The sequence below is a fragment of the Streptomyces sp. NPDC042100 genome (genome assembly GCF_055582325.1).
The window spans coordinates 199,330-252,920 of sequence record NZ_JBVJDK010000013.1; the positions used below are offsets into that span (position 1 = coordinate 199,330).

Here is a 53,591-nt window from a genome sequence, read left to right on the forward strand (position 1 = left end):
ACGGGAAGTATTACGGACCGGCTGCTCCGCAGGTTCCCGAAGGCCACCAGCACCGGTGTCGACCTCGACCCCGCCCTGCTCGCGATCGCCGAGGGGTACTTCGAGGGGGACGGGCGGGTCGAGTTCGTCACCGCCGACCTCAAGGACCCCGACTGGGCCGCCGCGCTGCCCCACGACACGTACGACTGCGTCCTCACCGCCACCGCCCTCCACTGGCTGCGCAGCGAGCCGCTGGCCGGGCTGTACGGGCGGCTGGCCGGGCTGGTCCGGGACGGCGGGGTCTTCATGAACGCCGACCACATGATCGACCGGGACACCCCCCGCATCAACGCCGCCGAGCGCGCCCACCGGCACGCCCGGATGGACGCCGCCAAGGCCGCCGGGGCCCTCGACTGGGCCGACTGGTGGGCGCTCGCCGCCGCGGACCCCGTCCTCGCCGCGCCCACCGCCCGCCGCTTCGAGATCTACGGCGAGCACGCCGACGGCGACATGCCCGCGCCCCGCTGGCACGCCGACACCCTCCGCGCGGCCGGCTTCGGCGAGGCCCGGACGGTGTGGGCCTCGCCCTCGGACACGCTGCTGCTCGCCGTCAAGTAGCGCGGAGGGCGACGGGGAACGGGGGAGGGGCGGTACGGGCTGTGCCCGTACCGCCCCTCCCCCGTTCGTCCGGGTGCGCGCCCCGTTACAGCACCTTCGACAGGAACGCCTTCGTCCGGTCGTGCTGCGGGTTGGTCAGGACCTCGCGCGGGTTGCCCGACTCCACGACCACGCCGCCGTCCATGAAGACCAGCGAGTCGCCCACCTCGCGGGCGAAGCCCATCTCGTGGGTGACGACGATCATCGTCATGCCGGATTCCGCCAGGTCGCGCATGACGTCCAGGACGTCGCCCACCAGTTCCGGGTCGAGCGCCGAGGTCGGCTCGTCGAAGAGCATCAGCTTCGGCTCCATCGCCAGCGCGCGGGCGATCGCCACGCGCTGCTGCTGGCCGCCGGAGAGCTGCGAGGGGTAGTTCCCCGTCTTGTCGCCGAGGCCGACCCGGTCGAGCAGGCGCTCGGCGCGCTCCCGCGCCACCGCCTTGGTCTCGCCCTTGACCTGGATCGGCGCCTCCATGACGTTGGCCAGGGCCGTCATGTGCGGGAACAGGTTGAAGCGCTGGAAGACCATGCCGATGTCCCGGCGCTGGGCCGCGACCTCGCTGTCCTTCAGCTCGTACAGCTTGTCGCCCTTCTGGCGGTAGCCCACCAGCCGGCCGTCGACCGAGAGACGGCCGCCGTCGATGCGCTCCAGGTGGTTGATGCAGCGCAGGAAGGTCGACTTTCCGGAGCCGGACGGGCCGACCAGGCAGAAGACCTCGCCGTTCTGGACCTCCAGGTCGATGCCCCGGAGGATGTGTGCCGCGCCGTAGGACTTGTGGACGCCTTCGGCCTTGACCATGGGCTGACCGGTCATCGGGTCGCCTCCGGGGAGCGCTTGAACGTTGCGAGGTTCGTCTTGACCTTCTGCCACGGGGTGGGCGGCAGGCTGCGGATCGAGCCGCGGGCGAAGCGACGCTCCAGGTAGTACTGGCCGACGCTGAACACGCTGGTCAGGGCCAGGTACCAGATGGAGGCCACGAACAGCATCTCCATCACGGCGCCGGCCGTGTTGCCGATGTTCGAGGACGCGCGCAGCAACTCGGTGTACTGCACGGCCGACACCAGCGACGAGGTCTTCAACATGTTGATGAACTCGTTGCCCGTCGGGGGCACGATCACGCGCATCGCCTGCGGCAGCACGACCCGCCACATGGTCTTCGTCTGCGACATACCGAGCGCGTGGGCCGCCTCGGTCTGGCCCTCGTCGACCGACTGGATGCCGGCGCGGACGATCTCCGCCATGTACGCGCCCTCGTTGAGGCCGAGGCCGAGCAGCGCGACCATGAACGGCGTCATGACGTCGACGGTCTCGTTCTTGTAGATCGGCCCGAGGTTGATGTACTCGAAGATCAGCGACAGGTTGAACCAGACCAGCAGCTGGACGTAGACCGGGGTGCCGCGGAAGAACCAGATGTACAGCCAGGCGACCGCGCCGGTGACCGGGTTCTTCGACAGGCGCATCACCGCGAAGAGGACGCCGAGCACCAGGCCCAGCGCCATCGAGGCGATGCTGATGATGACCGTGTTCTTCAGACCGTGCAGGATCGAGGCGTCGAAGAGCTTGTCCCAGACCGTGTCCCAGAGGATGTTGCCCTGGGAGAAGGCGTAGACGAGCCAGCCGAGCAGCGCGACCACCACGACGGCGCTGATCCAGCGACCGTAGTGCCGTACGGGGATGGCCTTGATGGCCTCGTACGGCGTGCCCGAGGGGCCAGGACCGGCCGGAGCGGCGGCCGGGTCCTTGGAGATCTTGTCAGTCATGACGACTGCCCTTCAGTGGAGCGAGGAGGTCACTTGCCGGCGTTGATCGTCGCCGACTGCACGGCGCTGCCCTCGACGTTCCACTTCTTCAGGGCGGCGGCGTAGGAGCCGTCCTTGATGCTCGCGTCGAGCGCTTCCTTGACGGCGTCGCGCAGCTGGGTCTTGTCCTTGGAGACGCCGATGCCGAAGAGGCCGACGTCGCTCTGGCTGCCGACGACCTCGAAGTCGTTGCCGCCGCCCGAGGTCTTCGCGATGTACGCGGCCACCGGGTAGTCGTTCAGGTCCGCGACCGCGCCGCCGGCCTTGACGCGGGTCTGCGCCTCGGCGTCGGAGTCGAAGGCCTGGATGGTGAGCTTCTTGTCACCGCACTTGGTGGCCTGCGCCTTGAAGGTGTCCTCGTAGATCGTGCCGCGCTGGACGGCGACGGTCTTGCCGCAGAGGTCGTCGAGGGAGTTGATGCCCTGCGGGTTGCCCTTCTTGACCAGGAGGGAGACGCCGGAGCTGAAGTAGTCGACGAAGTCGATGCCCTTGCCGATCTTCTTCCCGCTGTCGTCCAGGCCCTCCTGCCGCTTCTTGTTGTCGGTCATCGAGGACATGATCAGGTCCTGGCGGCCGGTGTAGATCGAGGTGATCAGGCCGTCGAAGGTGCCCGAGGTGAACTCGAACTTCACGCCGAGCTGCTTGCTGAGGGCCTCGGCGATGTCGGGGTCGACACCGACGATCTTGCCGCCCTCGGTGAACTCCATGGGGGCGTACGAGGCGTCCGTACCGACCTTGATGACGCCGGCCTTCTGGATGTCCGCGGGGAGCTTCGAGAAGAGCGGGGCCTTGCCCGCGCCGGCGGACGAGGAGGAGGACCCGCCCTCCTTGGTCGACCCGGCGTTGGTCTGGTCGCCACAGGCGGTCAGCAGCATGGAGCCGGCGACCGCGATGGCGGCGACCGCGGCAAGACGGGAGGTGCGGGTCTTGGCGGTCGTACAGCGCGTGGAGCGTGCGGTCATGGTCGGGTTCCTCCGGCGTGTGAGGGAGTTGCCTATGGGTCGCGCACGCACCTTCGAGTGCCGCGACCTCGTGTGATTACGGCATCTTGCCATTCGGACCGCCTCAAACCGACGGCCAGTGATGTCAAAATCGGGTAACGGGTCATTGCCGAATGCCGGTGGCCAGTCCTCCCTAGGCAGAACCTTCTTCGGGCAGGGAATGCCCGCACCGGAAATTATCCCGCCGATCTCGCCATTCGGACGATACGAAGGCCGCTATTCGGGTTGGTAATACATCTATCCGGACATCGAGTGACGTGTCGTTCTCCGTCCGTACCCGGTAGCGCTCGGTATGAGTCACGTCACCGAGGCGGTACGGACTCGTCTCCGGACCCGTCCGTCCGGTAAGAAGGATCCTTACACCCCTCATCCGGGGCTCAGGGCGCGTTGTGCGGCGCGCCCGCGCGGCTGCCAGACACGGCGGCTGCGGGACCCACCCACCCCTCCTCATCCAGGAGTGGCCACCCTCAAATGAAGAAGAGTTAAGGGGTCAACCCAATGGCAGCGGAGATCGTCAATCCTCGCAGCGACAGCGGTACGGAAGGGGCTCCCGGAGAGCCCTTCGATCCGGCCTTCGCGCTGCACCGCGGCGGCAAGATGGCCATCACGGCCACCGTGCCCCTGCGTGACAAGGACGACCTGTCCCTCGCGTACACGCCCGGCGTCGCCAAGGTGTGCACCGCGATCGCAGAGAACCCCGAGCTGGTCAACGACTACACCTGGAAGTCCCAGGTCGTCGCGGTCGTGACCGACGGCACGGCGGTGCTCGGACTCGGCGACATCGGCCCGGAGGCCTCGCTTCCGGTCATGGAGGGGAAGGCAATCCTCTTCAAGCAGTTCGGAGGCGTGGACGCGGTGCCGATCGCGCTCGCCACCACCGACACCGACGAGATCGTCGAGACCGTCGTCCGGCTCGCCCCCTCCTTCGGCGGCGTGAACCTGGAGGACATCTCGGCGCCCCGGTGCTTCGAGATCGAGCGCAGGCTCCAGGAGCGCCTCGACATCCCGGTCTTCCACGACGACCAGCACGGTACGGCCATCGTCACCCTCGCCGCCCTCCGCAACGCGGCGAAGCTGACCGGCCGGACCCTCGGCGAGCTGCGCGCGGTCATCTCGGGCGCGGGCGCGGCCGGTGTGGCCATCGCGAAGTTCCTGCTGGAGGCGGGCCTCGGCGACGTCTGCGTGACGGACCGCAAGGGCATCGTCAGCAGCGACCGCGAGGACCTGACGGACGTCAAGCGCGAGATCGCCGGGCTCACCAACAAGGCCGGTCTCACCGGCTCCCTGGAGGACGCGCTGGCCGGCGCGGACGTCTTCATCGGCGTCTCCGGCGGTACGGTCCCCGAGGCCGCGGTCGCCTCCATGGCGCCGGACGCCTTCGTGTTCGCCATGGCCAACCCGAACCCCGAGGTGCACCCGGACGTCGCGCACAAGTACGCGGCGGTCGTGGCCACCGGTCGTTCGGACTACCCGAACCAGATCAACAACGTCCTCGCGTTCCCCGGCATCTTCGCCGGCGCGCTCCAGGTCCGGGCCTCCCGGATCACCGAGGGCATGAAGATCGCCGCCGCGAACGCGATCGCGGACGTCGTCGGTGACGCGCTCGCCGCCGACTGCGTGATCCCGTCGCCGTTCGACGAGCGGGTCGCCCCCGCCGTCGCCGCCGCGGTGGCCGCCGCCGCCCGCGCGGAGGGCGTCGCCCGCCGCTGACGCGTCAGGCGGGCCGCCCGGCACGCCGTCAGGCGCCCGAGAGGGCCCCGTACTTCGGTACGGGGCCCTCTCGGCGTACCGGGCGCGCGCGAGGTGCGGCGCGCCCCCCCGTGCGCGCCTCGGCGAGGGACACGCGTCACACCCGGGTGTGCTTACGCCCGCTCCCCGTCGGCCCCTAGTGTCAGGCGCATGTTCGCCGCCTACGCCGCCCGAATCGACCGCGACCAGCCGCTGAACGGCCTCGAACTCGGGGAACGCCCCGAGCCCGAGGCGCGGCCCGGCTGGACCACCGTCACCGTCAAGGCCGCCTCGCTCAACCACCACGACCTGTGGTCGCTGCGCGGGGTCGGACTGCCCGAGGAGAAGCTGCCGATGATCCTCGGCTGCGACGCCGCCGGCATCGACGAGCACGGCAACGAGGTCGTGCTGCACTCCGTCATCGGCCAGACCGGCCACGGCGTCGGTCCGGACGAGCCCCGCTCGATCCTGACCGAGCGCTACCAGGGCACCTTCGCCGAGCGGGTCACCGTGCCCAGCTGGAACGTGCTGCCCAAGCCCAGGGAGCTGTCCTTCGAGGAGGCCGCCTGCCTCCCGACCGCCTGGCTCACCGCGTACCGGATGCTCTTCACCAACGCGGGCGTACGGCCCGGGGACTCGGTCCTCGTGCAGGGCGCGGGCGGCGGGGTCGCCACCGCCGCCATCGCCCTCGGCAAGGCCGCCGGCCTGCGGGTCTACGCGACCAGCCGTGACGAGGCCAAGCGCAAGCGGGCCGTCGAGCTCGGCGCCGTCGAGGCGTACGAGCCGGGGGCGCGGCTGCCGCGCCGGGTGGACGCGGTCATCGAGACCGTCGGCGCCGCCACCTGGTCGCACTCGGTCAAGTCGCTGCGCCCCGGCGGCACCCTCGTCATCTCCGGCGCCACCAGCGGCGACCGGCCCTCGCACGCCGAGCTGACCCGGATCTTCTTCCTGGAGCTGAAGGTGGTCGGGTCGACCATGGGCTCCAAGGACGAGCTGGAGGACCTGCTCTCCTTCTGCGCGGCCACCGGGGTGCGTCCGGTGATCGACGAGGTGCTGCCGCTGGACCGGGCCCGCGAGGGCTTCGCGAGGATGGCCTCGGGCGAACTCTTCGGAAAGATCGTCCTGACAACCTCTTGATACCGGCGGGTAGTGCTGATGGGATCTCCGGCACGCGAAACGTGAACAATGCTCACTTCATCGTGCCGGAGGTCCTCCTTGTTGCGCACCACCCTCATGGCGACCGCCGTCGTCGCCGCGCTCCTCGCCCCGACGGCCGCCCAGGCCCGCCCGGCCGGCCCCGCCAGCCCCGCCGGCCACAGCGGCCCCGAGGCCGGGCGGGACGGGATACCCGCCCTCACCGACTCCCGCGGCCGCGCCCTGACGCTCCGCGGCTGGAACCTCGCGGACAAGTCCCACCGCGGTGACCAGGCCCTCAGCGGCATCACCGAGCGCCACATCCGCGACATGCGCGCCAAGGGCTTCAACTTCGCCCGCCTGCTGGTCTTCTGGGACGACCTGGAGCCCCGGCCCGGCCAGTACAGCCAGTCCTATCTGCGGAAGATCGACCGGATCCTCGGCTGGGCCGAGAAGCACGACGTGAAGGTCGTCCTCGACGCCCACCAGGACGTCTTCGGGCCCGCGTTCGGCTCCCGGGGCATTCCCGCCTGGGCGACCAGGACCGACGGGCTGCCCTTCACCCCGCACCCCGACGACTGGTTCTCCGAGTACTTCGAGCCCGCCGTCCAGCGCGCCTTCACCCACCTCTACGAGGACGCCGACCTGCGCCGCGCCCAGGCCCGGATGTGGAAGGTGCTGGCCGAACGCTTCCGCGACCACCCGGCCGTCCTCGGCTACGACCCGATCAACGAGCCCATGGGCGAGCTCCGGGAGGGCGAGGACCTGGCGACGGGCGCCCGCCGGATCGAGAGCGAGCAGCTGACCCCCATGTACAACCGGATCGCCGACGCGATCCGCGCGGTCGACAGGGACGGCTGGATCTTCGTCGAGCCGACCCCGATCGTCGGCGAGGGCGTGCCGACCGGACTCGGCCGCATCGACGACCCGAAGATCGTGTACGCGCCGCACTTCTACAACGGCGCCATGGAGGCGGGCGGCGACTACGACCCCTCCGCCCGCTGGATCGAGAACTACGAAGCGGCCGTCACCCTCTACCCCAAGCGGTACAAGGTCCCGGTGCTGGTCGGGGAGTGGGGCCCGCTCAACAACTCCCAGCCGAACATGAACCGCTTCTACCGCGAGGCCATGGCCTCCCTCGGCCGCTACAGCTCCGGCTGGGCGGGCTGGGAGTGGTGCTACGGCGGCGGCTACTGCGCGGTGGACTCCGCCGGAGCCTTCCGCGCCAACAAGGAGCTCACCGCCGAGCCGTACGCCGAGGCCGTCGCCGGCACCGTGCGCTCCTCCTCGTACGACCCGGCCGGCGGCGTCTACCGGCTCTCCTACGACGCCGCCGGCCACCGCGGGTCCCGGGTCACCGAGCTGTCCCTGCCCCCGGGCGCGTGGCAGGTCGCGGCCCGGGGGCAGGCGTTCGTCCTCCGCAAGGCGCAGGGCCGCGCCTGGGTCCTCGCCGCGCCCGGCGCCCGGGTGACCGTCACCGTCACCCGGGGCTGAGCGGGCCCGGCCCGGCGGCGGCTCAGCCGTCGACGCGGGGGCGGAGCAGGGCGGTGATCTCCACGGCCGCGCCCGCCAGCCGGCGGCGCGCCTCGGTGAGCTGCTCGTGCCCCACCCCGTGGTCCCGGGCCGCGTCCCGGACCTCGTCGCGGAAGCGGTCGAGCAGCCGGTCCAGCTCCCGGACCGGGTCGCCCCCGGCCGCTATGTCGGCGGCCCAGCCGTCCGCGTCCCGCGCGTGCCCCGGAGCCGGGGCGAACCCCGGGACCGGGGCGCCGGCCGTGCCGCCGTCCTCCCGGACGATCCGCGAGGCGGCGGCGGGCGGCGTGGTGTCCGGGGCGGCGGACTCGGGGGCCTTCGTCATGGTCACCGCGGAGGCCGCCGGCTCCGGGGTCCCGGGGGCCACGGGGGCCACGGGGGTCTCTGGGGTCTCTGGGGTCCCGGAGGTCTCCTCCCGGCCCGGGGAGCGGCGGGCGGGGCGGTCGTGGGACGCGCCCGTCACCAGGTCTCCCAGCTGGGCCGTGATGTCGGAGATGCCCTTCCAGACGTCCTTCGGCCAGTCGCCGCGCGTCACCTGCTCCTGGACCTGCTCCTGCACCTGCTCCTGGACCCGGCGGGCGATCCGCTGGAACTCCTTGGCCTGGCGCTTGGCCGACTGTGCCTCCGCGCGGGCCTGGCGGGCCTGCTCCCGCCACTCCTGGCGGGCCCTCCTCAGCTCCTCCTTGGCGTCGCCGAAGGAGGAGGTCTCCTTGGTGCGGGTGGCGCTCGCCGCCGCCCGCACGTCGCTGCGCAGCTTCCCGGCGGCACCGCGCACGTCGTCGCGGATCTCGGCGGCCAGCTCGGAGACGGACTCGCGGATCTCCACCTCCAGGTCGGCCAGCTCGCCGCCCCGGCCGGCCAGCTCGGCGCGGCCCGCGTCGGTGATCGAGTAGACCTTGCGGCCGCCCTCGGTCGCGTGCGTGACCAGCCCCTCGGCCTCCAGCTTGGCGAGCCGGGGGTAGACCGTGCCCGCCGAGGGCGCGTACAGCCCCTGGAAGCGCTCCTCCAGGAGGCGGATCACCTCGTACCCGTGCCGGGGGGCCTCGTCGAGCAGCTTGAGGAGGTAGAGCCGGAGGCGGCCGTGGGCGAAGACGGGTGGCATGTCAGAGGGCCTTTCCGGACGCGGAGGGGGCGGCGGTCCAGCCGTCGCCTTCGGGCTCGGGCTCGGGGCGGCGCAGCAGGGCGATGGAGCCGGAGACCGTGGTGGCCCGGACCGTGCCCCGGCCGGCGCCGAGGGTGCCGGTGATGGACTTGGTGCCCCACTGGCCGCCCACCCGCAGGTCCTCGAAGGCGTTGGACACGCCGCCGCTGGTGGTGCTGGCCTCGACCGTGGCGTCCGCCGGGTGCGGCAGCCGGATGGCGACCTCGCCGGAGACGCTGGTGAGGCGGATGTCGGCGGGCGGCCCGTCCAGGCCCGCGGCCGGGTCGAGGTCCACCACCATGTCGCCGCTGACCGTCTCCGCCTTCACCGCGGAGCCGGAGCCCTCGAAGACGGTCACGTCGCCGGTCACCGAGTGGACGCGGAGGGCGCCGGTGACGGACTGGGCCTCCAGGCCGCCGGAGACGGTCTCGGCGCGGACCGGGCCGGAGAGCTTGACCAGGGTGGTGTCGCCGGTGACGCCGCGGACCTCCGTGCGCCCCCGGATGCCGGAGATCACGGCCTCGGCGCCGATCACGCCGACCTCGACGTCAGCCCCGGCGGGCACGGCGACGGAGACCACGGCCCGGCGCCGGTGCCCCTTGGGGTCGAGCCACTTGAGGAGGCCCTTCCAGTGCAGGTCCTCGTAGCTCACGGTGAGGGTGGAGCCGTCCTGGCTCACGATCAGCGGCGGGCCCTCGATCTCGGAGATCTCCAGGCGGGCGGAACTCTCCTCGGTGCCCACGACGTTGACCGTGCCGTCGACCACGCGGATCCGGAGTCTGGTCACGGGATCGGTCAGCGGGAGCTTCCGCGGCTCGGTGACGGACCACTCGGTCATGGTGCTGGCCTCCCGTGTCTGGACTGGCGACTCCGGACGAGCCGCGACGCAACATATCGCGTCTCTCGCCATACACGATATATCGCGGCCGGGTCGCGTCAACCCCGATTCATCCCTGACAGGGATGCGAGGATAGGGCCATGTACCGCCGTACACGGACAAACTGGCCTAGCGGAGGGCCCATGAACGCCACCCAGGGATCCCGCCGTGCGGGAGCGCTGCTGCTCTGCCGCGCCGAGCCGCCCGCGGTCCGCCCGCCGGCCCAACTCCTCCGGGAGCCGCTGCTCCTCGCCCCGGCGGGACCCGACTGGAGCGTGCTCGTACCGGAGGGGAAGCCCTGGCTCGACGACGGCGAGCCCGTCGAACGGGTCGTTAGCGGCTGGACCACCGCCCTCGCCGTCTCCGCCGCCACCTGGCCCGTCCTGGCCCTGTGGTGGGACGCGGACCGGGCCGGGATCACGCTCGCGGCCGGCTTCCGCAGGACCGTCGGCTACACCTGGCTCGCCGACGGCACCCCCGTAGGCGAGGACGAGGCCATGCGCACCTTCGCCGCCCGCCTCAACCTCGACCCGGTCCTCGACATCCAGGCGCTGGAGCCGCTCACCGAGCCCGACCCGGACGCCGACGCCCACACGCGGCTCATCGGCATCACCGCCGTCCTCGCCCGCGTCGGGCTCGCCCTGCCCGCCGGCCTCGCCCCCGGGGAGAGCGCCGACCGGCTGCGGTCCGTGGCCCGCGCACAGGGCGCGGAACCCCTCGAATGGCCCGGCTGGCGCGACGCCGTGCGCGCCGAGCTCGACGTCGTCGAGGGCGGCCGGCTCGGCCCGTACCTGCGGGGCCCCAAGGCCCGGCTGCTGTGCGCCGCGCAGCTCGCGGCGGGCGTGCCGCTGCTCGCCTGGGGGATCGGCCGCCGCAGCGGCGGTTGGGCGACCGCCGGAGGGCTCCTGGTCGCCCACGGGGCGCTCGGGCTCGCCTACGACCGGCTGCGCGGCGACGAGCCCGCCTGAGACCGGCGGAGGGGGCGGTTCCCGGCACATGGCCGGGAACCGCCCCCTCCGCGCGTGCGGTTCCGGTCAGTCGTTGTCGTTGCCCTCGTCCTCGTCGTCGTCGAGGCGGGCCAGCCAGGTCGCGAGGCGCTCGACGGGCACCTCGAAGTCGGGGTTCAGGTCGACGAAGGTCCGCAGCTGCTCGGCGAGCCACTCGAAGGTGACCTCCTCCTCGCCGCGCCGCTTCTCCAGTTCCTCGATGCCACGGTCGGTGAAGTACATGCGATCAGAATAGGCCGTGCCCGGACGGCTCCACGGCGTCCCCTGTTCCTCCCCCGCACCACGCACTAGCCTTCTTCATCATCGTTTCGGGGAGCGGGGGCCGCTGTGACGGATGGAATCGCTCGCATTCGACTGGACGACGGGACGCCCGTCTGGGCCCGCGTGAGAGGCGCGGAGGAGCTGGCGCCGGACACCGGCTTCCAGGACACCGGTTTCGGCAGCGCCATCGGCGACCGGGTCGTGTCCATGGCCGGCGGCCTCACCGACGTGGTGCGCGGGGTGGTCGGCTCGCTGCGCGCGGGCATCCAGGCGCGGACGCCCGTCGAGGTGTCCGTCAGCTTCGGCATCGAGCTCTCCGCGCAGGCGGGCAAGGTCATCGGCGTCCTCGCCGACGGCGGCGGCACGGCGTCCGTGAACGTCTCCCTCACCTGGACCGAGCCGGGCCCCGCGGCCCCGCCGCCGGCCGGCGACGCCGGTACGCGGTCGGCGACGGCGCCCGCGGCGGGCTCCGTGCCCCCGCCCGCCGCCTCCCCGGAACAGGCCCCCGGCACCGTACCCGTACCCGTACCCGTACCCGTGGCCGGTGCCGTACCCGCCTCCGGCCACGATCCCCGCCCCGGTCCCGGCCCCGCGCGGCCCCCGGCGGCCGACGGCTCCGCATGAGCTCCTTCGACGCCCTCGTGCGCCCCGCGCTCGTGCGCATCGAGGCTCCCGACGGCGGGTATGACCCGCACGGCGACCCGTACTGGGGCACGGGCTTCTTCATCGCCCCCGGCTGGGTGCTGACCTGCGCCCACGTCGTGGCGAAAGGGGGGAGCGGGGTGTGGAGGGGAGAGCCTGTCGTCGGCATCGTCTGGGAGGGCGGCACGACCACCGGCAGCGTCGTGCTGGCCAAGCCCCGGCCCGCCGTCCCCGAGGAGCCCCCGGCCCGCTGGGACTTCCCCGACCTCGCCCTCGTCCACGTCCCCGAAGCCGAGGGCGCCGCCTGCGTCCGGCTCAGCGAGCGCCCGCCCACCACCCCGACCCCGGTCAGCATCCACGGCTGGTCCATGCGGACCGGCGAGGTCCGGATCCGGGACGCCGAGGCCGAGGCGCACGCCGTCGACGGCGGCGCCCTGCTGCTGCGCTGGAGCCTGCCCGTGGAGGGCCTCTCCGGCGGCCCCGTCGTCGACCTGCGCCGCGGCGCCGTCATCGGTGTCAACAAGGGCCGCGGCCGGGACGAGGGCGCCGCCGTCCCGCTCACCTCGCTGCGCGAGCTCCACGACGTCCCGGGCGGCGAGGTCCTGCACGAGGTGCTGCGGGCCCACGACCGCCACCACCTCGCCCGGCTCCGCTCGCCGGGCCGAGGGCGCACCTGGACGGCCGCGCAGACCGACCTGTGGCCGTCCGCCGCGCGGGGCGTCAGCCCGGTCCGCCGCACCCGGCTCTACGGCCTCTTCGCCGAACTCCCGCCGCCCACCGGCCCCGGCGAGGTCATGGCCCTCGTCGACGCGGTCAAGCGCCGGGTCCTGCACCCGGACTACCAGGCCGTCCTGGAGACCGACGCCCGCACCTGGCGCGACGGCGTGGGCCTGCTGCACGAGCTCCACTCCACCCGGTACGAGGAGCGGCCCGGCGCCACCGACCTCGGCCTCGACGCCGTCCTCCTCTACGCCGCGCTCGTCGTCCGCCACCTCACCGGGCGCTACGGCTCCGGGCCGGGCGGCGAGGGCGGTCTGGAGCGCCTCGCCGACTGGATCGCCGACGAGTCCGGGGCCGCCCACGGCGCCGTCCAGGAGGAGATCGACGCCCTCCTCGACCCCGAGGCGCCCCGCGCGGCCGAGCCCGAGCCCGCCGCCGAGCCCGCCGCCGAGACCGAGACGCCCGCCCCGCGCCCCGCGCGGGAGGCCGGGGCCCGCGCCGACGTGCGCGTCGAGGTGGACACCGTCCCCTGGGCCGCCCCCCAGCGCTACACCTGGCGCCTGATGCTGCTCTTCGACGGGCGCACGGTCAGCCCGCTCAGCGGCGACGAGACCGGGGTGACCCGCGAGCGCCTCCAGGAGAGCCTGCGGGCCCCGCTCGTGGACGCCCTGCGGCGCGGCGACAGCGGCGACCACCTCGCCGCCGTCGAGGTCGCCCTGCCGCGCGAGCTGTTCGACCTGCCGCTCGACACCTGGCGGCTCACGCCCGAGGAGGAGCACTTCGGCGAGCGCTCCCTGCCGCTCGGCCAGCGCCGGATCGTCGTCCTGCGCGACCGCAACCGCAGCCGCCACCCGCCCTCGCCCGAGTGGCGGCGGCGCTGGCGCGGCAGCGAGGGCGGCCCGCTGCGGGCCGTGCCGCTGCGCGCCGAGGTGCTCGCCGCCGGCGGCACCGAGCCGCACGCCCCGCACGTCCGCCGGGAGAGCCGGATGGGCGCGTACGAGCGGCTCGGCGGGGTCGGCGACGGCAGCGTCCCGGTGTACTGCGGCCCGGTCGGCGGCGGCGACGGGCACCGCGCGATGGACGTGGCGATCGCCGCCGGGCACCCGATCGCGCTGTGGCGGCACGGCGGCCGCGACCACGCCGACTGCGCCGAGTTCCACCACAAGGTCGGCAAGCTCCTCGCCGGCGCCGGCTCCGCCGAGGGCCTGCACCAGCCGGTCCGCACCCTGCGGATGCGGGTCGCCGACGCGGAGGCCGACCCGAGCGAGCGGTCCGAGCACGCCTGGGCCGAGGGCCTGGCCGTGCTGTACGACCCGCCGGACCGGCCGCCCTTCGACGATCCCCTCGAAGGGCCGCCGCTGCTGGGCGAGGCCGACCGGTGAGCGCCCCCGCGCGCCCGCCCGGCCGCCGCCCCCGCCCCGCGCACGAGAGCGCGCGCCCGGCGCGCGCCACCGCCCAGCGCCCCGCGCGGGGCATCCCCCGGCCGCCTCCGGGGTAAGTCCCAACTCGCCCGCGAGCGGACCGGTTTGAACGTCGGCAGACCGGCCGGGCGAGCGGTACCGTCGAGGGGCCGGCGACATCACCACTGCCAGAGGAGTCAGGCGTGAACGATTGGCGGATCTACCGCGGGGCCGGCCTTCCGCACGACGAGATACGGCGGCTGCCCGCCCCGCCGCCCTGGCGCGACTTCTCCTCCGGCGGCGCCGACGACACCCTGGCCGGCTCCGACCGGCGCCTCGGGGTGCGCCGCAGGCTGGTCCAGAACCACCACCCCCGCCCCGCCGAGACCGACGCCGTCAACGCCGCCCTCTACCTGCGCCGCCCGCTCCTGGTCACCGGCAACCCCGGCACCGGCAAGTCCACCCTCGCCCACGCCGTCGCCCACGAACTGGGCCTCGGCCGGGTGCTGCGCTGGCCCGTCGTCAGCCGCACCACCCTCCAGGACGGGCTCTACCGCTACGACGCCATCGGCCGCCTCCAGGACGTGCAGCTGGAGCGCGCCCGCGCGCAGGCGGGCGACGAGCTCGCCGCCGCCAGCCCCGCCGGCATCGGCTCGTACCTCCGGCTCGGCCCGCTCGGCACCGCGCTGCTCCCCTCCGAGCTGCCGCGCGTGCTGCTCATCGACGAGCTGGACAAGAGCGACATCGACCTGCCCAACGACCTCCTCAACGCCCTGGAGGAGGGCGAGTTCGGCATCCCCGAGCTGGAGCGGCTCGCCGACCGCGAACCCGTGGTGCGGGTGCTCACCGACGACGGGCGCAAGGTGCCCGTGCACGGCGGGCGGGTCCGCTGCTCGACCTTCCCGTTCATCGTCCTCACCTCCAACGGGGAGCGGGACTTCCCCGCCGCCCTGCTCCGCCGCTGCATCCGGCTGGAGCTCGAACCCCCCGGCGAGGAGCAGCTCGGCGCGATGATCGAGGCCCACCTCGGCCCCGACGCCGCCGCGGCCGAACCCGGCCTCGTCGACCGCTTCCTGGACCGCGAGCCCGGCGAGGTCATCGCCACCGACCAGCTCCTCAACGCGCTCTACCTGACCCAGCACGCCCCCCGCGCCGAGCGGGTGACCCGGGAACGCATCGCGGACATGCTCATGCAGCCGCTCGATCAGCCGAGGTGATGGCCGGATGCACCGGACGAGCCGGATGCACCTGGAAGAGCTCACCCGCAGAATGCGGGCCGGCGGCCAGGACCCGACCGCCGAGGAGGTCGCGGACGCCGTCTGGCTCGCCCAGTGGCTGCCGCGCGGCGCGCCGGAGGAGCGCCCGGAGGCCGGGGAGCCGGAGCGGGGACCGGACGGGCGGCCCGGGGACCGTACGGATCCGGCCATCGGCGACGACACCACAGCCGTCACAGAGGGCACACCGGACCCGTCTGACCCATCTGACCCGGCGGACCCGCCGGGCCGCCCCGCCGAGACCGTCGACCTGAGGATGCGCCACGAGGACGCCGGCTCCGGCGGTGCCGCCGTGCGCTCCGGCGCCGCCCTCCCCGTGCGCGCCCCCGGCGCCAACGCCCTGCCCGGACTCCTCGGCCTCCAGAAGGCGCTCCGCCCGCTGCGCCACTACGCCGCCCGCTTCCCCGCCCGGCCCGGCGAGGGCCGCCTCGACGAGGACGCCACCGCCGAGCAGAGCGCCGCCTCCGGCATCCTCACCCCCGTGCTCTGCCCCGCCGCCGGCCGCCGCCCCGACATCCAGCTGCTCATGGACGCGGGCCCGGCCATGGTCGTCTGGACCCGGATGGTCGAGGAGCTGCGCCAGGCCTGCCAGCAGTCCGGCGCCTTCCGCGACGTCCAGGTCCACCGGCTGTACGACACGGGCGAGGGCCCGCCGCTCGTCACCACCACCTCCGGCTCCGACGGGCACCCCCGGCTGCGCCCCGGCGACCAGCTCCACGACCCCACCGGGCGCCGCCTCACCCTCATCGTCAGCGACTGCGTCGGCCCGCTCTGGCAGCGCGGGGCCGCCCAGCGGCTCATCCACCAGTGGCCCCGCCAGTCCCCGCTCGCCCTCGTCCAGCCGCTGCCCCCGCGGCTCTGGTCCCGCACCGCCCTGCCCGTCGAGCCGGGGACCCTGCTGCGCCCCGGCGCGCCCGGCGGGCAGCCGCGCTTCGAGCCCGACGAGGCCCCCTGGGAGCCGGTCGCCCCCGACCTGCGGGCCGTGCCCGTGCTCACCCCCACCCCCGAGGCCTTCGCCTCCTGGGCCCGGCTGCTCACCGGCCACGGCGGCGGACCGGTCCGAGGCTGGGCCGCCCGGATCGGCCCCGAACCGGCGCGCCCGGCGGGCACCGGCGCACCCCGGGGCGCCCGGCGCGGCGACGAGGAACTGCTGCGCGCCTTCCGCGCCGGAGCCTCCCCGGGCGCGGTACGGCTCGCGGTCCATCTGGCCGCCGCCCCGCTCGCGCTGCCCGTGATGCAGCTCGTGCAGCGCGCCATGCTCCCCGACACCGGCCCCATGGAGCTCGCCGAAGTCCTGCTCAGCGGGCTGCTGCGGCGGCTGCCCGGCCCCGCCCCGTACCCCTGCTTCAGCTATCCGCCCGGCGTCCAGGAGCATCTGCTCGGCTCGCTCGACCGGGGCGCCGCCGCGCTCGTCCTCAAGCACGTCTCCGAGTTCGTCGAGCGCAACTTCGGCCAGGGCACCCGCAACTTCCCGGCGCTCGCCGCCGCCCGGCTCGCCGGACACGGCGCCGAGGACGAGCCCGCTGCCGCCCTCGCCCCCGGAGAGGAGCCGGCCGAGCCCGCCGACGCCGAGACCGAGCTCTTCGCCCGCATCCCCGCGCGGGTGCTGCGCTTCTACCAGCCCGACCTCGTCACCCCCGACCCGCTCGCCCGCGCGCGCCGGCTCCTCGACCAGTGGCACGCCCAGTCCGACCCGGCGCTGCTCGCCGCCGCCCGGGAGCTGGCCGAGGCGGCCCTCGGCGGCGACGAGGGGGACGGGTCCGCCGAGGACACCGCGGGCACCCTCCTCGTCCTCGGCCGGGCGCTGTACGCGCAGGCCGGCACCCGCGCCGTACGGGACACCGGACAGCGCCAGGACCTCCTCCTGCGGGCCGCCGCCGAGCTCGTACGGGCCGGGGAGCTGGCCCCGCCGGGCGGCGAGGTCTGGGCCGAGGCCCGCCTCGAACAGGCCCTGGCCCAGCACGCCCTGTGGCGGCACACCGGCGTCGCGGCCCACCTGGACGCCGCCCTCGCCGCGCTCGCCACCGGCACGGACGCGGCCGTCGCGGACGTCGAGGGCTGGCCCGAGGGCCGTCGCCCGGCCCTCCTGGTCCGGCGCGGCCGGCTGCTCCTCGCGCGCGGCGCGGGCGAACCCGCCGCGACCGCCTTCACCGCCGCGCTGGCCCTCGGCGAGAGCGCCCCCGTCCTGCTCGACCTCGCCGACGCCCTGCACCTCGCGGGCGCCGCCCCCGCGCGGGTCGCGGACGCGCTCGACCGGGCCGAACCGCTGCTCGGCGAGGCCGGCGCGCTCCGGCTGCGCTGGACCACCGCCCGGGCGCGCCTCTACGAGACCACCGGCGACGGTCCGGCCGCCGACCAGGCCTACGAGGAGGCCACCCTGCTCACCCCCGCCGAGGGCGAGCAGCGCGGCCGGCTCCTGATGACCTGGGGCGAATCGCTGCTGCGCCGGGCCGCCGCCGCCACGGGCACCGCGCCCGTCGACCGCGCCGAGTCCGTGCTGCGCGAGGCCCTCACCTGCCTGCCCGCCGACGCCGCCGCCCGCTCCCGGGCCCGGATCCTCATCGGCAGCGTGCTCGCCCTGCGCTTCGACCGGGCCGGCTTCCTGCCCGACCTGTACGAGAGCCGTCACCTCCTCGAACAGGCCGTCCGGGCGGCCCGCGAACCCGGCCCGCGCGCCGAGGTCTGGCTGCAGCTGGGCTGGGTCCGGCTCCAGTTGAGCGAGAGCACCCGGGACGGGCAGCTCGCCGACGCGCTCACCGCCTACCAGCGGGCCGCCGAGGACGCCCGCGCCGCCCGGGGCGAGGTCCCCGGCACCGTCACCGCCGCCCGCGCGCTGCACGCCCAGGGCGCGGTGCTCTACCTGATGGGGCGCGTGGGGCGGGCCGCCGGAGTGCTGCGCTCGGCCGTCGGGCAGTGGAACCGGCTGGACGCGGCCCAACTCCCCCTCGACTGGGCCGACGTCGAGCGCACCAGGGCCCTGCTGGCCCAGGTGGAGGCCCTGCCTCGGCCGCGCCCGGACCGGCTCACCCGGGAGGAGCGGCGGCTGATCGGGCCCCCGTGGTGGCCCTGGGGAGGCATCGAGCCCTGAGACGGGTCCCGGCCGGACGGGCCGGGGACCGGCCGAAACGGAACGACTGGATAACGGGGGCGCGAATGGGCGCAGTTGAGTCGAACGGGTTTCTGGGTTCCGTGCGTCGGGAAGAACCGCTGCGCCGCTACGACCGTGGGGGACAAGGGTCGGTGAGGAGGAGCCGAGGGTGTTGGAGCACACGCAGTGGGGGACCGGCGTCGGCCGGGACGCCGAACAGCCGCTTCCGCCCCTGCCCGACCTCGCCACGGTCGACCTGCGCACGCTGCGGGTCCTGGACCACCCGGAGCTGGCGGCAGAGGTCGAGCGGCTGCTCGGCCGGTCGCCGGAGCTGGGACAGGCGTGGGCCTCGGGCGGTGACGGCCTTCGCTGAGGCCCGCCCGGCGCGGGACCACCGACGGAATCCGGCCAGATCCGGCGCCCGGACACCGGCGCGGACGCGGGGCCGGGAATGACCCCCGGGACGCTCTCCTCGGCCTCCCTCGCCCGACTGGCCCGCACCCGGCCGGACATCACCGGCTCCCCGCTGCTCAGCGCGGGCGTACGCGCCCGGCGGATGCTGCTGCTCAAGGCGCTGCGGACCCGGGTGGAACGCGCCCGCGACTCCCTGGACCCCGGGCTCCACGAGCGCTTCGACACCTCCTGGCGGCTGCTGGAGCGGGCCGAGGCGCGCCGCCCGGCCGCGCTGCGCGACGTGCTCGACTACCCCACCACCGGCACCTGGCTCACGGCGGCCCTCGGCGCGCCCGACGGCGCCGCGTTCGCGGAGCTGCTGCCCCACTGGGACACCATCGCCACCAGCGCGGCGCTCCGCGCGGGCTGCGTGCTCGACCGGGAGGTCGCCGCCCCGCGCGGCTGGCTCACGCTCACCGGCGCCGGGCGGATCCGGGTCGGCGCCGAGCGGGCGTGGATCCGGCAGCGCGGCGGGACCGCGTGGATCGGCCCCGCCGGCGGCGGCCCGCCCCGCACCCCGCTGGTCGCCACGGGCGCGCGGCACACCCGGGTCCGGGGCCTCGGACACCGCTGGAACGCGCTGCGGCTGCTGCCCGGCGGCACCGCCGTCCTGGACGACCTCGACCCCTTCCGGGTCCCGCCGGGCGGCATCGGGGGCCGCCCCGCCGCCGAGCGCGCCGCCGGGGCCTTCCCGCTCTGGGCGGCCCGCTGGCGCGCCGGACACGAGCTGCTGGCCCGTACCGACCCCGGCCGGGCCGCCGAGGCCGTACGGACCGTACGGGTCCTCGTCCCGCTCGCCCCGGGCGACGGCGGCCCGGTCGGGGCCACCCTCGGCGACGCGCCCGGGGCCGTCCTCACCACCCTGCCGGGCGGCGCCCCCGAGCTGGCCGAGACCCTGGTGCACGAGGTCCACCACGGCAAACTGGGCGCCCTGCACACCCTCGTACCGCTCTACCGCCCCGGCGGGCCCGATGTGCACCGGGTCGGCTGGCGGCCCGACGCGCGCCCCGTCTCCGGCGTCTACCAGGGCGCCTACGCCCACCTCGCCCTCACCGACCTGTGGCGCAGGGCGACCGCGGGGGACGGCCTGCCGGGGGGCTGGCGGGCCAGGGCCGGGCAGCAGTTCGAGCGCTTCCACGATCAGGTGGGCGAAGCGCTGGGGATCCTGCTTCAATCCGATGAACTAACCAGCGCCGGGCGGGAGTTCGCGCACCAGATGCGATGGCATCATGCGAGCCTCGGCACCACCCGGGGCGCCCTTGGGTAACACTGTGCCCACGGCACATGACACTGCGTGGCACGTGAGCGAGGTAGGGAGAACTCATGGCGGAACAGGGGCGGTCGGGCGGCTCGGCGACCGCGGACCGGGGCGGAACAGCGCCACCCGAACACGTCCTGGTGGTCTTCCCGGGCTATCACCGCCCCTGGGCCACCTGGATCGCACAGCGACTGGAGGCACAGGGCGTCCGCGTCACCCAGCAGCGCTGGGACCCGCCCCGCGAGGTGCCGCTGGAGGACTCCCTCGGCGACCTGCTGCTCGCCCGGGGCAAGGTCCTGCTCATCCTCAACGACTGGTTCTTCGAACTCGGCCCGCGCCCCGCCGGCGAGTGGAACGACGTGCTGCGCGGCTTCGTCGCCGCCCACGCCGAACGCTTCGCCGCCGTCAACCTCACCAACCGGCCGCTGCTGCCCGCCACCGCCGTCCTCGAACCCGTCAGCCTCTGGGGCGTCGGCGAGGAGGAGGCCGAGGCCCGCGTCCTGGCCCGCCTCGGCGTCGAGCCCCGCCGAGGCAACAGCCGCCGGGCCGCCCTCGGCGCCGTCGTCCGCTACCCCGACACGCCCCCCGACGTCTGGGGCGAGGTCCCCCGCCGCAATCGCCGCTTCACCGGCCGCGACGACCTGCTCACCGAACTCCAGCAGCGCCTCATGGACGCCGACCGGGGCAACGCCGCCTGCACCCTGCTCGGCATGTCCGGCATCGGCAAGACCCAGATCGCCGCCGAGTACGCCCACCGCTTCAGCCCCGACTACGACATCATCTGGTGGGTCAACTCCGACGACCGCAACATCCAGCGCGACCGCCTCGGCGGCCTCGCCGCCGCCCTCCAGCTCCCGGCGGGCAGCGAGCCCGGCGAACGCATCCGGGCCGTCCGCGAGGCCCTGCGCCGAGGCGACCCGACCACCCGCTGGCTCGTCGTCTTCGACGGCTGGGACGACACCGACGGCGTCGCCGTGATGCTGCCCCAGGGCCCCGGCCACGTCCTCGTCACCTCCCGCAACCGCGCCTGGGCCGACCACACCGACATCCTCGAGGTCCCCAGCTTCGACCGCGCCGAGTCCACCGGCTACCTGATGCGCCGCGCCCCGCACATCACCGCGAGCCAGGCCGACGAGGTGGCCGCCGAGTTCGGCGACGTCCCGCTGCCCCTCGTCCAGGCCGCCGCCTGGCTGGGCGAGTCCGGCATGGAGGCGCCCGAATACCTGCGCATGGTCCGCGAGGGACGCCTCTCCACCGTCGACGACCCCGCCGCCGGCGACGGCTACCCCAACGCCTCCCTCACCTCCTGGTCGATACTGATCAACCGGCTCCGCCGCGCGCAGCCGCAGGCCGTCGAGATCCTCAGCCTCTGCGCCTCCTTCGCCCCCGGACGCATCCCCCTCGGCCTCGTCCGCTCCTACCCCCAGGCCGAACTCCCCGAGGACCTGCGCTGGATGGCGACCGACCTCGCCGCCTGGACCCGGGCCCTGGACACCCTGGTCAACTACTCCGTCCTCACCCGCGACAGCCGCGGCACCATGAGCACCGAGACGGGCCCCCACCAGGAGTCCGTCCACATGCACCGGCTGGTCCACGACATCGTCGCCCGGCTCACCGACGGCGACCACCGGGCCGCCCACCGCAAGGCCGTGCGCACCCTGCTCGCCGAGGCCGACCCCGGTGACCCGATGGACAGCAGGCACTGGCCCCAGTACGCCGAACTCCTGCCGCACCTCGTCCCGTCCGGCGCGCTCACCAGCCGCAACCCGCGCATCCAGGGCGCCGTCCTCAACTGTCTGCGCTACTGCTACCGCAGCGGCGAGTTCAAGGCCGGCACCCGCCTCGCCGAGCAGATCCGCGCCGAGTGGTCCGACTTCATGGACCCCATCGCCCAGCCGATGCTCGACCTCACCACGCAGGAGGGCAACATCCTGCGCTCCAGCGGCCGGTTCCGCGAGGCCCACGCCCTCGACCGGGCCCTCCTCGACCGCCTCACCCGCACCACCCCGCGCAAGGAGCTCGGCGAACTCTTCTGCAACAGCAACGTCGCCGCCAACCTGCGCCACCTCGGCCAGTACCAGGAGGCCGAGGCCCTGCAGAGCGAGGTCCTGGAGACCTCCCGGCGGCTGCTCGGCGAGGCCGAGTTCGTCACCCTGGTCGCCCGCCACAACCTGGGCGTGGTGCTGCGCCTGCTCGGCCGCTACCAGGAGGCGTACGACCTCGACATCGAGACCCTCGCCCGCCGCGAGAACGTGCTGCGCGCCCGCCACGTCAACACCCTCAACTCGGGCAACGCCCTCGTCCACGACCTGCGCCTGCTCGGCCGCTACCGCGACGCCCTGGTCCGCCAGGAGGCCAACGTCCGGCTGCACATCCAGGTGCTCGGCGCCCAGCACCCGCAGACCCTCACCGCCCGCGCCCAGCTCGCCCTCTGCCGGCGCCGGGAGGGCGGCGCCCAGCAGGACATCGGCAGCCAGATGGCGAGCCTGCTGGAGCAGATCGAGCAGGTCCACGGCCGAGGCCACTACGTGACCCTGTCGTTCATCAACAACTACGCCAGCTTCCTGCGCGAGCACGGCGACCTCGACCAGGCCAGGGCCCTGACCCGGGAGGCCGAGGCGGGCTACCGCTCGCTGCTCGGCCCCGCCCACCCGGTCGCCACCGGGATGCTCGCCAACACCGGCCTCGTCATGCAGGCCTCCGGCGAGCGCGCCGACGCCCTCGCCATGCTGGAATCGTCCCTCGCGGGCCTCACCGCCTCCCTCGGCGGCGACCACCCCTGGGTGCTGGGCTGCGCGCTCAACACCGCCGCCGCCCGCAACTTCAACGGCCGCGTCGGCGACGCCACCGAGCTGAGCCGGGACACCCTCCGCAAGGCCCGCCGGATCCTCGGCAACGAGCATCCGCTGACCCTGTCCGCGCAGATCGCGCTCGCGGCCGACCTGCGCGGACTGCGCGAGGTCGAGGAGGCCGCCAAGGTCGAGGAGGACGGGCTGCTCACCCTCACCCGCACCCTCGGCGCCCAGCACCCGCACACCCTGTCCGCCCGCCAGCGCAACCGCCCGTACTGGGACTTCGAGGCGTACCTGGGCTGAGGCCCGTACGGCACTCAGGCCCGTACGGCTGAGGCCCGTACGGCTCCCGCCGCCCCGTACGCACGCCGGAGGCCCGGCACCCCCACTGGGGTGCCGGGCCTCCGCGGTGCTCGGGCTCCGACGGCTCAGGCGTCGAAGACCTCCGCGACCAGCTGCGCCTGCTCGGCCTGGTGGCGCTTGGCCGAGCCGACCGCCGGGGACGAGGAGTGCGGGCGGGAGATCCGGCGCAGGCGCTCGCCCGCCGGGATGTCCGCGCCGACCGCCAGGTCCAGGTGGTCGATCAGGTTGAGCGCGATGAACGGCCAGGCACCCTGGTTCGCCGGCTCCTCCTGGGCCCAGATGTACTTCGCCGCGTTCGGGTACTTGGCGATCTCGGCCTGCAGCTCGGCACCCGGCAGCGGGTACAGGCGCTCCAGGCGGATGATCGCGGTCTCCGTGTCGCCGCGCTTGACCCGCTCGGCCTCCAGGTCGTAGTAGACCTTGCCCGCGCAGAAGACGACCTTGCGGACGTCCGCCGGGTTGACCGTCGCGTCGCCGATGACCGGGCGGAAGCCGCCGGTGGTGAACTCCTCCACCTTCGACGCCGCGGCCTTCAGACGCAGCATCGACTTCGGGGTGAAGACGATGAGCGGCTTGTGGTGCGGGTTGTGCACCTGCCAGCGCAGCAGGTGGAAGTAGTTCGACGGCAGCGTCGGCATGGCGACCGTCATGTTGTCCTGGGCGCACATCTGCAGGAAGCGCTCGGGACGCGCGGACGAGTGGTCCGGGCCCTGGCCCTCGTAGCCGTGCGGCAGCAGGAGCGTGACGCCGGAGGTCTGGCCCCACTTCTGCTCGGCGGAGGAGATGAACTCGTCGACGACGGTCTGGGCGCCGTTGACGAAGTCGCCGAACTGGGCCTCCCACACGACCAGGGAGTCCGGGCGGGCCAGCGAGTAGCCGTACTCGAAGCCCATCGCCGCGTACTCGCTGAGCAGCGAGTCGTAGACGTTGTAGTGGGCCTGGTCCTCGGTCAGGTAGAGCAGCGGGGTGTAGTCCTCGCCGGTCTCCTGGTCCACCAGGACCGCGTGGCGCTGGCCGAAGGTGCCGCGACGGGAGTCCTGGCCCGCCAGGCGGACCGGGGTGCCCTCCATCAGCAGCGAGCCGATGGCGAGGGTCTCGCCGAAGCCCCAGTCGATGGTGCCGTCGTCGATCGAGGCCGCGCGGCGCTGCATCTGCGGGAGCAGCCGCGGGTGGACCGTCACCCGCTCCGGGACGTTGACCTGCGACTCGGCGATCCGCTTCACGACCTCGGCGGAGACCGCGGTGGTCACGGCGACCGGGAACTGCGGCTTGGCGTCCGGGACCTGCGGGGCGGCCGGGGCGGCGGTGGCCTCGCGGACCTCCGCGAACACCTTCTCCAGCTGGCCCTGGAAGTCCTGGAGCGCCTGCTCCGCCTCTTCCAGGGTGATGTCGCCGCGACCGATGAGGGACTCGGTGTACAGCTTGCGCACCGAGCGCTTCTTGTCGATCAGGGTGTACATCTGCGGGTTGGTGAACTGCGGGTTGTCGCCCTCGTTGTGACCGCGGCGGCGGTAGCAGATGAGGTCGATGACGACGTCCTTGTTGAACGTCTGGCGGAACTCGAAGGCGAGCCGCGCCACCCGGACGCACGCCTCCGGGTCGTCGCCGTTCACGTGGAAGATCGGCGCCTCGATCATGCGGGCCACGTCGGTGGCGTACATGGAGGAGCGGGACGACTCGGGAGCCGCCGTGAAGCCGACCTGGTTGTTGATCACGATGTGGACCGTGCCGCCGGTGCGGTAGCCGCGCAGCTGCGACATGTTCAGCGTCTCGGCCACGACGCCCTGGCCGGCGAAGGCCGCGTCACCGTGGAGGGCGACCGGCAGGACGGTGAAGTCCGTGCCGCCCTTGTTGATGACGTCCTGCTTGGCGCGGACGATGCCTTCCAGGACCGGGTCGACCGCCTCCAGGTGCGAGGGGTTGGCGGCCAGGGAGACCGTGATCTGCTCGCCGTCGAGGCCCGTGAAGGTGCCGGTGGCGCCCAGGTGGTACTTCACGTCGCCGGAGCCGTGCATCGACTTCGGGTCGAGGTTGCCCTCGAACTCGCGGAAGATCTGCGCGTACGACTTGCCGACGATGTTCGCGAGGACGTTCAGCCGGCCGCGGTGGGCCATGCCGATGACGACCTCGTCGAGGCGGGACTCCGCCGCGGAGTCGATGACCGCGTCGAGCAGCGGGATGACGGACTCGCCGCCCTCCAGGGAGAAGCGCTTCTGGCCGACGTACTTCGTCTGCAGGAAGGTCTCGAAGGCCTCCGCCGCGTTGAGGCGGCGCAGGATCCGGAGCTGCTCCTCGCGCTCCACGCGGGCGTGCGGGCGCTCGACGCGGTCCTGGATCCACTTGCGCTGCTTCGGGTCCTGGATGTGCATGAACTCGACGCCGGTGGTGCGGCAGTACGAGTCGCGGAGCACGCCGAGGATGTCGCGGAGCTTCATCATCGACTTGCCGGCGAAGCCGCCGACCGCGAACTCCCGCTCCAGGTCCCACAGGGTGAGGCCGTGCTCGGTGATGTCCAGGTCGGGGTGCTTGCGCTGCTTGTACTCCAGCGGGTCGGTGTCGGCCATGACGTGGCCGCGGACCCGGTAGGAGTGGATCAGCTCGAAGACGCGCGCGGCCTTGGTGACGTCGTCGTCGTGCGAGGCGTCGATGTCCTTGAGCCAGCGGACCGGCTCGTAGGGGATGCGCAGGGCCTTGAAGACGTCGTCGTAGAAGCCCTGCTCGCCGAGGAGGAAGTTCGCGACGATCCGCAGGAACTCGCCGGAGGCGGCACCCTGGATGACCCGGTGGTCGTAGGTCGAGGTCAGGGTCATGACCTTCGAGATGCCCAGCTTGTTCAGGGTGTCCTGGGAGGTGCCCTGGAACTCGGCCGGGTAGTCCATCGAGCCGACGCCCATGATGACCGACTGTCCGGGCATCAGGCGCGGCACGGAGTGGACGGTGCCGAGGCCGCCGGGGTTGGTCAGCGAGACCGTGACGCCGGTGAAGTCCTCCATCGTCAGCTTGCCGACGCGGGCGCGCTTGACGATGTCCTCGTAGGCCTGCCAGAACTCGAAGAAGTTCAGGGTCTCGGCCTTCTTGATGCCGGCGACGACGAGCTGGCGGTCGCCGTTCGGCTTCACCAGGTCGATCGCGAGGCCGAAGTTCACGTGCTCCGGCTTGACCAGGGTCGGCTTGCCGTCCTTCTCCGCGAAGGAGTGGTTCATCGTCGGCATGGCCTTGATGGCCTGCACCATCGCGTAGCCGATGAGGTGGGTGAAGGAGATCTTCCCGCCCCGGGCGCGCTTCAGGTGGTTGTTGATGACGATGCGGTTGTCGAAGAGCAGCTTCACCGGGACGGCGCGGACGGACGTGGCCGTCGGCATCTCCAGGGAGGCGTTCATGTTCTTCGCGACCGCGGCGGCCGGGCCGCGCAGGGTGACCAGCTCGGGGCCGGCGGGGGCCTCGGCGGCCGGAGCGGCCTTGACCGGGGCCGGAGCCGCGGCGGCGGGCTTCGCGGGCGCCGGGGCGGGCGCGGCGGCGGCGGGCGCCGCGGGGGCCGCCGGAGCGGCCTTCACGGGCGCCGGGGCCGGCGCGGGCACCGAGGGGGCCTGCGCGGCCGGAGCGGCGGCAGGCGCGGCCTGTGCGGGGCCCGTCTGCGGCGCCACGGGAGCGCTCGGGGTGGTGGCGGCCGGGGCGGCGGAGGTCTCCGCGGCACCGGGCTTGTAGTCGGCGAAGAAGTCCCACCAGGCACGATCGACCGAATTCGGGTCCTGGAGGTACTGCTGGTAGATCTCGTCGACGAGCCACTCATTGGCACCGAAGGCGGCGGCAGGAGACTTTCCCTGCCCGCTTTGGTCGGTCGGGGAGCTCGGGGTACTGGGGGACTGAGACGACACGGCGGCAACCGCCCTCTTCCGCTTCACAAGGTGATGGACAGCGGAAATAAAGGCTACGCCTCCCTGGCCGGGAGGTGCAGGCCGGGCACTCCAACGTCGCGCAAGTCACACTTGACGGGGTGTTTCAGTGCCATGAATGGCGGGAAACAAGCGTGGTTCTGCCCTCGTACGGGTAGGGAAAAGTGCGGGTGCGGCCCCCCGGGCGCGCATCCCTGTCCTGTTCCTGACCACGTCATGCGGGTCTCTCGTACGAGTGCTCGTACGGTTACACGCAGAACGCCTGCTTCCGGTTCGAACCCTACGTCAATCCCGGACCGGAAGGCTGCCCGGAAGGGTGAGCCTGATCCGGCAGCCGCGTGAGGATTCGGCCACGCCGATGTGCCCGCCGTGCAGATCCACCGCCCAGCGTGCGATCGCCAGGCCGAGTCCGGTGCCGCCGTCGCTGCCCGGACCGTGCTGCGCGCGGACCGCGCCCCGGTTGAAGCGCTCGAAGACCTTGTGCCGCTCCGCCTCCGGGATGCCGGGGCCCTCGTCCTCGACCTCGACCTCCAGCGACTCCGGGAAGGGGCCGCGCCGGGCCCGCACGGTCACCCGGCCGTGCGGCGGCGAGTGCTTCACCGCGTTGTCGATCAGGTTCGCCATCACCTGGTGCAGCCGCTCCGCGTCCGCGTGCGCGGTCAGCTCCGGCGGCGACACGTCCAGGTGCAGATGGACGTCCGTGCGGTTGTGCAGCCCCGAGCTGGTGGTCAGCCCGCGCTGGGAGGCCGCCAGGTTCGCCTCCCGCAGCACGCCCGACAGATACGGCCAGACCTCGAAGCGGCGGGTCCGCAGCGCCACGACACCGTTGTCGAGCCGCGACAGGTCCAGCAGCGTCTCCACCAGCCGGCCCAGCCGCTCGGTCTGCTTCAGGGCGGTCCGCATCGTCTCCGGATCGGCCTCGGAGACCCCGTCCACCACGTTCTCCAGCACCGCGCGCAGCGCCGCGATCGGGGTGCGCAGCTCGTGCGAGACGTTGGCGACCAGCTCCTTGCGGTGCCGCTCCACCGCCTCCAGGTCGTCCGCCATGCGGTTGATCGTCAGCGCCAGGTCGCCCAGCTCGTCCCGCCGGTCCGCGCCGCGCACCCGGCGGCTGAAGTCGCCGCGTGAGATCGACCCGGCCACCGTGTTCATCTCGTCCAGCGGCGCGGTCAGCGACTGCGCCACGAACTGGGTGATCAGCAGGGTCGCGATCATCGCGAAGATCGTGATGTAGCGGAACTCGGTCGAGGTGCGGATCGCCACCAGCGCCAGGCACGAGGTCAGCAGGACCGCGCCCACCACCAGGGCGCCGAGCTTGGTCTTGATCGAGATCACGATGCGGTGCCGCTCCCGCCGGGGGCGCCGGCCGTCCTCCCGCCGCGGCCGGCTCACGGTGCCGGGGTCTCCAGCGCGTAGCCGACCCCGTGGACCGTGCGGATCCGCTCGGCGCCGATCTTCCGGCGCAGCGCCTTGATGTGGCTGTCCACGGTCCGGGTGCCGGAGGCGTCCGCCCAGTCCCACACCTCGGCGAGGAGCTGTTCGCGCGAGAGCACCGCGCGGGGCGTGTTCGCCAGGCAGACCAGCAGGTCGAACTCGGTCGGCGTCAGGTGCACGTCGTCGGTCCTGACCCGGACCCGGCGCTGCGCGTGGTCGATCTCCAGCTCGCCGAGGCGCAGGATGCCGCTGCGCGGGGTGACCGCCGCCAGCGCGGCGCGCTCCACCCGGCGCAGCAGGACGTGCACCCGCGCGGCGAGCTCGCGCATCGAGAACGGCTTCGTCATGTAGTCGTCCGCGCCGACGCCGAGCCCGACGAGCATGTCGGTCTCGTCGTCGCGCGCCGTGAGCATCAGGACCGGGACCGGGCGCTGGGCCTGGACCCGGCGGCAGACCTCCAGGCCGTCGAAGCCGGGCAGCATCACGTCGAGGACCATCAGGTCCGGCTGCCAGGCCTCGGCCGCGTCGACGGCGGCGGGGCCGTCGGTCGCCGTCTGCACGAGGAAGCCCTCGGCCCGCAGGCGGGCGGAGACGGCCTCCACGATGGTCGCGTCGTCCTCGACGACCAGGACCCGCCGCTGCGCTCCCGGAGTCGCCCCACCCTGATGACCGGTGTGTGTCTGCTCCATTGCCCCGCCTCGCGTCGCCGATGTCGGTGCAGCAGCCTAGAGGTAGCGGCGGCGTCCCGGCTACGCAGGCCGGACGGCGAGGTGGACCACGTCGGGGACGCCCCGGGCAACGGGGATCTCTTCGGTCCGTACCCCGCTGAATCCGGCATTCCGCAAGGACCCTTCGAAATCGGCGGACGGTCGCGCGGACCAGATCGCCAGCACTCCGCCGGGCCGCAGCCGCTCCGCGCAGGCCGCCAACCCCGAGGCCCCGTACAGGGATTCGTTGTCCTCGGTGACCGTCCACTCCGGGCCGTTGTCGACGTCCAGGCACAGGGCGTCGTAGTGGTCGGGTGAGGCACGCAGATAGGTCAGCAGGTCCGTGTGCAGGATCACGGTCCGCTCGTCCGCGAGCGCCGGGCCGGAGACCGAGGCCAGCGGGCCCTCGCGGTGCCAGTCGATGACCGCCTCCTCGCGCTCCGCCACCGCGATCCGGCGCCAGCGGGGGTCGGCGGCGGCGTGCGCCAGCGAGAAGCCGACGCCCAGGCCGCCGATCAGGACGGAGGGGCCCGAGTCCCGGGTGGGCTCCGGGAGCGCGTCCATCGCCGCGTCGACCAGCAGGCGCTCCGAGCGCCCGTCGGAGGTGTCCATCAGGAAGGTCCCGTTGGCGATGATCTCGTAGACCGGGCCGTCGTCCGCGGCGCGTCTGCGCAGCACCACCTCCCCGTACGGGCCCTCGCGGCGGTCGACGGTGACGGGGGTGGTCGTCAAGGCGCGCTCCGTTCTCGTCCGGCTGCTCGGCCCGGCCGCCCGCCGGAGCGGACGGCCGGGTCCGACACGTTACGGAGTGCGGGCGCGGCCCGCCGCCCATTTACGGCCTGGGCGCGTCGTGCCCGACGTACTGCCCGATCCGGTTCAGCGTCCGGCGGGCCGTGACCGGGCTGCCGTAGGTGCGGTCCCAGGTGACCGGGGCGATGGTGACGTGTCCCCTGTCCAGCAGCCAGACCGAGTCGGCGTCCTTCCGGCCCTCGGCGCACTCGCCCTCGCCGCTGCCGTCGTAAGGGCACAGGCCCAGCGCGATGTCGAAGGAGTCGCTCGTGCCGCGCTGCTCGAAGGCGTGGTAGACCACGGCCCCGTCGCCGACCCGGGTCCACACGGCGGGCTTGGCCCGCTGCCCGGCGCTGACGTCCGGGTAGTCGACCTTGAGCGCGAACTCGGCGGTCAGCAGCGAGCGCGCCCGCAGGTCCGCGACGAGGCGGGCGCCGAACTCGGCGTTGGCGCGGTAGTTCTCGCGCGGGAAGGCGGTGTTGTCGGCGTTGCCGGAGGAGGAGAAGGCGAGGGCCGGGACGCCCTGGTCGATCGCGGCGACGGCGGCGCCGACGGTGCCCGAGTCGTTGACGCTGGCCGAGACGTTGGGGCCCGAGTTGATGCCGGTGAGGACCAGGTCGGGGGCCTCCCGCCAGCCGACCTTCGCTCTCAGCCCGCCGCGCAGGGCGAGCTTCACGGTGTCGGCGGGGGTGGCGCTCGGGGTGTCGTCGGCGCAGGGTCCGGCGGCCAGGCACACGCCGAAGACCGCGCCCTTGGAGGGCGCGCCCGCGCAGTCGTCCGCGTAGCCGGCCGGCAGCGCGGTGCGGCGCTGGGCGGTGACCACGCCGCCGTTGGTGACGGCCGTGCCCTTGCCCGACTGGACCTGCCAGGGGGCCATCACGACGACGTCGGCCCCGGCGGCGCACATCGCGCGGCGCAGCTCGTAGAGGCCGAGGCCGTCGGAGTTGCTCGCCTTGGCGGCGCGCATGGAGTCGTCGTTGGAGATCAGGACGCGCAGGCCGCTGAGCGGGGCGCGCGCGGCGGTGGGTGCGGCGGGGGTGGCGGCGTAGGCCGTGGCGGCGGCGGTGAGGAGGGTGGCGGCCGCTGTGGCGAGGACGGTGCGTGTGCGCATGAGGGAGTCCCTTGATGTCATGGGCATGGCAGGTTGAGGGTGAAAAAGATCCGGGGCCCTGCCCCCCACGGGAGGGCCCCGGATCGGTGCGGGGCGGCGTCAGGAGCCCCGCGGTCTGTGAGTGTGCTGTCAGATCTCCAGGCCGTGCCCGTACGGGAAGACCGGGTCCTCCGTGTCGTTGGGGACGTCCGGGCGGGAGGCCGCGACCGCCGCCATGGAGCGCGGCAGCTCGAAGGGGAGCCGGCCCTCCGGCTTCGCCCGGCCGAAGGCCACGTCGAGCAGGGCCTCGTCGCTCGCCCCGTAGTCGGCGATCAGGGCCGCCGCGCGCTCCGCGATCTCCGGGAGGACGGCGGGGCGCTCCAGGTTGACGCACACCAGGGTGGGGGTGGTGCCGAGGAGGGTGAGGACGCGGCCGAGTTCGGGCTCGGGGAAGGCCAGGGAGCCCGAGTGGAAGAAGGACTCGAAGAGGTTCGGGCGCTCCTCGTAGGGGGTGCGCAGGCGCAGGACGGCGAGGTCCGCCTCCTCGGGCGTCGCCACCACCTCGGCGTACGCCGCCGCCACCTCGGCGTCCACGTTCTCCACGTACAGCTTCGGCCGCCCCTTCAGGGGCAGCGAGCCGTCGGTGAGGACGGTCAGGGAGCGGCGCTGGGCGGCGGCGCCCAGGGCGGTGAAGTCGGCGCGGCCCACCGTCTCCGCGGCCTCGTCGGGGTCGACGTACCGCCGCTCGTCGAAGAGGCCGAGGACGAACTTCTCGCGCAGCAGACGGCGTACGGAGGCGTCGATGCGGGACTCGGCGATCCGGCCCGAGGCCACGAGCTCGACCACGACCTCCGGGCACTCCTCGCCGCCGAACTGGTCGGCGCCCGCGTCCAGCGCCTTCGCCGTCCGCTCGGCCACGCTCAGGTGCTCCACGCCCCAGGCGCGCGCCTCGTGGGTCTCGCCGAAGATCCGGGAGTCGTTGAGCAGGCCCCAGTCGGTGCAGACGATGCCGGTGAAGCCGAGCTCCTCGCGGAGCAGGCCCTGGATGACGCCCTTGTTGAAGCCGAAGCCGACCTCTTCCCAGTCGGTGCCGATGGGCTGGCCGTAGTACGGCATCATCTGCGCGCAGCCGGCGGCGATGGCGGCCTTGAAGGGCTCCAGGTGGTGCTCGCGCAGCCCGCCCGGGTAGACCTGCTCCTTGCCGTGCGGGAAGTGGGGGTCCTCGCCGTCCTTCTGCGGGCCGCCGCCGGGGAAGTGCTTGACCATCGCCGCGACCGAGTCAGGGCCGAGCTCCTCGCCCTGGAGGCCCCGGACGTAGGCGCGCACGAGTTCGCCGGTGAGGGCGGCGTCGGAGCCGAAGGTGCCGGACTGGCGGGACCAGCGGGGCTCGGTGGCGAGGTCGATCTGCGGGTGCAGGGCGGTGCGGAAGCCGACCGACAGGTACTCGCGGCGCACGGTGTCGGCGAAGCGGAAGACCAGCTCCGGATCGCGGATCGCGGCCAGGCCGAGCGCCTCGGGCCAGGCGGAGAAGGCGCCGGAGTTGAAGGAGGCGCCGATGTTGTCGGTGAAGGCGTGCCGGGGGTCCGTGGAGAGCGAGACCGGGATGCCGAGCCGGGTGGCGGCGGCCATCTCCTGGACCGCGTTGTGCCAGCGGGCCATCTCGCGGGCGCCGTGGCTGCCGAGCAGGTTGAAGTGGGTGAGCCCGCGGCCCTCGATGAGCTCCGGGGTGGTGAACGGCAGCATCGAGCCATCGGTCTCGGTGACCGGGCTGCCGTCCGGGTTCATCATCAGCATCGAGTGGAAGAGCTGGCCGGCCTTCTCCTCCAGCGTCATCCGGGAGAGGAGGTCCTCGACGCGCTCGTCGACCGGGCGGGTGGGGTCCTGGTAGGGGTGCATATCCGTACCTGCTGCTCGTGCGTCACTGACCGGAAATGATCGGACGGCCAGGCTAAGCGCGAAAACCGAGTGCCTACTAGGTTTGTGTGATGTGGCGTGGGTCACATGGGGGAGGGGTGTCTTCCGGTGCTTCGTTAGGGTGTGGCCATGGCGGAGAACGAGGGCCGACCGGCCCGCAGAAGCGCAGGCCGGGGCGGGTACGCGGTCGGCGAGGCGCGGCGCCGGAAGATCCTGGACACCGCCGTCGAGCACTTCGGGCGCTGGGGCTTCCACGCCTCCTCGCTGGCCCGGATCGCCGACGACTGCGGGATCACCCAGGGCGGTCTGCTGCACCACTTCCGCAGCAAGGAGGACCTGCTGCTCTCGGTGCTCGCGCAGAGCGAGGAGCACGACGTGGAGCGGCTCTTCGGCGAGGAGCCCGCGTCCTACGCGGCGTACCTGGACACCCTCGTCGGGCTGATCGAGGACAACACCCGGCGGCCCGGCATCGTCCGCATGTTCAACGTGCTGGTCGGCGAGTCCGGCAACGTCGGCCACCCCGCCCACGCCTACTTCAAGGACCGGTACGCGCGCGTGCTCGCGCACACCGTGGAACTGCTGGAGGAGTCCGTCGCGCGCGGGGAGCTGCGCGTGGACACCGACTGCGAGGCCGTCGGCCGCGAGCAGCTCGCGGTGATGGACGGGCTCCAGATCCAGTGGGCCCTCGACCCGGAGGCGCTCGACATGCCCGCGCGGGTACGGGACTTCCTGCGGCGCCAGTACGAGGAGATCCGGGCCTGAGGCCGGGGCCGGGGCCGGGCCTGAGACCCGGGCCGGGCCTGAGACCGAGGCCGGGGCGCGCCGGATGCGGCGCCGCCCCGCGCGGCTAGCGTCCGGTCGGCGGGCCGCCGTCGGGGAGCGCGCCGAAGACCCGGTCCAGGGCGGGCGGACGCTCGCGGTCGCCCGCCGTCACGGTGCGGCGGGCGTGGGTGACCGTGTACTGGAAGCCGTCGGCGACCGGGGCGCCGGCCGGGCGGTCCGGGACGCGCGCGTACGCCGGGTCGTCCAGGGCCGCGCGCAGCTCGGCGAGCCCGGCCGGGGTCATCCGGCCGCCCTCGTCCGCGGTGCCGCGCCTGCTGGTGGTGTAGGTCCCGTCCTCGCGCACGACCAGCCGGTTGTCGACCCCGGCGAAGCCGCCGGTGACCGTCACCTCGACCAGGGTGTCCTGGGGCGCGGGGCGCTCGGTCGGCGGGGCGGGTGTGGCTGGTGCGGTGGCCGTGCCCGGTGCGGCGGTCGCGCCGGGTGTGGCCGATGTGCCGGGCGCGGTGCCCGGCGCGGTGGTGGTCGCCGCCGGTGTGCCGGAGGCGGCGGGGGCCGCGGGGGCCTGGCCGCAGCCCGCCACGGTGATCGCGGCGGCCAGCAGGGCGGCGGCCCCGTACCTCTTGTCCATGGAGGAGAGGATGCCGCCTCGGCCGCCGCCGCGCAGCCCGAACGGCTCAGGCCGCGCGGACGATGCCGGTCAGCGGCCCCCGGTGGTACCAGTCGAGGCTGTCGTACAGCGCCATGCCGTCCGTGGTCGCCGCCAGGACGCCGGTCTCCGCGCCCGCCTGGGCGGCGGCGGCTTCCAGGGTGCGCATGACGTTGGCGCCGAGGCCCCGGCGGCGGTGCGCGGGGTCCGTCTCGATCTGGTCGGCGACGGCCGTCGCCCCGGTCGGCGCGATCTGCCCGCGCGCGGCGAGGGTGCCGTCCGGGGCGAGGATCCGCACCCGGATCACCCCGTCCCGGGTCTCCGTCGTGCGGGCGTAGCCCTCCGGGGCCGGGGGCCGGGCCGCCGGGTCGAGCTTCTTCGTCATCATGAAGCCCGGGTCGTCGGGGACGGTCCAGTCCTCGGTGATCCAGGTCGCCACCTCCTCGGGCGCGGCCATCACCTTGAGCCAGGCGTACGGCTCGGTGACGGCGGCGCACAGCGCGCCCACCGAGGCCGCGTCCGGGTGCGGCAGCACGTGCCGGAAGGGGTGCTCGGGCAGTCCCACCTCGATCCGGTAGCCCCAGGGCTCGACGACGGCGGGAGCGGTGCCCCGGGAGACGGTCCAGCCGGCCACCCAGGAGGATGTAATAGATGCTATGTCCATGAGGGGATTACAGCGGCTGTTCGCGAGGTGTGCGGGGGTGATCGCTCAGAGCGAACAGGCGGCGGGGAACATTCCTCGGCTCACGTGCATTGAGTCCACATAGCTCAACTTGACTGCCGAAGGGGAGATCATGGCTTCTGAGTCCAAGGCGTCCGTGCCGCTCACTCTGCCCGTGCTGCCGCTCGACGACGAGGTCGTGCTGCCCGGAATGGTGGTGCCGCTGGACCTCTCCGACACCGATGTACGGGCCGCCGTCGAGGCCGCCCAGGCCGCCGCGCGCGGCGGCACGGGCAAGCCGCGCGTGCTGCTCGTCCCCCGCGTGGACGGCACCTACGCCGGGACCGGCGTGCTCGGCACCGTCGAGCAGGTCGGCCGGCTCTCCGACGGCGACCCCGGCGCCCTCATCCGCGGCCTCGGCCGCGTCCGCATCGGCGCCGGCACCACCGGCCCGGGCGGCGCCCTGTGGGTCGAGGGCACCGTCGTCGAGGAGACCCTGCCCGACCCGCTGCCCGGCTCCGTGACCGAACTGGTCAAGGAGTACAAGGCGCTGGCCACCAGCTGGCTCAAGAAGCGCGGCGCCTGGCAGGTCGTCGACCGCGTCCAGCAGATCGACGGCGTCGGTGCCCTCGCCGACAACTCCGGCTACTCGCCCTTCCTCACCGTCGGGCAGAAGGTCGAGCTCCTGGAGACCGGCGACCCGGTCGCCCGCCTCAGGCTCGCCACCGCCCAGCTCCGCGAGCACCTCGCGGAGCAGGACGTCGCCGAGACCATCGCCAAGGACGTCCAGGAGGGCGTCGACAAGCAGCAGCGCGAGTTCCTGCTGCGCCGCCAGCTCGACGCCGTGCGCAAGGAGCTGCGCGAGCTCAACGGCGAGGGCGGCGAGGGCGAGGAGTCCGACGACTACCGCGCCCGCGTCGAGGCCGCCGACCTGCCCGAGAAGGTGCGGGAGGCCGCCCTCAAGGAGGTCGAGAAGCTGGAGCGGGCGAGCGACCAGTCGCCCGAAGGCTCCTGGATCAGGACCTGGCTCGACACGGTGCTGGAGCTGCCGTGGAGCGAGCGGACCGACGACAGCGCCGCCGCGTACGACATCCAGGGCGCCAAGGACGTGCTTGACACGGAGCACGCGGGCCTGGAGGACGTGAAGGAGCGGATCACCGAGTACCTGGCGGTGCGCAAGCGGCGCGCCGAGCGGGGCCTCGGCGTCGTCGGCGGGCGGCGCGGCGGTGCCGTGCTCGCGCTCGTCGGCCCGCCCGGCGTCGGCAAGACCTCGCTCGGCGAGTCCGTCGCCCACGCGATGGGCCGGAAGTTCGTCCGGGTCGCCCTCGGCGGCGTGCGCGACGAGGCCGAGATCCGCGGCCACCGGCGCACCTACGTGGGCGCGCTGCCCGGCCGGATCGTCCGCGCGATCAAGGAGGCCGGGTCCATGAACCCGGTGGTCCTGCTCGACGAGATCGACAAGGTCGGCTCCGACTACCGGGGCGACCCGGCCGCGGCCCTCCTCGAAGTCCTCGACCCCGCGCAGAACCACACCTTCCGCGACCACTACCTGGAAGTCGAACTCGACCTGTCCGACGTGGTGTTCCTCGCCACGGCCAACGTGCTCGAAGCCATCCCCGAAGCCCTGCTCGACCGCATGGAGCTGGTCCGCCTCGACGGCTACACCGAGGACGAGAAGGTCGTCATCGCCCGCGACCACCTGCTGCCCCGGCAACTGGAGAAGGCCGGCCTGGAGCCCGGCGAGGTCGTCCTGGAGGAGGCGGCGCTGCGCCGGCTCGCCGGGGAGTACACCCGGGAGGCCGGTGTCCGCACCCTGGAGCGGTCCATCGCGCGGCTGCTGCGCAAGGTGGCCGCCCAGCACGAACTGGGCGACCGGGAGCTGCCGTTCACCATCGGCCCGGACGAGCTGCGCGGCCTCATCGGGCGCCCGCACCACGTGCCCGAGTCCGCGCAGGACCCGGCCGAGCGCCGGACCTCGGTGCCCGGCGTCGCCACCGGTCTCGCCGTGACCGGGGCGGGCGGCGACGTGCTCTTCGTCGAGGCCTCGCTGGCCGACCCGGAGACGGGCGCGGCCGGGCTGACGCTCACCGGCCAGCTCGGCGACGTGATGAAGGAGTCGGCGCAGATCGCGCTCTCCTTCCTCCGCTCGCACGGCGCGGAGCTGGAGCTGCCCGTCACCGGTCTCAAGGACCGCGGCGCGCACATCCACTTCCCGGCGGGCGCGGTCCCGAAGGACGGGCCGAGCGCGGGCATCACGATGACGACGGCCCTCGCCTCGCTGCTGTCCGGCCGGCCGGTCCGCACGGACGTGGCGATGACCGGCGAGGTGTCCCTGACCGGGCGGGTGCTCCCGATCGGCGGCCTGAAGCAGAAGCTGCTCGCCGCGCACCGGGCGGGCATCACGACGGTCGTGATCCCCAAGCGGAACGAGGCGGACCTGGACGACGTCCCGGCCGAGATCCTCGAGAAGCTGGAGGTCCACCCGGTGACGGACGTCCGGCAGGTCCTGGAGATCGCCCTCACCCCGGCGCGGGTGGCGGTGGGCGCGGCGGCCTGACGGCCGGCCCGCGACGAGACGGCGGTGGGGCGCCCTTCCCGGTGGAGGGCGCCCCACCGCCGTTGTCAGTGGCGGCTGCGATGCTTCCTGGCATGGACGAGAAGGCCTTCTGGGCGCTGATGGGGGAGCTGCGGCACCGGCCGGGGTCGCGGGACGACCGGCTGGAGTGGCTGCGGGGGGAGCTGGCGCGGGGGACGGAGCGGGAGTGCGTGGCGTTCCAGGTGGAGCTGGAGGCCGCCTGTGACCGGGCCTACCGGGAGGACCTGTGGGCGGCGGCCGAGCTGATCCTGGACGGCTGGTGCTCCGACGACGGCTTCCACTACTTCCGGCTGTGGCTGGTGGGCCTCGGGCGCGAGGTCTTCGAGGAGGCCCTGCGGTCCCCCGACAGCCTGGCCGAGCTGCCCGAGGTGCGGCGCCTCGCGGGGCGGAGCCCCGACTCCTGGTGCGAGTCGGAGGAGCTGCCCGACCTGGAGGAGCTGGATTACGTGGCGGGGGAGGTCTACGAGGAGCTGACGGGGGTGGCGGACGAGGGGGAGGCGTTCTACGACGCGCTGGACGCGGCCCAGGGCGGGGAGCGGCCGGACCCGGAGGCCCCGCCGCGCGGGGACTCGCCGGTGCGGGACGCGATGCCCGGACTCGCCGCCCTCTTCCCGCGCGGGGCGGAGCGGGGACGGGGGCGGGCGAGCCGGGGGTGAGGGACCGGCCCCGGGCCGGACCGGGTCAGGTCGGTCCGGCCCGGAGCGGCCCCGGACGGCCCGGTCCGGGGCGTGGGGTGGCCCGGACCGGGGCGGGGCTGCCGGGCCGTGGGGTGGCCCGGGGGTCAGGACTCCTTGCGGCGGCGGGCCAGCAGGATGCTGCCCGCGCCGAAGGCGGCGAGGGCGCCGGCGCCCGCGAGAGCCAGCGGGAGCGGGGAGGCGGGGGCCTCGGCGGTCTCGGCGGAGAGGGCCGGGGGCTGCTCGTCGCCGCCGTGGCCCTTGTGGCTCACGGTGGAGAGCTGCGCGCCCGCGGCGAGCTCGGCCTCGGTCGGGGCCTGGGCCTTCGTCGCGGTGGCGGCCGCGGCGCCGCCGAAGGTGACGTCGGAGCAGCTGTAGAAGGCCTCGGGGCTGTCGTTGCGCTGCCAGACCATGTAGACGATGTGACGGCCCGAGCGCTGCGGGAGGGTGCCGTTGAAGGCGTAGTAGCCGTCGGTGGCGGTGCGGGTGGTGTTGTAGACGGCGACCGGCGCGGTGTCGAGGTCGGACCACTTCAGGGGCTGCGTGGGGTCGAAGCCCTGCTTGGTGATGTACATCGTCATCGTGCCGGAGTGCGCGGCGGTGGCCCGGATCTTGAAGCCGAAGGCGCCGGGGGCGACGGCCGTGGACGGCCAGTCGGTGCGGGCCCAGTCCAGCGCGCGGTACTTGGCGCGGTTGGCGGAGCACAGCTTGCCGTCCGGGATCAGCGCCTTGTGCTGCCCGTCGGCGTTGGCGATGTTGACCTCGTTCCAGTCGTAGAGCGGCTGGGTGCCGGAGTCGGCGACGAGGTCCTTGCACACCTGCGACTTGGGGCTCTCGGGGCCCTCCGCGTAACAGGCCGCGACCCTGCTGACCGGGTTGAACACGGCACCGTGGGCGCCGGCGGACGTGGGGGTGAGGGGGACGAGCGCGGCGGCGGCCAGCGCGGCCGCCGCGGCGGTCCGTCGGGAGGTCGTGATCCGGGGCATGGCGGAGCTCTCTCTCGTGCGTGGGGGAGTACGGGGTGAGCAACGTGCGCACGGCGCGGGCGAGTTGCGGATCGCCCGGCCCCCCGAGGGTCGCATTGGTCCATACCAATGGGCAAGGGGTCCGTCCGAGAAAGCCGGGCGGCGGGCCGGGCGCGACCCCGACGCGAAAGGGCTCCCGGGGGACGCCGCCGCGCCCCCGGGAGCCCCGTCGCCTCATGACCCCGTTGCCTCATGGCCTCATGGCCCCGTGGGTCCCTGCCCGGATCAGCCGTTCGCGAGTGCCTGCACGCGCGAGTAGTCGCCGTTGAAGTGGTTGTGGTCGCCGACCGTGGGGCCGGTGGAGGTGTACTGCCACATCGTGTAGTAGCCCCAGCCGGCCGGCAGGGTGCCGACGTCGGAGGCGTAACGGGCCACCCAGAGCGGGTTGGTGGCGGCGAAGCCCCCGTAGTTGCCGGTGCACTGGGTCCACCAGCTCGTGGCCGTGTAGATCACCGCGTCCCGTCCGGTGCGGTACCGGTACCGGTCCAGGAAGTCCTTGATCCAGGCCACCATCCCGGCCTGGGTCTTGCCGTAGCAGGTGGCGCCGTACGGGTTCCACTCGATGTCCAGCGCGCCCGGCAGGGTCCGGCCGTCCTTGGACCAGCCGCCGCCGTTGTTCACGAAGTAGTCGGCCTGGGCCGCGCCCGTCGTGGTGTCCGGGGTCGCGAAGTGGTACGTGCCGCGGATCATGCCCACGTTGTACGAGCCGTTGTACTGCTGCGCGAAGGCGGTGTTCTTGTAGTACGTGCCCTCGGTGGCCTTGACGTAGGCCCAGCGCACCCCGCTGTTCCACAGGGTCGCCCAGTCCACGGTGCCGTTGTGGCTGGAGACGTCCACGCCCTCCGTCTGGACGGCCTGGACCGAGAGGCCGGCGGCGGGCTTCGCGCCCTGCCCGTCGTGCGCGACGACGCCCATGCCCATGTACGCGGAGCCGCGTGCGGGCACCGGCCGGGCGCCGGGGTCCGGGGCGGCGGCGGCCGGACCGGCGAGGGCGAGGGGGAGCAGGAGGGCCAGGGCCGCGAGGGCGGCGCCGGCGAGGGACGACCCGGATCTGTGCACACGCATCGCGTGCCTCCGAAGGCTCGGTGATCGGTGGGGGGAGCGGGGCGGCAAGTCCTCGCCAATTTCTGGTGTGGACATGTCAGTGAGTCCGCTGGGGTGAGACGCTACGCACGTAGACCCGTCGCACGGAAGAGGGCCCGACCGCTGCCGTTGGTCTACGCCTGCGAAATACTGGGGGAGCTGCGGCGATGGCCGCGGCAGGACATGAACTTTCAGCGAGCGAAAAGCGCGTGAGGGGTGCTGACGTGCACGGAAGCGGTACGGGGAGTGGATCCGCGCCCAAGCGCGGAGGTGGCGTGGACCAGGAGTTCCTCGCCCTGGAGCGCGAACTGGCGGTCTTCCTGCGGCGCGCGCGGGCGCAGTCCGGCGAGATGGCCCGCGAGGTGCACCCCGAGCTGGAGCCCGCCGCGTACGGGCTCTTCGTGCGCCTCGACGACGCCGGGCCGCAGCGCGCCACCGACCTGGCCGGCTACTTCGGCGTCGGCAAGGCCACGATGAGCCGCCAGTTGCGCGCCCTGGAGCAGCTGGGCCTGGTCGCCCGCGACCCGGACCCCGCCGACGGGCGCGCCTCGCTGGTCCGGCTCACCGAGGAGGGCCAGGGCCGCTTCCGCAGCGTCCGGGACGCCCGGCGCGAGCGGTACGTCCGCAAGCTGGCCGACTGGGACCGCTCCGAGGTCGCCGAACTGGCCCGGCTGCTGAACCACTTCAACGTCCGCTCGGAGGGCTGAGCGAGGGCGCGGGACGCGGGGGCGGCGCGCGGGGACGGCGCGCGGGGGGCGGCGCGCCCGCCCGCCGCTCCGCCCCGCCGCTCCGCCCGTCGCCTCCGCCCCTACAGCTCCGCGTACACCGCCGTCGCGTCGTCGTGGAGCTTCCAGCGGTGGACGCCGCCCGCCTCCGCGTCCGCCGCCTCCAGGCTCCGCACCCGGCGGAGCAGCCCGTGCGGGCCCTCCTTGGCCAGCACCTCGAAGCAGTCCGCCCAGTCGCCCTCGCCGAACAGCTGGACCCAGCGGGTCGCCCCGTCCGTGAGTGCCGCCAGGTCCCGCACCAGCGCGCGCGGCGTCGTGCCGGTCACCGCCCGCGCGGCCACCGCCGGATCCGCGGCGGCGGTGAAGAAGCCGCCCTCCCGGTTCCGCAGCCGGTCCGTCGCCTCCAGTGAGCGCAGCACCTCGTCCGGGACCCGGTCCAGCCGGTCGTCGAGCACCGCCCGTACCGCGCCGTCCGCGTCCCGCAGCAGCAGCGCCGCGTCCGACAGGACGAGGTGCTCCACCACCGTCCCGTCCCAGCGCGCCATGGCCACCGTCGCCTGCGGAGTGCGTACGTGAGAAAGGTCACAGGTGCCACGGTGGGCGTCCGCGGTGCGCCGGATTGCCACGGCGAGGATCTCGGTCAGCGTCAGATCGCTTCGCGAAGCGGACAGTTCAGTCAAAGCGCCGCCGAGCCGCGCGGTGAACCAGGGCACCGAGTGCACACAACCGTCGTCGCCCGCCGGTGGCGTCACCCCGTCGAGGACCACCACCACGCCCCCCGCCCCCGACGCGGGCAGCGCGGCGGCACCCCAGTCCTCGTTGGGTCGTTCGGGGCTGCCGGGCAGGGTGACCGCTTCGGTGCGCATGATCCCCAGTCTGCCTCGCGCGGCCCGGCCCCGCACCACTCCTTCACAGCGCCTCCAGAGGGCCGAATCCGGTGTGCGCGAAGGGGCCTGACGGGGCCGGAAACCGGGAACCGCCTGCCCCCGGAAGCTGCGGGCGGGCATCCTGCCAAAGGCCGCGCGGAAGATCCAACCGGGGGTAAGCCCGGCGCCCCGGCCCTCACCGGGGGGAGTTGTTCGCCAACTCATGAGTGTTGTTCACTCGTTCGGGTGGCGGAGCGGCCGATGCGAGTCCCCTGACCAGAACCGCTGAAATGGTCGGAAGACACACCAGGGGTGGGGGCTCTAGACATGTGACCGGTCGTCACCTCTGCTTCATGGGCGGACGATCAAGAATGCGAGCACCGGTGCAGAAGAAGCGGCCTCGGAGCAACAACGGCGCGCGGAGCCAGACCCCCGGTGACCCGCAGGGCTCCGGCCTGCCCGCGCACGGCACCGACGGCACCGACGCCTCGGCCGACACCCCTCGGCCGGCCCCCGCGGGCCGCCCCAAGCGCGTCCGGGGCCGCCTCGTCGCGGGCGTCGCCCTGGTCGGCATCACCGTGCTCGCCGCCGGTGCCCCCGCGATCCTCACGGCCTCCGCCGAGCTCGACGACTCCGTCAGCCTGGTCGCCCTCGCCGAGCTCGACCGGCAGGCCGTCACCCTCGCCCACTCCCTCTCCGACGAGCGCGACGAGGTCGTCGCGTACGTCGCCGCCGGACGCGACGACCAGACCGGCGACGGCCCCAAGCGGCAGATCACCAGCGCCCACTCGACCCGCGTCGACCGCCAGATCGACGAGATCCGCGCCGCCGCCCCCGACGAGCTGCGCCGCGAGCTCTCCGGGCTGCCCTCCATCCGCCGCACCGCCCTCACCGGCAAGGGCTCCGCCCTGGAGGCGTACCGCGCCTACACCGAGGTCATCGGCCAGCTCCAGGCCCTCGCCGACCGGCTCGCCGAGCGGACCCCGGCCCGCGCCGCCGAGGCCGTCCGCGCCCCCGCCGCCCTCGGCCGCGCCACCGAACAGGCCTCCGCCGCGCGCGGGCTGCTGCTCGCCGCGCTCGCCGTGCCCCGGCCCGAGTCCACCGGCGGCACCCACTACGACCCCGCCACCGGCACCTACGTCGCCGACGAGCCCGAGGGCGCCGTCGAGGCCGAGCGGGCCAGGAGCGCCCTCAGCGCGGCCGCCCAGCAGGCCAGGACCCGGGAGCTCGCCGCCCTCGGCGACTTCGACCAGGCCGCCACCGCCGCCTCCCGCGCCTCCCTCGCCGCCACCGTCACCGGCCCCGACGTCAAGAGCGCCGAGGGCTACCTGGCCCGGCTCACCGACCGGCCCGAGCTCTCCGAATCCGAGCTCGGCACCGACCCCGCCAAGCTGGACGCCGCGCTCTCCGCCCGCATCGAGCAGATGCGCGGCGTCGAATCCGCCCTCGCCGCCGAGCGTGCGGAACGTCTGACCGCGCTCCGCGACGACGACGTCACCGCGCTCGAAGTGCGCATCGCCTTCCTCGGCGGCTGCCTGCTCGTCGCCGTCGGCATCTCCACCTACGTGGCCCGCACCCTCACCCGGCCGCTCGCCGTGCTCCGCATCGGCGCCGCCCGGCTCGCCACCGCCGCCGATCCCGGCGCCGAGGAGCCGATCCGCTTCACCGGCCGCAACGACGAGTTCGCCCAGGTCGTACGGTCCCTCAACACCCTCCAGGACAAGCTGGCCGGGCTCGCCGTCCGGGCCGGGCGGCTCGGCGCCGAGCACGCCGACCTCACCGGCGCCCGCGACTCCCTCGCCGCCGAGCTGGCCGCCCAGCGCGCCGAGCTCCAGGGCCAGACCGCCCGGCTCACCGCCGAGCTGGAGCGGCTCAAGGACACCGTCCAGCACACCTTCGTCAACCTCTCGCTGCGCAGCCTCGGCCTCGTCGACCGCCAGCTCGGCGTCATCGAGAAGCTGGAGGAGCGCGAGCAGGACCCGGACCGCCTCGCCACCCTCTTCAAGCTGGACCACATGGCGACCGTCATGCGGCGCCACAGCGAGAACCTCCTCGTCCTCGCCGGCCACGAGCACCACCACGGGCACCCGGGCCCGGTTCCGCTGGTCGACGTGCTGCGCGCCGCCGTCAGCGAGATCGAGCGCTACGAGCGGGTCAGCATCCAGTCGCTGCCCCCGCACGCCCAGGTCGCCGGCTTCGCCGCGGACGACCTGAGCCACCTGGTCGCCGAACTCCTGGAGAACGCCACCTCGTTCTCGCCGCCCGACTCCCAGGTCCAGCTCTCCGGCTGGCTGCTGGAGTCCGGCGAGGTCGTGCTCTCCGTCCAGGACGGCGGCATCGGCATCGCCCCCGCGCGGCTCGCCGAGCTCAACGCCCGGCTCGCCGACCCGACGATCGCCGACACCGAAGGCGAGGGCCTCGGCATCCGCGTGGCGTCCCTGCTCGCCGCCCGCCACGGCGTCCGGGTCGAGCTGCGCGAGCAGCAGCCGGGCGGCGTCGCCGCCGTCGTGGTCCTGCCGCTCCCGCTGCTCCCGGCCGGCGCGCCGTTCGTCGTCACGCCGCCCGTGCCCGCCCCGGCGCCGGCCGGGACCGCCGCGCCCGTCGTCACGCTCCCGGGCTCGGTCGCCGAGGCCAACTCCCACACCCTGCCCTCGCGCCACCGCGACCCCCTGGTCGAGGCCGCGGAACGCGCGATCGCGGCAGCGGAGGCGGAGGCCCGGGCGGAGGCCCAGCCGGCCCCGGAGCCCGTGGCCGCGTACGAGCCGGAGCCCGCCCCGGCCCCGGAGCCCGCCCCGGCGTACGAGCCCGAGCCCGCGCCCGCGTACGCGCCGGAGGTCGCCCCGGAGGCCGCCCCGGCGTACGAGCCTGCCCTGACTCACGAGCCCGCCCCGACGTACGAGCCAGAGCCCGCGCCCGCGTACGAGCCGGAGCCCGTGGCCGCGTACGAGCCCGCGCCCGCGTACGAGCCGGCGCCCGGCGTGCCCGCGCCCCGCTACGAGGCCGAGCCCGCCTCCGTACCCGTGCCGCCCGCGTACGAGCCGGAGCCCGCGCCCGCCCACCAGGGCGAGCCCGCCCCCGCACCCAGCCCCGTACCCACCCCCACGGTCCACGGTGAGGCCCCTGTCGGCCGGCCCGTGGAGACGCTCTCCGAGACCACGCTCCAGGTGCGGCTCCCGGACCCCCCGCCGGAGCCGGACGCGCACGAGCGGACCGCTGAGGAGCCCGCGGAGCCCGTGGAGCCCGCGGAACCGGCCGAGGAGGCCGGACCGAGGCCCGGGCGGTGGGAGCGGGTCACGGACAAGGGGCTGCCCAAGCGCACGCCGCGGATAGTGCGGCAGGCCGGCCCCGCCACCCCGCCGATACGCACCCGCGGCGTCGACGCCGAGGCCCTGCGCCGCCGTCTCGGCGGCTTCCAGCGGGGCGCCGAGCACGGCCGCCGCGACGTGGCCGCCGAGATCGAGGCCACGCGGACAGCACGTACCGAGGAGAACACGGGGGACACAGTCGAGGAGGCACGCAGTTGACTGCGACCGGAACATTCGGGCTGAGCAGTGAAGCCCGCAATCTGCAATGGCTGTTGGGCAACCTCGTCGAGGAGGTGCCGGGGGTCCGCTCCGTCGCCGTCGTCTCCTCCGACGGGCTGCTCCTGCTCTCGTCCGACCCGGAGGTCCAGAACGCGGCGGCGGCCGGCGAGCCCGACCGCCCCGAGGGGCCCAGGGGCTCCACCGCCGACCTGGCCACCATCGTCTCCGGCATCGGCAGCCTCACCATCGGCGCCGCCCGGCTGATGGACGGCGGCGGGGTCAAGCAGACCATGGTCGCCATGGAGGAGGGCAGCGTCTTCGTCATGTCGATCAGCGACGGCTCGCTGCTCGGCGTGCACGCCACCCCCGACTGCGACATGAGCGTCATCGCGTACCACATGGCGCTCTTCGTCGGCCGCGCCGGCCACGTGCTCACCCCCGAACTCCGCAGCGAACTGGCCAAGTCGATGGAGGGCCCCCAGTGACCTCAGTCCCGGCCCACCACCCGCACCGGCTGCCGATACGAGGCGAGGGCCGGCGCCCCGCCCGCGTCCGCCCGTACTCGCTCACCGGCGGGCGCACCCGCTTCGGCCACGTCCTCCTCGTCGAGACCTTCGTGGCCGCGCTGGAGGCCGCACCCGAGCGCAAGGTCCTCACCGACGGGGGCCGCGCCGGGCGCGGCCTGATGCCGGAGATGCGGGCCATCGTCGAGGTCTGCCGCCGGATGCGCACGGTGGCGGAGATCTCGGCGCTCCTGAAGATGCCGTTGGGAGTCGTCCGGGTGCTGCTCAGCGACCTGGCCGACCAGGGAAAGATCCGCGTGTACGGGACGGGGCACGGCACCGACCGGCCCGACCGCGCGCTCCTCGAAAGGGTGCTGAGTGGACTCCGCCGTCTCTGAAACGCCGACCGTCGTCGGCGGCATCCCCGCCCAGCCCACGGGCCCCGCCGGTCCGGCCGCCCCGGCCGAGGCGGCCGGACCGGACCCCGAAGAGGGCGCCCAGGACTGGCAGCTCGACCACACCCGCGCCCCGATCGCGACCAAGGTCGTCGTCGCGGGCGGCTTCGGCGTCGGCAAGACCACCTTCGTCCGCGCGGTCTCCGAGATCACCCCGCTCCAGACCGAGGCCCTGATGACCCGGGCGAGCGAGGACACCGACGACCTCACCGCCACCCCCGACAAGCTCACCACCACCGTGGCGATGGACTTCGGGCGGATCACCCTCGACGACGACCTGGTGCTGTACGTCTTCGGCACGCCGGGACAGCAGCGCTTCTGGTTCATGTGGGACGACCTGGTGCGCGGCGCGATCGGCGCGATCGTCCTGGCCGACACGCGGCGGCTCACCGACTGCTTCCCCGCGCTCGACTACTTCGAGAGCTGCGGACTGCCGTACATCGTCGCCGTCAACCACTTCGAGGGCACCCGGTCGTTCGAGGTGGCCGACGTCCGCGAGGCGCTGACCGTGTCCGAGCGCGTACCCGTCGTGATCATGGACGCGCGCAAGCGGTACAGCGTGGTCGAGACCCTGCTCGCGATGGTCGCCCACGCGCTCGAAGCCTCCCCGGAATAACCTCCGAGTCTCCCGAGTCCCCCGAGTTCCCCCAGTCCCACAAGGTCGGTCGCACATGCGGAAGATACTCATAGTCGGGGCCGGCCAGTCCGGCCTCCAGCTCGCCCTCGGCCTGCAGTCCCGGGGCTACGAAGTCACCCTGATGTCCAACCGCACCCCGGACGAGATCCGCTCCGGCCGGGTCATGTCCACGCAGTGCATGTTCGACACCGCGCTCCAGCACGAGCGCGACCTCGGCCTCGACTTCTGGACCGCCCAGGCCCCCCGCATCGAGGGCCTCGGCGTCTCCGTCGCCGCCCCCGACGCCGGCCGCGCGATCGACTGGGTCGGCAGGCTCCGCGGCCCCGCCCAGTCCGTCGACCAGCGCGTGAAGATGTCCGGCTGGATGGACACCTTCGCCCAGCGCGGCGGACAGCTCGTCATCCACGGCGCCGCCGTCGGCGACCTCGACTACTTCGCCCGCGGCTACGACCTGGTGCTGGTCGCCGCCGGAAAGGGCGAGCTCGTCTCCATGTTCGCCCGGGACGCCGCCCGCTCCCCGTACGCCGAGCCGCAGCGCGCCCTCGCCGTCAGCTACGTCCACGGGCTCGGCCCGCGCCCCGAGCACCCCGGCTTCGACGCGGTCCGCTGCAACGTGGTCCCCGGCGTCGGCGAACTGTTCGTCATGCCGACCCTCACCACCTCCGGCCGCGCCGACATCCTCTTCTGGGAAGGCGTCCCCGGCGGCCCGGTCGACGCCTTCAAGGGCGTCAAGGACCCCTCCGCGCACCTGGCGCTCACGCTGGAGCTGATGGAGAAGTTCACGCCCTGGGAGCACGCCCGCGCCACCCGCGTCGAGCTGACCGACGCCGGCGGCACCCTGGCCGGCCGCTACGCCCCGACCGTCCGCAACCCCGTCGGCCGGCTCCCCTCCGGCGGTCTCGTCCTCGGCGTCGCCGACGTCGTCGTCGCCAACGACCCGATCACCGGCCAGGGTTCCAACTCGGCCTCCAAGTGCGCCGCCGCCTACCTCGCGGCGATCGTCGAGCGCGGCGACCGGGAGTTCGACGAGGAGTGGATGCGGGCCGCGTTCGCGCGCTACTGGCAGACCGCGCGGCACGTCACCAAGTGGACCAACGCCATGCTCGCCCCGCCGCCGGAGCACGTCCTGAACCTCCTCGGCGCCGCCGGACAGCTCCAGCCCGTCGCCGACCGCTTCGCGAACGGCTTCGACGACCCGGCCGACTTCGAGGACTTCTTCTTCGACCCGGAGCGGACCGCCGCCTACCTGGCCTCGGTCGCCGGGCCCTGATCCCCCCGACCGGCCCCGGCCGGCGGCGCCTGATCCGCCGTTCCGGCCGGGGTCCGGGCTCCGGCGGGCCCGTCGTGCCCGTCGTAGCCCTCGTCCGCGCCGTCCGCCGCTCCCGCCGGGAGCGCGGGCGGCGCGTACGTCGTCAGGGCCGGGGCGCCCGGATCCGGGCGTACGGCGCCCAGCAGCGGGTTCGCCGCGAGCGGCGACACCTTGATCCGGGCCCCGGGGCGCGGGGCGTGCACCACGAGCCCGTTCCCGAGGTAGAGGGCGACATGGGTGGCCTCCGGGAAGTACACCACCAGGTCCCCCGGACGCAGCTCGGACAGCGCCACCCTCGGCAGCGTCCGCCACTGCTCCTGGCTGGTCCTCGGCAGCTCGCGGCCCGCGCTCGCCCACGCCCCCTGGGTGAGCCCCGAGCAGTCGTACGCGTCCGGGCCCTCCGCGCCCCACTCGTACGGCTTCCCGAGCTGCGCCACCGCGAAGCGCAGGGCCTCCGCGCCCGCCCGGGACGGGGAGCGGGGCCCGTCGAGGACGCCGGAGCCGAGCAGCTCGGACTGCGCGCCGGCGGTCTGGGCGCGTTCCAGCGCGCCGAGCCGGGCCAGCTCCTCGGGCGAGAGCGCGGCGAGCAGCCCCTCCACCTCGCGCAGCCGCCTGCCCACCTCGTCGCGGTGCGCCCGCTGCCGGTCCGCGAGGGCGCGGCGCCGGTCCAGGGCGGTGCGGGACGCCGCGGCGAGGTCCGTGGCGTGCTTCTCGGCCGCCTGGAGCCGCCCGACGGCCCCGGCCCGCTCCCGGGCCGCGCGGGCCAGGAGGTGGTTCTGGTCCAGGGCGTGCAGCGGGTCGCGGGCGAGCAGCAGCCGTAGGTACGGGGAGAGCTCGGAGCGCCCCTGGTACTGCTCCCGCGCGAGCCGGCCGGCCTCGTTCCGGCCCTGGACGAGCGCCGCGCGGGCGTCCTTGAGCCGTGCGTCCACCTGCCGGGTGTCGGCGGTCTGCCGCTTGAGCGCCTCCTCGCCGGCGTTGAACGCCTCGGTGGCCTGCTCGGCCTGGCGGTACAGCACCTGGAGGCGGCTGAGGAGGGTGCCGAGGGCCGGGGGACCGGGGGCGGGATCGGGGGCGGGGGTCGGGCCGGGCGCCGTGGGCTCGGTGACCGGGTCCGTGCCGGGGTCCGTGCCGGGGCCGGGGGCCGTCTCGGGGGTGGCGGCCGGGTCCGGGCTCGTCGTGGCCGTGGGGCCCGGGCCCGGGGGATCGGCGGGGGCCGCCGCCGCGGCGGCGGGCGGGCCCGTGAGCGCCGTCAGGGCCGACAGGGCCGTTGACGCGGCCAGGAATCCCGTACAGACCGTGCGCAGCAGCCGTACCGACACGTCACCACCTCCATCGGGATGATGGCGCGGCGAATTGTGTGATCAGCGGACCGGCGTGGGGGTGTCGCGGGGCTCACTCGTTCGGCGGAGCCGCCGGGCGGGGTTTCGACCAGGGCCAGCGGATCTCGCGGCGCTCCCGGCCCTCCGGGGCGTACGCGTAGACCCAGCCCTGCTGGAGACCGAGCCGCTTGCCGTAGCCGGCCGGCTCGCGGCGGTACGCGTGGACCGTGGCGGGGCGGCCCTCGTGGGCCGGGACCGGGACCTCGTACCACTTCGGGGGGTGGCCGGTCGGGCCGAGCAGCACGGGCAGCGACCGGCCGTCGAGGGGGCCGCCGCGGAAGGGGGTGTTCTCGCTCTTCACCCCTCCAGTGTCGCCTCCGCCGCGCTCAGAGCAGGTGGGCGCCCTCGCCGAGCACCGGGACCACGTTCCTGGCGAGGGTGCCGACCGGGCCCGACGCGGTCTCCTGGGCCAGCAGCCGGGACACCACGCGGCCCGTCTCCGGGTCGCTCGCGGCGGTCGCGGCGAGCAGCGCGACCAGGTGGTCCACCAGCCAGTCCCGCAGCTCCCCGGCGGGCGGGCGCTTGCCCTCGTCCACCCAGATCAGGGACGCCGCCTCGACGGCCGCGATCCAGGTGCGCACCATCATGCCGAGCCTCGGCCCGGGGCGGTGCGCGCCCAGGTGGCGGAGGATCTGCTCGGCCGCCGCCCGCCGGACCTCGTCGACGATGGCCGAGGTCCGCGAGGTCTCCGCGACGCTGCCGCCGCGCAGCAGGGCGGCGAACCCGGCGTCGTGCCCGTCGACGAAGGACAGGTACCGGTCCAGGACCCGGGCCAGCCGCTCGGTCGGCGGGCCCTGCGCCGGCTCGGCGAAGCAGTGCTCCAGGGCGTCGGCCGAGGAGCGCAGCGCCGCCTCGTACAACTGCTGCTTGCCGCCCGGGAAGTAACGGTAGACGAGCGGCCGGGAGACGCCCGCGGCCTCGGCTACGTCGTCGAGCGAGACGTCCTCCGGCGCACGGTGCGCGAAGAGCGTCTGGGCGGCGTCGAGGAGCTGGCGCGTGCGCTCCTCGACGCCGAGCCGGCGGTACGCGGGCGAGGCCTGACTCGTCATGTCCGCAGCGTAACTCCGTACGGGTCCGCGCCGGGCGGTTCAGGCGAGCAGGCCCGAGGACTTCCAGAGCCGGCGGCCCGGGCCGTTCAGCAGGCCGATGTCGTCCAGGAAGTCGGTCAGGCGCTTGGCCCCGGACTGCATGACCTCCCGCCGGTGCCCGCTCGCCCGCACCTGGGCGACGGCCTCGCGGCGGTCCAGGCCGACGTTGTCGTACACCTGCGGGTTCACGAAGCAGCGGGAGAAGACGCGGGCCGCCTCGCCGCAGCTGAGCCGGGTGAACTCCTGCTCCCAGCGCGGCGCCGTCGCCATCTGGCGGCGCAGCTCCTCCCGCGCGTACCGGACGTGCCGGGCCTCCTCCACGACGTGGATCCGGGTCACGCCCCGGATGAGCGGCTGGACGCGCTCGTCGGGGAAGGTGAGCCGCTGCATCCAGTCCAGGATCTCCTCGCCGAGCAGGGTCGCGGCGAAGGAGCCGGGGGTGGTGGAGACGGTCTTCAGGACCCGGCCGAGGTTGTGGTAGGCCCGCGGCACCGGGTACTCGGGGGAGCCGCCTCGGGTGATCATGCGGGCGAACATCATCGAGTGACGGCACTCGTCGGCGATCTCGGTCAGCGCGTACCGGACGTGCTTGCTGGTCAGCGACTTGTCGTAGATGTGCCGGACCAGCAGCTGCATCAGGATGATCTCGAACCAGATGCCGAGCGAGGCCAGCGAGGCGGCCTCGTGCCGGGAGAGGTCGATCCGCTGCTCCTCGGACATCCGGTGCCACAGCGGGGTGCCGTAGAGCGAGACCAGCTCCGGCGGCCAGAACCACTTCCCGTCCTCGAAGGGGGCGTCCCAGTCGAGCTCGGTCTCGGGGTCGTAGGAGTGCCTGAGCGAGGACTCCAGGAGCCGTTCGGCGACCTGTTCGCGGTCGCGCAGCGGGCCGAGGGCGTCACGCAGGAGGGTGAAGTCGGGCTCGGTGAGACTGGCCATGCTCTTATGAGACTCCTCGTCAGTAGCGTCGTCAATCCCTCGCGCACGACTTGTTGACCCTGCGTCTACCAACGTGTGAGCCTGCTGGAAACCGTCGGAAGGAGCCGTCAGTGTCGACGCACGACCTCTACGTACAGGCCCCCGGGGAGCCCGTCTGGCAGGTGCCGGCCACCGGCTCCGCCCGCTTCAACTGGGATTACGACGACGGGCGCGAGCGCCTCCTCGCCCTCTACCAGAAGGGCAAGGACAAGCAGTGGGACGGCGCCACCCGCATCGACTGGGAGCTGGAGGTCGACCCGTACGACCCCCTCGGCACCCCGGACGAGGCCCTGGCGCTCTACGGGAGCAGGCACTGGGCCAAGCTCACCGAGAAGGACAAGGGTGAGCTGCGCCGGAGCTACACCTCCTGGCAGTTCAGCCAGTTCCTGCACGGCGAGCAGGGCGCGATGATCTGCGCGGCCCGGATCGTCGAGTCGGTGCCGGACCTGGACGCCAAGTTCTACTCGGCCACCCAGACCATGGACGAGGCCCGGCACGCCGAGATCTACGCCCGCTTCCTGAACGAGAAGATCGGGATGCTCTACCCGATCAACGACAACCTCCAGGGCCTGCTCGGCGACACCCTGCGCGACTCCCGCTGGGACATGCCGTACCTCGGGATGCAGGTCCTCATCGAGGGCCTCGCGCTCGCCGCCTTCGGGATGCTCCGCGACACCACCGACAAGCCCCTGCCCAAGCAGATCCTCGCGTACGTGATGCAGGACGAGGCCCGCCACGTCGCCTTCGGCCGGATGGCGCTGCGCGACTACTACAAGCAGCTCTCCGACGCCGAACTGCGCGAGCGCGAGGAGTTCGTCATCGAGGGCTGCTATCTGATGCGCGACCGGCTGCGCGGGGTCGAGGTGCTGGAGAACTTCGGGATCCCGAAGAAGGAGGCGGAGGAGCTCAGCGAGCAGAGCGAGTTCCTGCACCTCTTCCGCAAGCTGTTGTTCAGCCGGATCGTCCCGTGCGTGAAGGACATCGGCCTGTGGGGCGAACGCCTCCAGAAGGCCTACCTCGACATGGGCGTCTTCGACCTCGGCGACTCCAACCTCGACCTGCTGATGACCCAGGACGAGGAGATCGCCGAGGCCCTGGACCGCGAGCGGTTCGCGGCGGAGGAGCGGGCCCGGGTCGAGGAGGTGGAGGCGGCCATCGCGGAGGGCGGGGCCTAGCCTCCCGGGAACGGGGCGAGCCCCGGCGCCGTGGGGCGCCGGGGCTCGCTGTGGGTCGGGCGGGTTCTTCGTTACGGATCATCCGAAGGACTTGATGCCGGCCCAGTTGACGGAGAGGACCGTCTTGACGGGGCCTCCGGTGTTGGTGGTGGAGGGGTGGTAGACCTTCATGGTGCCGTCGGCTCCGTAGCGGACCCACAGGTCGGGGATCTTGTCGCCGTTGACGTCGGGGATGCCGATGACGGCGGTGATGTTGGTGGTGGTCCAGTTGGTGCCGTAGGAGGTGTCGACGCCCTGCCGTGATGCCGCGGCGGTCTTGAGGGAGTTGATGTCGACGCTTCCGGTGACGGTGCCGGGCTTGCCGTGGCGGATGTAGATGGTGCCGGAGTCGAGGCTGCGCCACAGGAGGTCGGGGGTGCCGTCGAGGTCGATGTCCGCGATGTTGACGATGTCGCGGGGGGCCCAGGCGGTGCCTTCCATGAGGGTGGCGGTCTGGATGGTGGCTCCGGTGTAGCCGGAGAGGAGCCAGAACTGGGTGCCGGTGGTGATGGCGAG

At 73.8% G+C, this 53,591-nt stretch carries 43 protein-coding genes and 1 pseudogene (1 of these 44 running past the window's edge); 22 read left to right on the top strand and 22 right to left on the bottom strand.

The features are described 5' to 3' along the window. A protein-coding gene (locus ACZ6J5_RS27860; protein WP_469396011.1) for a class I SAM-dependent methyltransferase crosses the window boundary here: on the top strand, positions 1-597 show its 3' portion. The gene continues 168 nt to the left of window position 1, outside the view; the window shows 597 of its 765 coding nt (coding positions 169-765); its start codon lies beyond the left edge, outside the window; it ends in the stop codon at positions 595-597. Positions 598-682: 85 nt separating this feature from the next. Here the strand turns inward: ACZ6J5_RS27860 and ACZ6J5_RS27865 are convergent, their stop codons facing one another. Genes ACZ6J5_RS27865 through ACZ6J5_RS27875 form a run of 3 tightly spaced genes read right to left on the bottom strand, consistent with a single transcriptional unit; the run spans position 683 to position 3,398 of the window. After that, positions 683-1,450 (bottom strand): amino acid ABC transporter ATP-binding protein, encoded by a 768-nt coding sequence (locus ACZ6J5_RS27865; protein WP_469396012.1) that lies wholly within the window; start codon positions 1,448-1,450, stop codon positions 683-685. Further along, the gene (locus ACZ6J5_RS27870) at positions 1,447-2,397 is read right to left on the bottom strand and encodes an amino acid ABC transporter permease (RefSeq protein WP_469396013.1); all 951 of its coding nucleotides are present in this window, start codon (positions 2,395-2,397) and stop codon (positions 1,447-1,449) included. Before ACZ6J5_RS27870 ends, ACZ6J5_RS27865 begins: the two co-directional genes overlap by 4 nt. A 29-nt stretch (positions 2,398-2,426) precedes the next feature. Further along, positions 2,427-3,398, bottom strand: a complete 972-nt coding sequence (locus tag ACZ6J5_RS27875) for an ABC transporter substrate-binding protein (protein WP_469396014.1) — start codon at positions 3,396-3,398, stop codon at positions 2,427-2,429. Between the two features lie 537 nt (positions 3,399-3,935). Between ACZ6J5_RS27875 and ACZ6J5_RS27880 the strand changes: the two genes are divergently transcribed. The 3 genes from ACZ6J5_RS27880 to ACZ6J5_RS27890 all read left to right on the top strand — a co-directional run bounded on the left by ACZ6J5_RS27880 (position 3,936) and on the right by ACZ6J5_RS27890 (position 7,793). Beyond that, positions 3,936-5,147, top strand: a complete 1,212-nt coding sequence (locus tag ACZ6J5_RS27880) for an NAD(P)-dependent malic enzyme (protein ID WP_469396016.1) — start codon at positions 3,936-3,938, stop codon at positions 5,145-5,147. A gap of 189 nt (positions 5,148-5,336) precedes the next feature. Next, positions 5,337-6,302, top strand: coding sequence for a zinc-binding dehydrogenase (locus ACZ6J5_RS27885; RefSeq protein WP_469396017.1), 966 nt, complete (start codon positions 5,337-5,339; stop codon positions 6,300-6,302). Between the two features lie 96 nt (positions 6,303-6,398). After that, positions 6,399-7,793, top strand: coding sequence for a cellulase family glycosylhydrolase (locus tag ACZ6J5_RS27890; protein ID WP_469396082.1), 1,395 nt, complete (start codon positions 6,399-6,401; stop codon positions 7,791-7,793). 22 nt (positions 7,794-7,815) lie between these two features. On the opposite strand, the gene ACZ6J5_RS27895 is transcribed toward ACZ6J5_RS27890, so the two are convergent. Next, complete coding sequence (locus ACZ6J5_RS27895; RefSeq protein ID WP_469396019.1) at positions 7,816-8,931, bottom strand: PadR family transcriptional regulator; 1,116 nt, start codon at positions 8,929-8,931, stop codon at positions 7,816-7,818. A gap of 1 nt (position 8,932) precedes the next feature. After that, positions 8,933-9,808: a DUF4097 family beta strand repeat-containing protein gene (locus ACZ6J5_RS27900; RefSeq protein WP_469396020.1), complete on the bottom strand. Its 876-nt coding sequence runs from the start codon at positions 9,806-9,808 to the stop codon at positions 8,933-8,935. A 182-nt stretch (positions 9,809-9,990) separates the two neighbouring features. On the opposite strand from ACZ6J5_RS27900, the gene ACZ6J5_RS27905 reads away from it, so the two are divergent. Next, positions 9,991-10,815 (top strand): hypothetical protein, encoded by an 825-nt coding sequence (locus ACZ6J5_RS27905; protein ID WP_469396021.1) that lies wholly within the window; start codon positions 9,991-9,993, stop codon positions 10,813-10,815. Positions 10,816-10,881: 66 nt separating this feature from the next. On the opposite strand, the gene ACZ6J5_RS27910 is transcribed toward ACZ6J5_RS27905, so the two are convergent. Next, positions 10,882-11,076, bottom strand: a complete 195-nt coding sequence (locus ACZ6J5_RS27910; protein ID WP_469396023.1) for a DUF6104 family protein — start codon at positions 11,074-11,076, stop codon at positions 10,882-10,884. 105 nt (positions 11,077-11,181) lie between these two features. Between ACZ6J5_RS27910 and ACZ6J5_RS27915 the strand changes: the two genes are divergently transcribed. The 7 genes from ACZ6J5_RS27915 to fxsT all read left to right on the top strand — a co-directional run bounded on the left by ACZ6J5_RS27915 (position 11,182) and on the right by fxsT (position 23,045). Next, the gene (locus ACZ6J5_RS27915; RefSeq protein WP_469396024.1) at positions 11,182-11,739 is read left to right on the top strand and encodes a CU044_2847 family protein; all 558 of its coding nucleotides are present in this window, start codon (positions 11,182-11,184) and stop codon (positions 11,737-11,739) included. Further along, entirely contained in the window at positions 11,736-13,859 is a 2,124-nt protein-coding gene (locus tag ACZ6J5_RS27920; protein ID WP_469396026.1) for a VMAP-C domain-containing protein, read from the top strand. The genes ACZ6J5_RS27915 and ACZ6J5_RS27920 overlap by 4 nt, the downstream gene beginning before the upstream one ends. Before the next feature lie 221 nt (positions 13,860-14,080). Beyond that, positions 14,081-15,094 carry an AAA family ATPase gene (locus ACZ6J5_RS27925; RefSeq protein ID WP_469396028.1) on the top strand — a complete coding sequence of 338 codons (1,014 nt, stop codon included), beginning with the start codon at positions 14,081-14,083 and terminating at the stop codon, positions 15,092-15,094. Between the two features lie 7 nt (positions 15,095-15,101). After that, on the top strand, positions 15,102-18,239 hold the full coding sequence (locus tag ACZ6J5_RS27930; protein WP_469396030.1) for an SAV_2336 N-terminal domain-related protein: 3,138 nt from the start codon (positions 15,102-15,104) through the stop codon (positions 18,237-18,239). 169 nt (positions 18,240-18,408) lie between these two features. Next, positions 18,409-18,612 carry a hypothetical protein gene (locus ACZ6J5_RS27935; RefSeq protein ID WP_469396031.1) on the top strand — a complete coding sequence of 68 codons (204 nt, stop codon included), beginning with the start codon at positions 18,409-18,411 and terminating at the stop codon, positions 18,610-18,612. 78 nt (positions 18,613-18,690) lie between these two features. Continuing rightward, entirely contained in the window at positions 18,691-19,959 is a 1,269-nt protein-coding gene (locus ACZ6J5_RS27940; protein ID WP_469396033.1) for an aKG-HExxH-type peptide beta-hydroxylase, read from the top strand. Between the two features lie 56 nt (positions 19,960-20,015). Continuing rightward, positions 20,016-23,045, top strand: a complete 3,030-nt coding sequence (gene fxsT / locus ACZ6J5_RS27945) for an FxSxx-COOH system tetratricopeptide repeat protein (RefSeq protein WP_469396035.1) — start codon at positions 20,016-20,018, stop codon at positions 23,043-23,045. A 125-nt stretch (positions 23,046-23,170) separates the two neighbouring features. Here fxsT and ACZ6J5_RS27950 read toward each other — a convergent pair whose 3' ends face one another. The 6 genes from ACZ6J5_RS27950 to ACZ6J5_RS27975 form a co-directional block, all read right to left on the bottom strand. Then, positions 23,171-26,980 (bottom strand): multifunctional oxoglutarate decarboxylase/oxoglutarate dehydrogenase thiamine pyrophosphate-binding subunit/dihydrolipoyllysine-residue succinyltransferase subunit, encoded by a 3,810-nt coding sequence (locus ACZ6J5_RS27950; protein WP_469396036.1) that lies wholly within the window; start codon positions 26,978-26,980, stop codon positions 23,171-23,173. A gap of 303 nt (positions 26,981-27,283) precedes the next feature. Next, entirely contained in the window at positions 27,284-28,336 is a 1,053-nt protein-coding gene (locus ACZ6J5_RS27955; protein WP_469396083.1) for a HAMP domain-containing sensor histidine kinase, read from the bottom strand. A gap of 50 nt (positions 28,337-28,386) precedes the next feature. Then, a complete protein-coding gene (locus ACZ6J5_RS27960; RefSeq protein WP_362483914.1) occupies positions 28,387-29,121 on the bottom strand; it encodes a response regulator transcription factor in 735 nt (244 codons plus the stop codon). 60 nt (positions 29,122-29,181) lie between these two features. After that, complete coding sequence (locus ACZ6J5_RS27965) at positions 29,182-29,871, bottom strand: spermidine synthase family protein (RefSeq protein WP_469396038.1); 690 nt, start codon at positions 29,869-29,871, stop codon at positions 29,182-29,184. 100 nt (positions 29,872-29,971) lie between these two features. Continuing rightward, the gene (gene surE, locus ACZ6J5_RS27970; RefSeq protein ID WP_469396039.1) at positions 29,972-31,039 is read right to left on the bottom strand and encodes a 5'/3'-nucleotidase SurE; all 1,068 of its coding nucleotides are present in this window, start codon (positions 31,037-31,039) and stop codon (positions 29,972-29,974) included. 129 nt (positions 31,040-31,168) lie between these two features. Then, entirely contained in the window at positions 31,169-32,914 is a 1,746-nt protein-coding gene (locus ACZ6J5_RS27975) for a glycoside hydrolase family 3 protein (protein ID WP_469396041.1), read from the bottom strand. Positions 32,915-33,061: 147 nt separating this feature from the next. Here ACZ6J5_RS27975 and ACZ6J5_RS27980 point away from each other — a divergent pair, with 147 nt between their 5' ends. After that, the gene (locus ACZ6J5_RS27980) at positions 33,062-33,694 is read left to right on the top strand and encodes a TetR/AcrR family transcriptional regulator (protein WP_469396042.1); all 633 of its coding nucleotides are present in this window, start codon (positions 33,062-33,064) and stop codon (positions 33,692-33,694) included. A gap of 85 nt (positions 33,695-33,779) precedes the next feature. Here the strand turns inward: ACZ6J5_RS27980 and ACZ6J5_RS27985 are convergent, their stop codons facing one another. After that, positions 33,780-34,343: a hypothetical protein gene (locus tag ACZ6J5_RS27985; RefSeq protein WP_469396044.1), complete on the bottom strand. Its 564-nt coding sequence runs from the start codon at positions 34,341-34,343 to the stop codon at positions 33,780-33,782. 46 nt (positions 34,344-34,389) lie between these two features. After that, entirely contained in the window at positions 34,390-35,025 is a 636-nt protein-coding gene (locus ACZ6J5_RS27990) for a GNAT family N-acetyltransferase (RefSeq protein WP_469396046.1), read from the bottom strand. 130 nt (positions 35,026-35,155) lie between these two features. Here ACZ6J5_RS27990 and lon point away from each other — a divergent pair, with 130 nt between their 5' ends. Together lon and ACZ6J5_RS28000 are read left to right on the top strand one after the other, a co-directional pair. Next, the gene (lon, locus tag ACZ6J5_RS27995) at positions 35,156-37,579 is read left to right on the top strand and encodes an endopeptidase La (RefSeq protein WP_469396048.1); all 2,424 of its coding nucleotides are present in this window, start codon (positions 35,156-35,158) and stop codon (positions 37,577-37,579) included. 92 nt (positions 37,580-37,671) lie between these two features. Continuing rightward, a complete protein-coding gene (locus ACZ6J5_RS28000) occupies positions 37,672-38,274 on the top strand; it encodes a DUF4240 domain-containing protein (protein ID WP_469396049.1) in 603 nt (200 codons plus the stop codon). 125 nt (positions 38,275-38,399) lie between these two features. On the opposite strand, the gene ACZ6J5_RS28005 is transcribed toward ACZ6J5_RS28000, so the two are convergent. Beyond that, entirely contained in the window at positions 38,400-39,278 is an 879-nt protein-coding gene (locus ACZ6J5_RS28005) for a lytic polysaccharide monooxygenase auxiliary activity family 9 protein (RefSeq protein ID WP_469396051.1), read from the bottom strand. Positions 39,279-39,542: 264 nt separating this feature from the next. Beyond that, positions 39,543-40,382 carry a lysozyme gene (locus ACZ6J5_RS28010; protein ID WP_469396053.1) on the bottom strand — a complete coding sequence of 280 codons (840 nt, stop codon included), beginning with the start codon at positions 40,380-40,382 and terminating at the stop codon, positions 39,543-39,545. A 227-nt stretch (positions 40,383-40,609) separates the two neighbouring features. Here ACZ6J5_RS28010 and ACZ6J5_RS28015 point away from each other — a divergent pair, with 227 nt between their 5' ends. Further along, positions 40,610-41,107, top strand: coding sequence for a MarR family winged helix-turn-helix transcriptional regulator (locus ACZ6J5_RS28015; protein WP_469396055.1), 498 nt, complete (start codon positions 40,610-40,612; stop codon positions 41,105-41,107). A 101-nt stretch (positions 41,108-41,208) separates the two neighbouring features. On the opposite strand, the gene ACZ6J5_RS28020 is transcribed toward ACZ6J5_RS28015, so the two are convergent. Continuing rightward, complete coding sequence (locus ACZ6J5_RS28020) at positions 41,209-41,991, bottom strand: hypothetical protein (protein ID WP_469396056.1); 783 nt, start codon at positions 41,989-41,991, stop codon at positions 41,209-41,211. 383 nt (positions 41,992-42,374) lie between these two features. Between ACZ6J5_RS28020 and ACZ6J5_RS28025 the strand changes: the two genes are divergently transcribed. The 5 genes from ACZ6J5_RS28025 to ACZ6J5_RS28045 are packed head-to-tail and all read left to right on the top strand — an operon-like array spanning position 42,375 to position 48,380. Continuing rightward, entirely contained in the window at positions 42,375-45,515 is a 3,141-nt protein-coding gene (locus tag ACZ6J5_RS28025) for a sensor histidine kinase (protein ID WP_469396057.1), read from the top strand. Next, positions 45,512-46,000, top strand: coding sequence for a roadblock/LC7 domain-containing protein (locus ACZ6J5_RS28030; RefSeq protein WP_469396059.1), 489 nt, complete (start codon positions 45,512-45,514; stop codon positions 45,998-46,000). The genes ACZ6J5_RS28025 and ACZ6J5_RS28030 overlap by 4 nt, the downstream gene beginning before the upstream one ends. Further along, entirely contained in the window at positions 45,997-46,416 is a 420-nt protein-coding gene (locus tag ACZ6J5_RS28035) for a DUF742 domain-containing protein (RefSeq protein ID WP_469396061.1), read from the top strand. The genes ACZ6J5_RS28030 and ACZ6J5_RS28035 overlap by 4 nt, the downstream gene beginning before the upstream one ends. Next, complete coding sequence (locus tag ACZ6J5_RS28040; RefSeq protein ID WP_469396062.1) at positions 46,397-47,089, top strand: GTP-binding protein; 693 nt, start codon at positions 46,397-46,399, stop codon at positions 47,087-47,089. Before ACZ6J5_RS28035 ends, ACZ6J5_RS28040 begins: the two co-directional genes overlap by 20 nt. A gap of 55 nt (positions 47,090-47,144) precedes the next feature. Continuing rightward, positions 47,145-48,380 carry a styrene monooxygenase/indole monooxygenase family protein gene (locus tag ACZ6J5_RS28045; RefSeq protein WP_469396064.1) on the top strand — a complete coding sequence of 412 codons (1,236 nt, stop codon included), beginning with the start codon at positions 47,145-47,147 and terminating at the stop codon, positions 48,378-48,380. Here the strand turns inward: ACZ6J5_RS28045 and ACZ6J5_RS28050 are convergent. The 4 genes from ACZ6J5_RS28050 to ACZ6J5_RS28065 form a co-directional block, all read right to left on the bottom strand. Continuing rightward, the gene (locus ACZ6J5_RS28050; protein WP_469396065.1) at positions 48,353-49,738 is read right to left on the bottom strand and encodes a C40 family peptidase; all 1,386 of its coding nucleotides are present in this window, start codon (positions 49,736-49,738) and stop codon (positions 48,353-48,355) included. The genes ACZ6J5_RS28045 and ACZ6J5_RS28050 overlap by 28 nt on opposite strands. A 73-nt stretch (positions 49,739-49,811) precedes the next feature. Next, complete coding sequence (locus tag ACZ6J5_RS28055; protein ID WP_469396067.1) at positions 49,812-50,099, bottom strand: hypothetical protein; 288 nt, start codon at positions 50,097-50,099, stop codon at positions 49,812-49,814. A gap of 25 nt (positions 50,100-50,124) precedes the next feature. Beyond that, entirely contained in the window at positions 50,125-50,847 is a 723-nt protein-coding gene (locus ACZ6J5_RS28060) for a TetR/AcrR family transcriptional regulator (RefSeq protein ID WP_469396069.1), read from the bottom strand. 39 nt (positions 50,848-50,886) lie between these two features. Beyond that, positions 50,887-51,822, bottom strand: a complete 936-nt coding sequence (locus ACZ6J5_RS28065) for an AurF N-oxygenase family protein (RefSeq protein ID WP_469396070.1) — start codon at positions 51,820-51,822, stop codon at positions 50,887-50,889. Positions 51,823-51,932: 110 nt separating this feature from the next. On the opposite strand from ACZ6J5_RS28065, the gene ACZ6J5_RS28070 reads away from it, so the two are divergent. Next, entirely contained in the window at positions 51,933-53,036 is a 1,104-nt protein-coding gene (locus ACZ6J5_RS28070) for a ferritin-like domain-containing protein (RefSeq protein WP_469396071.1), read from the top strand. A gap of 78 nt (positions 53,037-53,114) precedes the next feature. On the opposite strand, the pseudogene ACZ6J5_RS28075 reads toward ACZ6J5_RS28070, so the two are convergent. Then, positions 53,115-53,591: pseudogene (locus ACZ6J5_RS28075) on the bottom strand (hypothetical protein); the annotation flags it as partial.

What these genes read in the sequence shown, in the direction of transcription:
- ACZ6J5_RS27910 (WP_469396023.1), bottom strand. Translation starts at nt 11,076, where the DNA reads ATGTACTTCACCGACCGTGGCATCGAGGAACTGGAGAAGCGGCGCGGC.
- ACZ6J5_RS27990 (WP_469396046.1), bottom strand. Translation starts at nt 35,025, where the DNA reads ATGGACATAGCATCTATTACATCCTCCTGGGTGGCCGGCTGGACCGTC.
- ACZ6J5_RS27890 (WP_469396082.1), top strand. Translation starts at nt 6,399, where the DNA reads ATGGCGACCGCCGTCGTCGCCGCGCTCCTCGCCCCGACGGCCGCCCAG.
- fxsT (WP_469396035.1), top strand. Translation starts at nt 20,016, where the DNA reads ATGGCGGAACAGGGGCGGTCGGGCGGCTCGGCGACCGCGGACCGGGGC.
- lon (WP_469396048.1), top strand. Translation starts at nt 35,156, where the DNA reads ATGGCTTCTGAGTCCAAGGCGTCCGTGCCGCTCACTCTGCCCGTGCTG.
- ACZ6J5_RS27960 (WP_362483914.1), bottom strand. Translation starts at nt 29,121, where the DNA reads ATGGAGCAGACACACACCGGTCATCAGGGTGGGGCGACTCCGGGAGCG.
- ACZ6J5_RS27980 (WP_469396042.1), top strand. Translation starts at nt 33,062, where the DNA reads ATGGCGGAGAACGAGGGCCGACCGGCCCGCAGAAGCGCAGGCCGGGGC.
- ACZ6J5_RS28065 (WP_469396070.1), bottom strand. Translation starts at nt 51,822, where the DNA reads ATGGCCAGTCTCACCGAGCCCGACTTCACCCTCCTGCGTGACGCCCTC.
- ACZ6J5_RS27905 (WP_469396021.1), top strand. Translation starts at nt 9,991, where the DNA reads ATGAACGCCACCCAGGGATCCCGCCGTGCGGGAGCGCTGCTGCTCTGC.
- ACZ6J5_RS28020 (WP_469396056.1), bottom strand. Translation starts at nt 41,991, where the DNA reads ATGCGCACCGAAGCGGTCACCCTGCCCGGCAGCCCCGAACGACCCAAC.
- ACZ6J5_RS27885 (WP_469396017.1), top strand. Translation starts at nt 5,337, where the DNA reads ATGTTCGCCGCCTACGCCGCCCGAATCGACCGCGACCAGCCGCTGAAC.
- ACZ6J5_RS27975 (WP_469396041.1), bottom strand. Translation starts at nt 32,914, where the DNA reads ATGCACCCCTACCAGGACCCCACCCGCCCGGTCGACGAGCGCGTCGAG.
- ACZ6J5_RS27940 (WP_469396033.1), top strand. Translation starts at nt 18,691, where the DNA reads ATGACCCCCGGGACGCTCTCCTCGGCCTCCCTCGCCCGACTGGCCCGC.
- ACZ6J5_RS28000 (WP_469396049.1), top strand. Translation starts at nt 37,672, where the DNA reads ATGGACGAGAAGGCCTTCTGGGCGCTGATGGGGGAGCTGCGGCACCGG.
- ACZ6J5_RS27930 (WP_469396030.1), top strand. Translation starts at nt 15,102, where the DNA reads ATGCACCGGACGAGCCGGATGCACCTGGAAGAGCTCACCCGCAGAATG.
- ACZ6J5_RS27900 (WP_469396020.1), bottom strand. Translation starts at nt 9,808, where the DNA reads ATGACCGAGTGGTCCGTCACCGAGCCGCGGAAGCTCCCGCTGACCGAT.
- surE (WP_469396039.1), bottom strand. Translation starts at nt 31,039, where the DNA reads ATGCGCACACGCACCGTCCTCGCCACAGCGGCCGCCACCCTCCTCACC.
- ACZ6J5_RS27875 (WP_469396014.1), bottom strand. Translation starts at nt 3,398, where the DNA reads ATGACCGCACGCTCCACGCGCTGTACGACCGCCAAGACCCGCACCTCC.
- ACZ6J5_RS27920 (WP_469396026.1), top strand. Translation starts at nt 11,736, where the DNA reads ATGAGCTCCTTCGACGCCCTCGTGCGCCCCGCGCTCGTGCGCATCGAG.
- ACZ6J5_RS28045 (WP_469396064.1), top strand. Translation starts at nt 47,145, where the DNA reads ATGCGGAAGATACTCATAGTCGGGGCCGGCCAGTCCGGCCTCCAGCTC.
- ACZ6J5_RS28060 (WP_469396069.1), bottom strand. Translation starts at nt 50,847, where the DNA reads ATGACGAGTCAGGCCTCGCCCGCGTACCGCCGGCTCGGCGTCGAGGAG.
- ACZ6J5_RS27865 (WP_469396012.1), bottom strand. Translation starts at nt 1,450, where the DNA reads ATGACCGGTCAGCCCATGGTCAAGGCCGAAGGCGTCCACAAGTCCTAC.
- ACZ6J5_RS27895 (WP_469396019.1), bottom strand. Translation starts at nt 8,931, where the DNA reads ATGCCACCCGTCTTCGCCCACGGCCGCCTCCGGCTCTACCTCCTCAAG.
- ACZ6J5_RS28005 (WP_469396051.1), bottom strand. Translation starts at nt 39,278, where the DNA reads ATGCCCCGGATCACGACCTCCCGACGGACCGCCGCGGCGGCCGCGCTG.
- ACZ6J5_RS28010 (WP_469396053.1), bottom strand. Translation starts at nt 40,382, where the DNA reads ATGCGTGTGCACAGATCCGGGTCGTCCCTCGCCGGCGCCGCCCTCGCG.
- ACZ6J5_RS27880 (WP_469396016.1), top strand. Translation starts at nt 3,936, where the DNA reads ATGGCAGCGGAGATCGTCAATCCTCGCAGCGACAGCGGTACGGAAGGG.
- ACZ6J5_RS27985 (WP_469396044.1), bottom strand. Translation starts at nt 34,343, where the DNA reads ATGGACAAGAGGTACGGGGCCGCCGCCCTGCTGGCCGCCGCGATCACC.
- ACZ6J5_RS27870 (WP_469396013.1), bottom strand. Translation starts at nt 2,397, where the DNA reads ATGACTGACAAGATCTCCAAGGACCCGGCCGCCGCTCCGGCCGGTCCT.